At 39.1% G+C, this 57,671-nt stretch carries 47 protein-coding genes (1 of these 47 running past the window's edge); 14 read left to right on the forward strand and 33 right to left on the reverse strand.

The annotated features are described in order from the left end of the window. Positions 1 to 53: 53 nt before the first annotated feature. Together B5X76_RS19115 and B5X76_RS19120 are read right to left on the reverse strand one after the other, a co-directional pair. Complete coding sequence (locus tag B5X76_RS19115) at positions 54 to 707, reverse strand: HAD hydrolase family protein (protein ID WP_079645531.1); 654 nt, start codon at positions 705 to 707, stop codon at positions 54 to 56. A 109-nt stretch (positions 708 to 816) separates the two neighbouring features. Beyond that, the gene (locus B5X76_RS19120; protein ID WP_079645532.1) at positions 817 to 2,559 is read right to left on the reverse strand and encodes a metallophosphoesterase family protein; all 1,743 of its coding nucleotides are present in this window, start codon (positions 2,557 to 2,559) and stop codon (positions 817 to 819) included. A gap of 66 nt (positions 2,560 to 2,625) precedes the next feature. Between B5X76_RS19120 and B5X76_RS19125 the strand changes: the two genes are divergently transcribed. Continuing rightward, the gene (locus tag B5X76_RS19125; RefSeq protein WP_079645533.1) at positions 2,626 to 3,222 is read left to right on the forward strand and encodes a peptidoglycan recognition protein family protein; all 597 of its coding nucleotides are present in this window, start codon (positions 2,626 to 2,628) and stop codon (positions 3,220 to 3,222) included. Here the strand turns inward: B5X76_RS19125 and B5X76_RS19130 are convergent. The 5 genes from B5X76_RS19130 to B5X76_RS19150 all read right to left on the reverse strand — a co-directional run bounded on the left by B5X76_RS19130 (position 3,214) and on the right by B5X76_RS19150 (position 8,494). Next, positions 3,214 to 3,792, reverse strand: a complete 579-nt coding sequence (locus B5X76_RS19130; RefSeq protein ID WP_079645534.1) for an NAD(P)H-dependent oxidoreductase — start codon at positions 3,790 to 3,792, stop codon at positions 3,214 to 3,216. The two genes, B5X76_RS19125 and B5X76_RS19130, sit on opposite strands and share 9 nt — an antisense overlap. A gap of 62 nt (positions 3,793 to 3,854) precedes the next feature. Then, entirely contained in the window at positions 3,855 to 4,421 is a 567-nt protein-coding gene (locus tag B5X76_RS19135) for a Crp/Fnr family transcriptional regulator (RefSeq protein WP_079645535.1), read from the reverse strand. 38 nt (positions 4,422 to 4,459) lie between these two features. After that, complete coding sequence (locus B5X76_RS19140) at positions 4,460 to 5,989, reverse strand: sulfatase family protein (protein ID WP_079645536.1); 1,530 nt, start codon at positions 5,987 to 5,989, stop codon at positions 4,460 to 4,462. 155 nt (positions 5,990 to 6,144) lie between these two features. Beyond that, positions 6,145 to 7,851: an urease subunit alpha gene (ureC, locus tag B5X76_RS19145; protein WP_079645537.1), complete on the reverse strand. Its 1,707-nt coding sequence runs from the start codon at positions 7,849 to 7,851 to the stop codon at positions 6,145 to 6,147. A 1-nt stretch (position 7,852) separates the two neighbouring features. Next, complete coding sequence (locus B5X76_RS19150) at positions 7,853 to 8,494, reverse strand: urease subunit gamma (RefSeq protein WP_079645538.1); 642 nt, start codon at positions 8,492 to 8,494, stop codon at positions 7,853 to 7,855. 150 nt (positions 8,495 to 8,644) lie between these two features. On the opposite strand from B5X76_RS19150, the gene B5X76_RS19155 reads away from it, so the two are divergent. Next, positions 8,645 to 9,523 carry a helix-turn-helix domain-containing protein gene (locus tag B5X76_RS19155; protein ID WP_176141135.1) on the forward strand — a complete coding sequence of 293 codons (879 nt, stop codon included), beginning with the start codon at positions 8,645 to 8,647 and terminating at the stop codon, positions 9,521 to 9,523. A gap of 179 nt (positions 9,524 to 9,702) precedes the next feature. Here B5X76_RS19155 and B5X76_RS19160 read toward each other — a convergent pair whose 3' ends face one another. Beyond that, positions 9,703 to 11,007, reverse strand: coding sequence for an ammonium transporter (locus B5X76_RS19160; protein ID WP_079645540.1), 1,305 nt, complete (start codon positions 11,005 to 11,007; stop codon positions 9,703 to 9,705). A gap of 185 nt (positions 11,008 to 11,192) precedes the next feature. Continuing rightward, complete coding sequence (locus B5X76_RS19165; protein ID WP_079645541.1) at positions 11,193 to 12,146, reverse strand: arginase; 954 nt, start codon at positions 12,144 to 12,146, stop codon at positions 11,193 to 11,195. 237 nt (positions 12,147 to 12,383) lie between these two features. On the opposite strand from B5X76_RS19165, the gene B5X76_RS19170 reads away from it, so the two are divergent. Together B5X76_RS19170 and B5X76_RS19175 are read left to right on the forward strand one after the other, a co-directional pair. Next, positions 12,384 to 12,938 (forward strand): DUF1697 domain-containing protein, encoded by a 555-nt coding sequence (locus B5X76_RS19170; protein ID WP_079645542.1) that lies wholly within the window; start codon positions 12,384 to 12,386, stop codon positions 12,936 to 12,938. A gap of 448 nt (positions 12,939 to 13,386) precedes the next feature. Then, a complete protein-coding gene (locus B5X76_RS19175) occupies positions 13,387 to 14,754 on the forward strand; it encodes an NAD(P)-binding domain-containing protein (protein WP_079645543.1) in 1,368 nt (455 codons plus the stop codon). Positions 14,755 to 15,204: 450 nt separating this feature from the next. On the opposite strand, the gene B5X76_RS19180 is transcribed toward B5X76_RS19175, so the two are convergent. From B5X76_RS19180 to serC, 8 genes are all read right to left on the reverse strand, one after another. Next, entirely contained in the window at positions 15,205 to 15,939 is a 735-nt protein-coding gene (locus tag B5X76_RS19180; RefSeq protein WP_079645544.1) for a YggS family pyridoxal phosphate-dependent enzyme, read from the reverse strand. Between the two features lie 134 nt (positions 15,940 to 16,073). Continuing rightward, positions 16,074 to 16,340: a hypothetical protein gene (locus B5X76_RS19185; protein WP_079645545.1), complete on the reverse strand. Its 267-nt coding sequence runs from the start codon at positions 16,338 to 16,340 to the stop codon at positions 16,074 to 16,076. Between the two features lie 164 nt (positions 16,341 to 16,504). Continuing rightward, on the reverse strand, positions 16,505 to 16,951 hold the full coding sequence (locus B5X76_RS19190) for a hypothetical protein (RefSeq protein WP_079645546.1): 447 nt from the start codon (positions 16,949 to 16,951) through the stop codon (positions 16,505 to 16,507). A gap of 36 nt (positions 16,952 to 16,987) precedes the next feature. Next, the gene (locus B5X76_RS19195; RefSeq protein ID WP_176141136.1) at positions 16,988 to 17,548 is read right to left on the reverse strand and encodes an outer membrane beta-barrel protein; all 561 of its coding nucleotides are present in this window, start codon (positions 17,546 to 17,548) and stop codon (positions 16,988 to 16,990) included. Positions 17,549 to 17,807: 259 nt separating this feature from the next. After that, a complete protein-coding gene (gene lysA / locus B5X76_RS19200; protein ID WP_079645548.1) occupies positions 17,808 to 18,965 on the reverse strand; it encodes a diaminopimelate decarboxylase in 1,158 nt (385 codons plus the stop codon). Between the two features lie 16 nt (positions 18,966 to 18,981). Beyond that, a complete protein-coding gene (locus B5X76_RS19205; protein ID WP_079645549.1) occupies positions 18,982 to 20,298 on the reverse strand; it encodes an aspartate kinase in 1,317 nt (438 codons plus the stop codon). A 287-nt stretch (positions 20,299 to 20,585) separates the two neighbouring features. Then, positions 20,586 to 21,533 carry a D-2-hydroxyacid dehydrogenase gene (locus B5X76_RS19210; protein ID WP_079645550.1) on the reverse strand — a complete coding sequence of 316 codons (948 nt, stop codon included), beginning with the start codon at positions 21,531 to 21,533 and terminating at the stop codon, positions 20,586 to 20,588. 66 nt (positions 21,534 to 21,599) lie between these two features. Continuing rightward, the gene (serC, locus tag B5X76_RS19215; RefSeq protein ID WP_079645551.1) at positions 21,600 to 22,667 is read right to left on the reverse strand and encodes a 3-phosphoserine/phosphohydroxythreonine transaminase; all 1,068 of its coding nucleotides are present in this window, start codon (positions 22,665 to 22,667) and stop codon (positions 21,600 to 21,602) included. Positions 22,668 to 23,087: 420 nt separating this feature from the next. Here serC and gyrA point away from each other — a divergent pair, with 420 nt between their 5' ends. Genes gyrA through B5X76_RS19230 form a run of 3 tightly spaced genes read left to right on the forward strand, consistent with a single transcriptional unit; the run spans position 23,088 to position 27,935 of the window. Further along, complete coding sequence (gene gyrA / locus B5X76_RS19220) at positions 23,088 to 25,646, forward strand: DNA gyrase subunit A (RefSeq protein WP_079645552.1); 2,559 nt, start codon at positions 23,088 to 23,090, stop codon at positions 25,644 to 25,646. A gap of 3 nt (positions 25,647 to 25,649) precedes the next feature. Then, entirely contained in the window at positions 25,650 to 26,747 is a 1,098-nt protein-coding gene (locus tag B5X76_RS19225) for a tetratricopeptide repeat protein (protein WP_079645553.1), read from the forward strand. Between the two features lie 21 nt (positions 26,748 to 26,768). After that, on the forward strand, positions 26,769 to 27,935 hold the full coding sequence (locus B5X76_RS19230) for a tetratricopeptide repeat protein (RefSeq protein WP_079645554.1): 1,167 nt from the start codon (positions 26,769 to 26,771) through the stop codon (positions 27,933 to 27,935). Positions 27,936 to 27,990: 55 nt separating this feature from the next. Here the strand turns inward: B5X76_RS19230 and B5X76_RS19235 are convergent, their stop codons facing one another. After that, positions 27,991 to 28,689: a carboxylesterase family protein gene (locus B5X76_RS19235; protein WP_079645555.1), complete on the reverse strand. Its 699-nt coding sequence runs from the start codon at positions 28,687 to 28,689 to the stop codon at positions 27,991 to 27,993. 158 nt (positions 28,690 to 28,847) lie between these two features. On the opposite strand from B5X76_RS19235, the gene B5X76_RS19240 reads away from it, so the two are divergent. The 3 genes from B5X76_RS19240 to B5X76_RS19250 all read left to right on the forward strand — a co-directional run bounded on the left by B5X76_RS19240 (position 28,848) and on the right by B5X76_RS19250 (position 33,630). Continuing rightward, complete coding sequence (locus tag B5X76_RS19240; RefSeq protein ID WP_079645556.1) at positions 28,848 to 29,261, forward strand: c-type cytochrome; 414 nt, start codon at positions 28,848 to 28,850, stop codon at positions 29,259 to 29,261. A 105-nt stretch (positions 29,262 to 29,366) separates the two neighbouring features. Continuing rightward, positions 29,367 to 30,593: a metallophosphoesterase family protein gene (locus B5X76_RS19245; protein WP_079645557.1), complete on the forward strand. Its 1,227-nt coding sequence runs from the start codon at positions 29,367 to 29,369 to the stop codon at positions 30,591 to 30,593. A 1-nt stretch (position 30,594) separates the two neighbouring features. Further along, complete coding sequence (locus B5X76_RS19250) at positions 30,595 to 33,630, forward strand: SbcC/MukB-like Walker B domain-containing protein (RefSeq protein ID WP_079645558.1); 3,036 nt, start codon at positions 30,595 to 30,597, stop codon at positions 33,628 to 33,630. Between the two features lie 10 nt (positions 33,631 to 33,640). On the opposite strand, the gene B5X76_RS19255 is transcribed toward B5X76_RS19250, so the two are convergent. The 4 genes from B5X76_RS19255 to B5X76_RS19270 form a co-directional block, all read right to left on the reverse strand. Next, positions 33,641 to 34,387 (reverse strand): menaquinone biosynthetic enzyme MqnA/MqnD family protein, encoded by a 747-nt coding sequence (locus tag B5X76_RS19255; protein ID WP_079645559.1) that lies wholly within the window; start codon positions 34,385 to 34,387, stop codon positions 33,641 to 33,643. Next, a complete protein-coding gene (locus tag B5X76_RS19260) occupies positions 34,387 to 35,007 on the reverse strand; it encodes a histidine phosphatase family protein (protein WP_079645560.1) in 621 nt (206 codons plus the stop codon). Before B5X76_RS19260 ends, B5X76_RS19255 begins: the two co-directional genes overlap by 1 nt. Positions 35,008 to 35,016: 9 nt before the next feature. Continuing rightward, a complete protein-coding gene (gene mqnE / locus B5X76_RS19265) occupies positions 35,017 to 36,207 on the reverse strand; it encodes an aminofutalosine synthase MqnE (RefSeq protein ID WP_079645561.1) in 1,191 nt (396 codons plus the stop codon). Between the two features lie 216 nt (positions 36,208 to 36,423). Further along, complete coding sequence (locus B5X76_RS19270) at positions 36,424 to 38,262, reverse strand: ABC transporter ATP-binding protein (protein WP_079645562.1); 1,839 nt, start codon at positions 38,260 to 38,262, stop codon at positions 36,424 to 36,426. 338 nt (positions 38,263 to 38,600) lie between these two features. Between B5X76_RS19270 and B5X76_RS19275 the strand changes: the two genes are divergently transcribed. Both B5X76_RS19275 and B5X76_RS19280 read left to right on the forward strand, forming a co-directional pair. Then, positions 38,601 to 39,767, forward strand: a complete 1,167-nt coding sequence (locus B5X76_RS19275) for a pyridoxal phosphate-dependent aminotransferase (protein WP_079645563.1) — start codon at positions 38,601 to 38,603, stop codon at positions 39,765 to 39,767. A 38-nt stretch (positions 39,768 to 39,805) separates the two neighbouring features. Then, entirely contained in the window at positions 39,806 to 40,645 is an 840-nt protein-coding gene (locus B5X76_RS19280) for a prephenate dehydrogenase (RefSeq protein ID WP_079645564.1), read from the forward strand. A 17-nt stretch (positions 40,646 to 40,662) separates the two neighbouring features. Here the strand turns inward: B5X76_RS19280 and B5X76_RS19285 are convergent, their stop codons facing one another. The 7 genes from B5X76_RS19285 to B5X76_RS19315 all read right to left on the reverse strand — a co-directional run bounded on the left by B5X76_RS19285 (position 40,663) and on the right by B5X76_RS19315 (position 49,389). After that, positions 40,663 to 41,256: an LURP-one-related family protein gene (locus B5X76_RS19285; protein WP_079645565.1), complete on the reverse strand. Its 594-nt coding sequence runs from the start codon at positions 41,254 to 41,256 to the stop codon at positions 40,663 to 40,665. A gap of 1 nt (position 41,257) precedes the next feature. Next, the gene (locus B5X76_RS19290) at positions 41,258 to 41,785 is read right to left on the reverse strand and encodes a hypothetical protein (protein WP_079645566.1); all 528 of its coding nucleotides are present in this window, start codon (positions 41,783 to 41,785) and stop codon (positions 41,258 to 41,260) included. Between the two features lie 50 nt (positions 41,786 to 41,835). Beyond that, on the reverse strand, positions 41,836 to 44,931 hold the full coding sequence (locus B5X76_RS19295; RefSeq protein WP_079645567.1) for an efflux RND transporter permease subunit: 3,096 nt from the start codon (positions 44,929 to 44,931) through the stop codon (positions 41,836 to 41,838). Between the two features lie 5 nt (positions 44,932 to 44,936). After that, the gene (locus B5X76_RS19300; protein WP_079645568.1) at positions 44,937 to 46,037 is read right to left on the reverse strand and encodes an efflux RND transporter periplasmic adaptor subunit; all 1,101 of its coding nucleotides are present in this window, start codon (positions 46,035 to 46,037) and stop codon (positions 44,937 to 44,939) included. Between the two features lie 10 nt (positions 46,038 to 46,047). After that, complete coding sequence (locus tag B5X76_RS19305) at positions 46,048 to 47,304, reverse strand: TolC family protein (protein WP_079645569.1); 1,257 nt, start codon at positions 47,302 to 47,304, stop codon at positions 46,048 to 46,050. Positions 47,305 to 47,372: 68 nt separating this feature from the next. Continuing rightward, a complete protein-coding gene (locus B5X76_RS19310) occupies positions 47,373 to 48,707 on the reverse strand; it encodes a sensor histidine kinase (RefSeq protein WP_217699694.1) in 1,335 nt (444 codons plus the stop codon). Between the two features lies 1 nt (position 48,708). Further along, a complete protein-coding gene (locus B5X76_RS19315; RefSeq protein WP_079645570.1) occupies positions 48,709 to 49,389 on the reverse strand; it encodes a response regulator transcription factor in 681 nt (226 codons plus the stop codon). Positions 49,390 to 49,609: 220 nt separating this feature from the next. On the opposite strand from B5X76_RS19315, the gene B5X76_RS19320 reads away from it, so the two are divergent. Next, a complete protein-coding gene (locus B5X76_RS19320) occupies positions 49,610 to 51,325 on the forward strand; it encodes a tetratricopeptide repeat protein (protein WP_079645571.1) in 1,716 nt (571 codons plus the stop codon). A 174-nt stretch (positions 51,326 to 51,499) separates the two neighbouring features. Here B5X76_RS19320 and rny read toward each other — a convergent pair whose 3' ends face one another. The 4 genes from rny to pheT form a co-directional block, all read right to left on the reverse strand. Next, the gene (gene rny, locus B5X76_RS19325; RefSeq protein WP_079645572.1) at positions 51,500 to 53,059 is read right to left on the reverse strand and encodes a ribonuclease Y; all 1,560 of its coding nucleotides are present in this window, start codon (positions 53,057 to 53,059) and stop codon (positions 51,500 to 51,502) included. A gap of 248 nt (positions 53,060 to 53,307) precedes the next feature. Next, a complete protein-coding gene (locus B5X76_RS19330) occupies positions 53,308 to 53,598 on the reverse strand; it encodes a cell division protein ZapA (RefSeq protein ID WP_079645573.1) in 291 nt (96 codons plus the stop codon). A gap of 51 nt (positions 53,599 to 53,649) precedes the next feature. Beyond that, the gene (locus tag B5X76_RS19335) at positions 53,650 to 53,958 is read right to left on the reverse strand and encodes a hypothetical protein (RefSeq protein WP_079645574.1); all 309 of its coding nucleotides are present in this window, start codon (positions 53,956 to 53,958) and stop codon (positions 53,650 to 53,652) included. Positions 53,959 to 53,986: 28 nt separating this feature from the next. Continuing rightward, a complete protein-coding gene (gene pheT / locus B5X76_RS19340) occupies positions 53,987 to 56,383 on the reverse strand; it encodes a phenylalanine--tRNA ligase subunit beta (protein ID WP_079645575.1) in 2,397 nt (798 codons plus the stop codon). Between the two features lie 215 nt (positions 56,384 to 56,598). Between pheT and purL the strand changes: the two genes are divergently transcribed. Continuing rightward, positions 56,599 to 57,671, forward strand: the start of a protein-coding gene (gene purL / locus B5X76_RS19345; protein WP_079645576.1) for a phosphoribosylformylglycinamidine synthase. Its footprint extends 2,602 nt past the window's final position; 1,073 of the gene's 3,675 nt are visible here — the first part of the coding sequence; its start codon is at positions 56,599 to 56,601; its stop codon lies off the right edge, out of view.

The following is a 57,671-nucleotide window of genomic DNA, read 5'->3' on the forward strand; positions in this document are numbered from 1 at the left end:
CCATTATCTTAAATGAATCATCAAATTTTCTATGCATCTCTACAAATTTATAATTACTTATTAAATCTGTCTCGCATTAAAGGTAGCAACTCCATATCGCGCTTTGCAAGACCATAGTAGCGCAACCAAAAGGCGACTCCCGTAGCCTTGTTGTAACGCTGATTATTGATATCAGCAAAATCATCATGCCACCTGGTCGCCACACAGTTGACCATAATATTATCTATAAGCGTCTTTTCCTGCTTTGGACCGATATAGGCAGTCAGCTGAAATACCTTGGAGCGCAACAACTCCAACAGCGGGCGCTTTTCGGGAAGAGGAATATGAATAAGTGCATAGTGATGCTCCAATAATTCATTGATATCATTGGCAAAAACACCTTCTTCAGTCATATAGGAGAAACAAAATCCGGAACTTGTAGACTCTAGGTATTGCACTAGATTAAATAGGTCTATATAAGGTATAGATGATTTATAAAGAACTTTTCCCTCCGCATCGATGCCTACCGCCCCATTCGAAGCAACAAATCCATCAAAAGGAAAGTCCGTGACACGCTTAATCTGCTCATAGGAACGCCCAGACGCGACAAACACCTTTATTCCACTGTTTTTTAAACAGCGTAGACTATCAAGAATCGAATCAGGAATAGTCTCTTCATTAAATCGTAATAAAGTACCGTCTACATCAAAAAAAATAGCTTTAACCATAGTTGTACGGGGTTTAATAAACACAGTACAAACATAGGTCTAAACTGGAACAGACAAATGATACAGAAACAACAATACAACATAGTCCAGATGTATCTCATTTGCTGGATTACCAAGGGTAATTATAATAAGAACTTGCGTTCTCATCGGTCAACAGAAGACGTAATGAGGGATTCATTAGCGCATCATCAAACGCAATTTTCTTCTTACCGACGAAGAGATAAGGATATACAAACCGAATCCCATGGCTATAGTCCACATAATATTCGGCATGGCCTGTAAAGACAGGCTGTATAGGTTTACCATCCAATTTATGCCAACCATACAACGCCATTTTCCCCTTGGTACCACGAAGTTTTTCGGTTGATACGACATCTTTCTTAATCCCGGCAATAAGACCTTTTCGTCCTTGTCTTTGCCGCTCGATACGAGCATTATGCGCTATAAAAGAGCTGAACTGCTCCCTATCTTCTGTTAATGGTAAAGGCTCGATCTTTACCTTAGCCTGCTGATAAACAGCATCACAGATCTTACTATTGCTCAACACGAATCCTAGCGAATCGGCTATATATTGAGCCGTGCTAGGTCGTATCGGCAATCGCACGAAATCGGCATCCGTGCCCAACATCAAATAATCGGGCATGACATAATAATAGGCATCAATCTTGTTTCCTTTTTCATCCATCCCGGTTACATCAATGCGCTTTAGTTTTCGCATAAACTTCGGAAAGTTACCTTCAAGAAAGAGCTCAGCTATCACTTTCTCCCGCTGTTCCTTGTCGAAACTAGAAAGTCGCGGCACAATATCCTTCGCAGCTAAGGCATTCTTAGGTGACTTGGGTAAATTCAGTTTTTCTCCTGTAAGGGAGTTGTCTATACGTTTTACAGTTCCATTGAACCCGGTTACTTCTCTGGGCAGCGCGCTAAGTGGTAACTTACGATCATCTGGAGCGACAAAACCAAGTATACTCGCCTTGCTCATCCCTCCTTCTTTTGGAATATCAATAATTGCGTAAGATTTGTAAGCCGGCGCATCATGACCAATCAATGGTCTAGGTCCTCCTCCTAGGCAACCACTGTGTAGGAGCGTGACTTGCTGTTTGGATCCAGGGAAATAAGCATGTTGATGACCGGAGATATACATATCCACACTATAGTCCTTAAAGAAAGCTAAGGTCGCATCGGCGTCATCTATTACTTCGCCCGGTTTGTTCTTCGCCTCTACCAGAGCATATAGGGGTAAATGCCCCAAAACTATCCGTCCCCTTGCTTTTCGTGCATAATCGGAGGATAATTGTGTTACCATCCAGCTCTTTACCGCATCGGGGATAACGGATGACGAAGCATCCCAACTCAAAAATAAGATGTTATTCTTTAGATAAGAGAAATAATACGGAAAGTGTGTATCATCGACAAAGGTAAGTTTTGCCTGATCTTTGTAAGCTGTCCAAAAAGCAGAAGCTGCTTCCCGATCATTTTTATAATTAGGCGAAGCGTCGTGGTTGCCCATGGTAAAACCAAAAGGAATATTCATTTGGTGAATGGGCTCCAAGACCGCAGCCTGAAATCCGCTCCACATACTATCCAACTGAGACCTACGTAAAGAGGCTTTTTGTCCAGCAACCATATCGCCTCCACATAAGATAATATCTGGATTAATGTCTTTTATCCGCCCTACCAAACGGTGTACTTCTGTACTATAAGTGACCGAACCATAGGCATCATTCAAATCCGAAATCAGCAATATCTTTAAGTCTCGATTTTTCTGTTGGTGCTCCAGACCTTGGCCAAAACAGGCCATAGAAAAGATAGAAAGAATAAGAACAGAAAAAATACGCGGGTCGAAACACATTATAGAATAATAAAAAGTACGGCTAAAATTACCTAAATTGCATTAGCAAACCTAAGAAAAATCACCATGAAGCTTTTGTTCTTACTTCTTTTATTTCCCTTAATGTCATTCAACCCTATCGATTATTCTATAGAGGTAGCCATACAGCCGCGTAGCAGTTGGAATGCGCAAACGGCACGTCCCTATAAAAAGCATACCCCTGTACGAATAACCATACATCACGAAGGGGGAAAAGTATTATTGGAAAATGGAGATGCCAAACAAAGGCTAAAGAATATACAGACCTGGTGCATGGGACCTGAGCGCAACTGGACAGATATCCCGTATCACTACTTGATAGCTCCGGACGGTACAGTCTACCAAGGTAGAGATGTATTTACGGTGGGCGACACTAATACGGACTATGATCCTACAGGGCATCTATTGATATCTTTTCTGGGAAATTATAATGAACAACAACTCAACGAGCATCTACTAGATGTATTGGTCAAACTTACCGCATCTTTCTGCCAGAAATATGACATATCTCCTGAAACAATAGCTACCCATCGCGACTATTGTGGGCATACCAATTGTCCCGGTCAAAACATCTACACTTATTTTGAGAATGGATACCTCAAAAACAGCGTAAAGAAACTCCTGTTAGAAGTACCATCAAAGTAATTGACGACCCAAAGATTTTATTTTATCCAACCACTTCGTACGTTGAGCATCCGTTGAATTACGTATAACACCAACATAGGTAACTTTTACCGGTTTGATTCCACAGAATTCTAAAATCGACTTTTTCAATTGATTGACACTAGGCCGTCCAAAAAACAGACGGTAATACCATCCTGGTTGATCCAGTGTGATTATAATATGTGCAGTCTTTCCTGATAATAGCTTGTCCCACCATACAGAATTTGGACGATACTTGTACGCCATACCGGGAAGAAAGAGTCGATCTACAAATCCCTTGGTTACTGCGGGGAGCCCTCCCCACCAAACGGGATGAACCCAAACGAGATGGTCGGCCCATAGAATGCTATCCCACGCCTGTATCAAATCAGGCTCTAATTCCATCCGCTGTTGATATCCGTACTGTAGATTAGGGTCAAATTGCAATTCACCGATAGGAATAACTCTTATTTCGGCCTGTTGTGCAAGTGCTCCTTCCTCGTAAGCATGTACCAGTGCACTGTTAAAAGATTCCTTATTGGGGTGCCCATTGATAATTACGATTTTCTTCATGTATACTGAAATATGTTACGCAAAGCTAACAGCGATACAGACCGATTATAGAGGACAAATGTCTAAAAAGAAAGCGATTTGCGGATACGACTTAAATGACGTTGGGTGATCCCCAGATAAGAAGATAGATATTTTAGTGGGATCAATTGTATATAATTAGGTTGATTTTTGAGCAAACTGCCATAACGGGACGAAGCGCTTTCTTTTTGCAATTGAAACACCCGCTCTTCAAGCTCCATATATTGCTGTTCGGCTATAATTTTTAAAACTTTCGTCCATTTTGGATCGGAAGCCTCCAAGTCTTCTAGCTTCTTCTTGGTTAAGACCAGGATCTTAGCTTCAGTGAGGGTCTGTAAGTTTTCGACACTCGGTCCTCCCGAGATAAAAGAGGAATAAGCCCCTAGCATACCATTAGGAAAACGGAAACAATAGGTAACATCGTCCCCTTTCTCCGTATGATAATAGGAACGGAATATTCCCGATTCTATAAAAGCGACTTCCCGACAGACTTGGCCTTCCTGAGCAAAATAGCTGGATTTAGGAAGCTGCCTCTTCTCGAATAAAGGCAAAAAACCAGCTATCTCTTCTTTACTGAAAATGCCAAAGCTTAAAAAAAATCGTTCGATCATACCTCACAAAAGTACGTTACATGGCGCGTTGTAATATACTACAACGATTTTGAAAATACATCTTCAGCTTCCTTATCCTCAAAGCTTTTGATTTCCTTTTTCAGCATTGCTTTCATTTTAACCACCACGCTCTTATAGGTGGGATCATTGTAAATATTATTCAACTCCTGTGGATCTTTTTCCAGATCAAATAATTCCCAGGCATCTACACGCTTATAGAAACGAATTAATTTATAACGATTGTCCTTCACACCGAAATGTGGGGACACCGCATGCTCGCCATTTTCAAAATAATGATAGTACAGTGCTTTACGATGGTTTTTGGAAGGTGATCTCAACACTTTAGCAAAAGATTTCCCCTGCATATCTTTAGGAATATCAACTCCAGCCAATTCTAATAATGTAGGAGCAATATCTGCATTGACAATATTGGCATCGATATGTGAATCTGTAGGAATCGTCCCCGGATACCGTATCAACATCGGTGTACGAAACGATTCTTCATACATAAAACGCTTATCAAACCACCCATGCTCACCCATATAAAATCCTTGATCAGAAAGATAAATTACCACGGTATTATCTTCAAGATTATGCGCTTTTAGATAATCCAGCACTTTACCAATATTCCTATCCATCGAACGTGCCGTATTGAGGTAGTCTATCATGTAACGGCGATATTTCCATTTCGCAAGTTCTTCTCTAGACAGATTGGCTGCTTGAAGTTTTTCATAAATCGGTTTATAGTAAGCAGCATATTGCTTTTTCTGTTCCTCATTCATCCTTTTAAAATTCCCATCGACCATCATTTTCTCCCAGGATTCAAACATTTTTAAATCGTACCCCATCTTCATGTCTTTATCAATAGACATTTCCTGTACCGCCGCCGCAGACCTCCCTGCATAGTCATCGAAAAAAGTTTGGGGAAGAGGGATACTATCCTGATCAAATTCTCCAAAATCCCTGGGATCAGGCATCCAGGTTCTATGCGTAGCTTTATGACCGATGACCAGACAAAATGGATCGCTATTTGCAGTTGAATCCAACCAAGCCAATGCCTTTTGGGTGACGATATCCGACACGTAACCCTCGCTTCTCTTTTTTCCATTCTGTGATATAAAATCCGGATTGAAATAATGTCCCTGTCCTACTAATATATCATAATAATCAAATCCTTGAAGCTTATCACCTAAATGAATTTTACCCACCCATGCTGTCTTATATCCTACCTGTTGCAACTCTTTCACAAAAGTATTCTGCGAAAAATCAAAAGTGGAGGTTTCATTATCTTTGAACCCGTTCTTATGACTGTATTTTCCTGTTAAAAGTGTTGCTCTAGCTGGCCCACATATCGAATTATTTACATAGGCCCGATTAAAAGTAGCTCCTTCTTCTGCGATTCTATCGATATTAGTAGTCCGTCCCAGTTTCGAACCATAAGCACTGATCGTTTGATACGAGTGATCATCCGAAATAATAATTACCACATTGGGTTTCTTCTGTTGACCACGCAATGTCGAGACACACAAAGAGGTAAGAAAAAACAGTGAAAATCGAAAAAAAAACATTGTCTATTGGCTTTATGGTGTTCAGGTATGATATATAATGGCAAGGTAGCAAAATTATATATTTCAGACAAATCAAAGTATATAGTAAGACATAAGAAAGCCGGATAAAAAGGAGAATCATCCGGCTTAAATTAAATATTAAAAAATGAAAAAAGTTACAGCATGTATAGTTGCGCCATCGGTAAAAATGCCGAAGGTGTTACGGCTACAACATCGCCATTAATACTAATGTCGTAGGTATTGTGGTTCATAACTATCGTAGGCATACTGTTATTATGAATTAGATCTGTTTTCTTTACATTTCGGGTATTTTTCACCGCAATCAGCATTTTCTTAACTCCTAGCTCCTCGAGCCTGCCCTGATCTATCGCAGATTGGGCAACAAACAATGCAGAAATCTGCCCTACAACCTGTCCATGTGTGCCCCACATTGGACGATACATATAAGGTTGCGGAGTGGATATCGAAGCATTCGGATCTCCCATTCCTGCATAAGCAATAATCCCCCCTTTCATAACCATCTCGGGTTTTACACCAAAACACTGGGGTTTATAGAATACCAAATCCGCCAATTTACCCACCTCAATGGACCCAACATGAGATGCAATACCATGTGTGATCGCCGGATTGATCGTGTATTTTGCGACATAGCGCTTAGCCCTCAGATTATCATTGAGTTTATTCGTTCCCAGCACTCCCCTATCCTTTTTCATCTTATCAGCAATCTGCCAGGTACGTACCACTACTTCGCCTATCCTTCCCATCGCCTGAGAGTCCGAACTCATCATAGAAATAGCACCCATATCGTGTAAAAGCCCCTCCGCAGCAATAGTCTGCGCACGAATACGCGACTTAGCAAAGGCAACGTCTTCAGGAATATTTTTGTCCAGATGATGACAAATCATCATCATATCCAAATGCTCATCTATCGTGTTTATAGTAAACGGATTGGTAGGCGTTGTTGAGGAAGGCAGAATATTTTCGTATTCAACCACTTTCAACAAATCTGGGGCATGCCCCCCTCCAGCTCCTTCGGTATGATAAGTATGAATAGAACGCCCCGCAAAAGAAGCCAACGAGTCTTCTACAAATCCAGCTTCATTAAGCGTGTCGGTGTGTATACAGACTTGTATATCTGATTGATCAGCAACTTCAAGACAGGTATTCAATACAAATGGCGTACTTCCCCAGTCTTCATGAATCTTAAGTCCACCTGCACCAGCACTAACCAACTCCTGCAAAGCCGACTTACTGGAACTATTTCCTTTTGCAAGAAAAACGAAATTTACAGGAATTGTATCGGTAGCTAGAGCCATTTTCTGCAAATTCCAAACTCCTGATGTACAATTGGTAGCTAATGTACCGGCCACCGGACCTGTTCCCCCTCCGACAACGGTAGTTGTTCCTGCCTGTAAAGCAACATCAAATTGTTGTGGGCAAATATAATGTACATGGGTATCAATTGTACCTGCTGTCACAATCAAATTCTCACCAGCGACAACTTCGGTTCCTACACCTACGACCATCCCCTTTGTCACTCCATCCATAATCAAAGGATTGCCCGCCTTACCAACTCCAGCAATCTTGCCGTTCTTGATACCGATATCAGCTTTTACAATCCCCCAATGATCCAATATTACGGCATTAGTGATTACCGTATCCAAAACATCATCTTGTAGGGCCGTAGGATGCTGCCCCATTCCATCGCGCACCACTTTTCCTCCACCAAAAATCAGCTCATCTCCATAGTTTGTAAAATCCTTCTCAATCTGAATCCATAAATCCGTGTCGGCTAATCTTATCTTATCCCCTGTGGTAGGGCCAAAATAACTGGCATATTCTCTACGTGATATTTTTTTCATCTTAATTTTCCTCCTTTTGCGCTACACTTCCATTAACTTTACCTGCAAACCCGTAGACCTGCCTCTCTCCACCATACGCGACCAAATCAATCTCCATTTCCACCTTGGGCATAAACCTTATAGACAACCCCGATGCAATATCCAAATGATACCCCATCGTTATCTCGCGGTCAAAGTGAAGCGCCGGGTTAACTTCATAGAAATGGTAATGTGAACCTATCTGCACTGGGCGGTCACGGGTATTAATGACCTTTATCCGTTTACGTTCGCGATTCAAGGATAATACAATATCCCCTTCACCAAAATCATACTGCCCGGGTTCATTTTTCTTATCATCTGTACCAGCAATAGGATGATGTATAGAGACCAACTTAGTGCCATCAGGAAAAGTAGCTTCAACCTGTAAATCCTGTAACAACTCTGGAACACCATTCATAACATCATGCGCACTTAAAAGTTGAGTACATCGTTCTATCAGCTCCTTAACAGTCTTTCCTTCCCTTGCACCTTCAATTATATATCCCGACAAATAGGCTACTGCTTCTGGATAATTTAGCTTAAGCCCTTTCTGCCTTCTCCGCTCGGCCACAGATGCCGCGGTAAGTAAAAGCAACTTTTCCCGTTCTTGATGTGTTAAATACATATGAATCTATTAACTTTAATTTTGCAGCAAAACTAAAGAACCGAGCTTCGGAAAAATTAGCTAAACTAGGTTATTAATTGTCCTTTTTAGGCATTTTTAACACAGATATTCTTTTCGTAATTTTGAATTGCATTCTTTTGTCATATGATAATGAAAAATACGTTCAAAATTTTGTCGAGTCAGGAATATAAACGAACCTATTTCCCTTATCTTGAAGAGGAAATATTAAGTAATTCAAATGCACTACAGATCTATGAAATAGAACGATATCTAAAGGGCATACTTATTCCAGCTTTATCGTATAGAACCTCTTTTAGTTTTTTAATTATCGTGACCCACGGATCCGTAAGACAATCCATTAATAAAGAAATACACACTATTTCGGAAGGAGAATGTGCACATATCAGTGAGGGTGTGTGGACAGATACCCAATTTGTTTCAGAAGATGTAAGAGGCTATGTCCTTGCCTACGAATCAAACATCTATACACAGTATAGTTTGTTTCAAGGCAAACAAGTAGAATTCAATTATACCCCATTTTACAAACTAAGCCCCTACGATTTCGAAGCAACCATTAATAGCTTAAAACTTCTGAAAAATGAACTAAACCTAGCTCAAAATAGAACTAGTGTGTATTTGCCCATTTTCTATTCAATTTTATCCAGACTAAACACTTATGCCCAAGAAAATAAGGCTTCTGGACGCGAAGTAGAAATTGTACATTACTTTAAAAAATTGGTCAATCAGTTTCACATAGAAAATAGAGCAGTCTCTTTTTATGCTGAAAAATTACACATATCCGAAAATTACCTCAATCGATGTGTCAAACATATCACCTTAAAATCCGCCAAACAGTGGATAAATGAAGTCAGTATAGAACATAGTCAATTACTTTTGCGGGATTTAACGCTAGATATCGCAGAGATTGCATATGCTATGCACTATCCATCTCCAAGCTATTTTTCGAAAATATTTAAAAAAACTAGAGGGATATCGCCAATCTCTTACCGCCAAAGCCTCGTTTCATAAAGCACCGGCAGATTACTGAGGTTATGTGTCCTAAAATGTCACAATACTATTACTAAATCATTCTTAACAACTCCTTAACATTTAATATAGGTATTCAGAGCTACTTTTGGGTATTCATAATTTAGGTTAATAATTGGTTAGTTAAGAAACGCCTGAAGCTCCCCGCTTCAGGCGTTTTTTTACAATTCTTCGTCATGTTGAGTTCTGTCCAACCCCAGCTCTTCGTCTTTCTCATGAACACGAAGCGGAGCAATCCAATCTGTAAGCTTTATGAGTAGTAGCGATCCAAAAAAAGCAAAAATAGAAACAGCGACAAGCGCGACCACATGTGCAATAAACAAACTAGTTTCTCCAAAAAATAACCCGTTTACTTTCACAACTGGGTTTATCGAACTATGAGCAAATACAGCGGTCAACACCATACCTACCATCCCCCCTACACCGTGGCAAGGAAATACGTCCAGTGTATCATCGATACGTGTTTTACTACGTAGGAAAACCAACAAATTACTGATTAAAGCAGCGACCAATCCAATTACAATAGAATGCGAAATGCTTACAAATCCTGCAGCTGGCGTGATAGCGACCAAGCCAACTACCGCTCCAATACAGGCCCCCATTGCGGATGGTTTCTTACCCCGGATGATATCTACAAAAATCCATGCCATAGCAGCAACTGCAGAAGCGATTGTTGTCGTTGCAAATGCATGAGCAGCCAAGCTATTTGCTCCTCCTGCTGAACCGGCGTTGAAACCAAACCAGCCAAACCATAACAACGCCGTACCTAAGATAACATAACTGATCCGAGCAGGCGAATGAGTAGGAGCCTTTCGTCCTTTTAAATAAATAGCAGAAGCTAACGCAGCCCAACCAGCAGACATGTGAACAACCGTGCCACCTGCAAAATCTAATACGCCATACCTTGCCAAAATACCTTCTGGATGCCAGGTGGCATGCGCCAACGGCATATAAATAAAAATACTGAAGAGCAGAATAAATACCATGTAGGAATTGAAACGGACACGCTCTGCAAAGGCTCCTGTGATAAGAGCGGGAGCTATAATAGCAAATTTCAACTGAAACATAGCGAAAAGAACCAATGGTACCGTAGGTAGTCCTTCCCAAACGACATTTCCCAGCATTCCCTTCATCATATAGAAAGTTCGAGGGTCACCTATGATCCCTCCAATATCTTCACCGAATGCCAAACTAAAACCAAAGACAACCCATACGATCGATATTAGGCACATACAAATAAAACTCTGTAACATAGTCGAGATTACATTCTTTTTGCTGACCATACCCCCATAGAAAAATGCCAAACCTGGAGTCATAATCAGCACAAGTGCTGAGGAAGTCAGCAACCAAGCTGTATCTCCAGAATCTAGCTTGACGTCGGACAGGTTTGCCATTTCTGTAGATGGCCCGAGCATACCTATAATAGCCAAAGCAATTAAAACAATAAAGGGAATCGTTTTCTTCATTTGAATAGATTATTAAGATTAGTATTTTAATTCAAAAATACATATTCAATTAAAATATTTTCAATAAAAATTAATTTTTATTGAAAATATTTTACACAAAAAGTCAAGCAAATAAAATAAAGAAAATAAAAAAAGTGCAAAACATTTTTAATGTCTTACACTTTTATCGCGATCAAGGTTTACTTCTACTCGCCCTGATCTTTAAAATGTTTTTCCAATATATCAAAAGTTACTTCTGCCATTTTATTGCCTTGACTATCCAATAAAGGATTTACTTCTACGATCTCCAAACAATGTACTTTACCTGAATCCGATAAACCTCTTAATAAAGTCGAAATCTCATGTGGGAAGAAACCTCTAGGGACAGGTGTACCTGTTCCGTCCGAGATCAATTCACTATCCATACTATCCACATCAAAGGAAAGATATAATATATCGCATTCTGAAAGTCGTTGAAGTGCTTCCTGAATACAAACCTCTATACCACGTTCTCTAACCTCTGCCACCATAAAGTTTCGTATTCCCAGCCCCGCGATCAATGAATCTTCAGGGTATTCTGTATCCCTCACACCAAAATAAACAAGCTGTTCTGGTTGAATCTTTGGTCCTGGAAATTTTAGATTCTTTAGTTTGTTCCAATATGTCTTGGTTTCCTCGTCCGGTTCATTAATTGCACACTTAAGGTTATCTTCGGCTAGCATAGCGCCTAATGGCATCCCGTGCATATTGCCAGATGGTGTCGTGTAGGGAGAGTGTATATCTGCATGCGCATCAATCCAAATAACACCAAGTGTCTTTTCTGGAAATTGGGATTTGATACCGCTAATTGTACCCATAGCAGACGAATGATCTCCTGAGAAAACTAGAGGAAACCTATTCCTTGAAAGACAATTACCGACCATAGTGGCAACTTCCTCGCACTGCTCGTAAACATAAGGTATATATTTCGCATAAGGATGTTGATCATTTTCGTACACAGATTCATTGCGTGTTCTTACATCCACAAAAGGATAACGATGAAAAAAATCACTACCTTTATTAATCGCTGCTATCTCCATAGCATCTATCCCTAAATCCGCTCCTCTAGTACCAGCTCCAATATCTGATCTATTCTTTATTATTTCTATCGATGTCTGCATAATTTTAGTTTTGTATGACTACTTATTAAGTATAGTCCAAAAAGAGATTATTTGACAAATATCCAAAACTGCCACTAGAAACTCAAAACATACTGAACTTTTCGATAAAAAAAGCTGCATTCTATAAGCAGACAAGAATTTTCATCAAAATAAAGGGCATTATCCCACAAATTATTCGGCGTTATTGCTGGCATCATAATAAATCCTATTTTTACATGTTCCAAATCCCTAAGAGCAATGATTAAACAACCCGATCGATCAAATTATCTATACTGCGCTTTTTTAAGAGGTGTTAATGTTAAAGGGACATCAATGAAGATGAAAGAGGTGTGTACATTATTTGAAAATAATGGGATGACTAACGTCAATTCTATATTGGCCTCAGGCAATATCTTATTCTCCTCCGGTAAACCAAGGACGGAATTAAAAGAAATTCTGGAAAAAGCCCTCTCTTCACACTTCGATTATGACGCATTTCTCTTCTTAAAAAACAAGAAGGAACTTGAAAATATCATAAATAGTAATCCTTTTGAACCCAATACAAATTTCCACATTTATGTATTCCTTGGAATAGATGGTATTGAAAATTTGCTAAAAAAAGAATTCGAACAGTCAAAAAAAGCAACAGGTGAAGAAGGCGCTATGGTCGACTCCACCTTTTATTGGAAAGTTCCTAAAGGAAGCACCTTAGATTCTGAATTCAGTAAAATCTTAGGGCAGAAAAAACTCAAAAACACGCTTACCTCCCGCAACATCAATACTATTGTAAAGGTCTTGCAGAAAATTAAATAGGCATTATATTTTCGTGTCAATAATATTGAAAGAAACTGTAACCCGACAGCACCTCCAACCATAACACTATCAAAGCCTAAATCGTTCTGAACGAACTCCGGGAGTACATCAAGAACGATCCCTATGGTCAAATAGACAAAAAATACCGATATAATGAAAGGTGTGATAATTTGCTTAATGATTTAATTTTCCGTATATTGGATTTTTTGAAGGAAAAAACATCCGTATAGCTACGGCTCTGTATAATAATATTCAACATGTTTACCTTTTCGGTAAAACCTAATTTTTCCTTTCTTTTTGGCTATGCCATCTAATTAGAGATTTAAAAAGTCTCTTCCATTGCATTCCGAATTTATTCGGAATGGTCTTGAATCTAATGATTCACTTTCTAAGTAAATTAATCACAGTTATCCCTTTAGGATAGCTTAACATTTTATTAATAGTATATATGACAAATTTTAAAGTTGGTATTATTGGTGCTGGTCCTAGCGGATTGGCTATGCTACGAGCATTTGAATCGGAACAGAAAAAAGGTAATCCCATCCCAGAAATTAAATGTTATGAAAAACAAGATAATTGGGGAGGTATGTGGAATTATACTTGGCGAACCGGTGTAGGGAAATATGGTGAACCTCTCCATGGAAGTATGTACAAATACTTATGGTCAAATGGCCCAAAGGAATGTCTTGAATTCGCTGACTATACCTTCTCTGAACATTTTGGTCAAGCTATTTCCTCTTATCCACCTCGCGAAGTATTATTTGACTACATCCAGGGGAGGACCAATCAAAGTAATGCCCGCGATTATATCCAATTCAATACCGTCGCCCGCTGGGTAGACTATATGGAAGATCAAAAACAATTTAGGGTCGTTTTTGATAGTTTAAAAGACAACAAAACTTTTGAAGAGTATTTTGACTATTTGATTGTCGGTACCGGACATTTCTCAACACCGAATTTTCCCTACTTCGAAGGGATTGAAAATTTCCCCGGCGCTGTTATGCATGCGCACGATTTTAGAGGAGCAGATCAATTCAAAGATCAGCGTTTACTTCTTATTGGCAGTAGTTATTCTGCTGAAGATATCGGCGTACAGTGTTATAAACATGGTAGTGCATCCGTAACGATAGCTTACCGCAGCAACCCAATAGGCTGTAACTGGCCCAAGGAAATCAAAGAAAAATCCGGTGTAACTCATTTTGATGGAGCTACAGCTTATTTCAAAGATGGCACTTCTGAGGAGTTTGATGCTGTAATACTCTGTACTGGTTATCAGCATAAATTCCCATTTTTACCAGATAATCTTAGACTGAAGACCAAAAACCGCTTATATCCAGACGATCTTTATAAAGGTGTAATTTTTAATCATAATGAACAATTACTCTATCTAGGTATGCAGGATCAATATTATACATTCAATATGTTTGATACACAAGCGTGGTTTGCAAGAGACTACCTGCTTGGAAGAATTACTATCCCATCAAAAGAAGAGCGTATCGTAGATATAAAAAAATGGATGGACTACGAAGAAAGCACAAAAACAGGTATTGAACATGTCGACTTTCAAACAGATTACATCAAAGAACTGATTGCTCTTACAGACTATCCAGACTTCAATGTAGACAAGGTATCAGCAATGTTCAAAAGCTGGCTACAAGATAAAGAAATCAACATTCTAAACTACCGTGATCAGGTGTATAAATCAGTCATGGATGGCACACAAGCTACCCCTCATCACACAGCTTGGATGGATGAAATGGACGATAGTCTGGAAAAGTATCTGGAAGAAAATCTAGAAAATGAAATTGTTATTTAACCGTAACATTAGAAAACACATCAGTTATGATAGGTTGTCCAATAAAAGACAACCTATTTTTATATACAGAGGTTCTATCGATCTACAGAAATCCACAAGTATCATCCACATAATTCCCTACTGTTGTAGCGAATTATCTCAAACCAACGTTAACACTATACAATTAATATAACTTAGACACTGTTTTGCGTAAAAAAGGTGATATCTATGTAGCACAGGCCACACCAACACGAATGATATGAAAACTCTAATTTCTGGTATACTCTATTTTATAGCTGTTTTTTCGTCATTGTATTTACTTCATCCCGAAGTAGACATATACGCCATTCTGTCGACAAGCTCTCTGGCTACCGCAGTCACCGTCTTGCTTTTTCTTGGCACCTCGGCATATACAAAGCGACGCCAACAAATAAACAATGGTTTTAACAAATAATCAAACTACTTAAAGGTCTATCCGATTTGGCTTTCGTTCCAGTAATAACTGTCGGCGTAAATACGCTGACCAAAGATAGCAGTCCCCACACGAACTATCGTAGCTCCCTCCTCAATTGCAGTCTCTAAATCTCCGCTCATCCCCATAGAAAGCTCATGCATATTCACATTAGGAATACCTTCGGCAATAATTTCTTGTTGGATCTGTTTGAGTAACCGAAAACAGGGCCTCACCTTCTCTGCCTCTGCACTAAACAATCCTATGGTCATCAGCCCCTGAATCTGTATATTACTAAACTCAGAAACGCTTCTTACGAGCTCAATCGCCTTATCTGGATGTACCCCAAACTTACTTTGTTCGCCGGAAGTGTTTATCTGGATCAAAACATCAATCTTCTTCTTCTCGTACTCCAATCGCTGCTGGAGCTTTTTAGCAACATCTAGTCGATCAAGAGATTGTATACAGCTGATATCATATTTTAAGATATCTTTAATTTTATTGGACTGCAAATGACCTATAAAATGACTCGTATGCCTTATATCCCGCAAAGACTCGTATTTTTCCTTTATTTCCTGAACTTTGTTTTCAGCAATCAAGGTTTGTCCCACCTGAAGCGCTTCTTTAATGTATTCGGCGGAGACGGTTTTAGTCGCTAACAGCAACTTTACTTCCGCCGGATCACGCTTATTATCTATACAGGCCTTTTCGATCCTTTGAAGAATAATACTTAAATTACTGACAATATTGCTCATTTCTTTTAGTTAAACCCATAAATAAACAACGAATTATATTTTAGGCATCATTGCTTTACAAAAGTAAACCTAATCCAAATAACAAGACTCCTACAGATTCACAAAAAAATCGTAGTCCAGCTCCACTAATATTATTATAAAATCTCCACGAGGACCGTATAATGTAGCTTTGCTGTCACCGTTTCTTCACCGGTCTCTGCTATTTCAATATTATCCCCAATACGAGGCTCTACTAGTTCAAAACCATCAAACCAAGCTTCTACCCCGTTTTCTACTTCATTTTTCACAACATCGTCTTCTTTTTCAAATCCTATTTTATAAAAATATGGTTCATCCGTATTATCTATTACCGTCTTAGGAACTGTCACCTTAACCGATACCTTGAGCTCTCTTGTTTTCATATGTGCTTTTATTTATACTGTTCATGTAAATAGTTCTCAAAGTTACACAACTTACACCTCCTATTTCATAGTCAATCTTCTAGATTATATACAACAAAAAGAAGGCACACACAGGAAAAAGATCCTGCATATGCCTTCTCAACGGGATTGCAATGTATTAAAGTCTATTTCGATTCGCGAACAAAAACCTGAGTAGTTCCACCAATCACTACATTTGGAAACCGCTTATCATAATCAATCACGATATCACCGACACCGGCAACGCCATCATTATTGGAATCCCAATCTATACTAACATAATACTTAATCGCTTCTCCTTCTCTTAAAGCTGGCTTAATCATCTGCTTATGATCCTTAGGCAGTTCAAACGTTACTGTAAATGGTAGCTGGGATTGTGATATTTTTTGTTCTAAAATCAATGTTGCAGGCACGTCAGCAATATTTTCTGACACAGCATAAAGACTTACCCTCCCTTCGGCTTTCTTAATAGAACCTTCGCCAACGAATTCGATTGATAAAGTTTGCTTTTGTGTGTCCTTTAACTTAGATGCACTTGAACAACTCGAGAAGATTGCCACAGCCAAAATTAATACTGAAAATAATTTGTTCATATTCTTGTTTCTTTTTTATCTTAATGCACACTACTGTTAAATACCGATCGCAATTCCTGCATTGGCAACGCCGAGATACCCCACACCAAACTCTGCATAAACCGCTATTTTATCACCATATTTCACTCCAACTGGCGACACCTGATAGGCTACATTACCGAAATTATTTGCGATATTACCCTCTTTATTACTGTACTGGGCATACCCCACACCTCCTTTACCATACAATTGAAACTTATTTTTGTTTAAATAGGTATATTTCGCATTTAAAAGTCCGCCGTACACATTCCATTTTGAATCACCCAGTTCATCTTTATAAGTAACCTTTGTGGAACTCCAAAACAAATCTGCTCCCACAGACAATCTCGGTGTAAGATTATAAGAGTATCCTGCAGAGACCGCCCCACTTCCTTTTGATTCATCTACTTTACGCCCCACTACGCCCATAAAAATACCATCCCCCAATAAGGTTCCTATTTCCTGAACAGGTAAAATCCCATAGCTTAATCTGATTTCACCGTTACCAATAGGTGACGTTTGAGCCATGGCCTGTAGAGACAACACCGCTAAAAAACAAATTGTAAAAATTTTCTTCATACTTATATAATTAAATAAAAACATCCCGAAATATTTCGGACTTTACAACAAAACGTAAAAAGAATTAAATTCTATACAATTAAATAAAAATAAATTTAAAGACAACAAAATAAACAAAACATAGAATATAATTCTGAAAATAACACTAAAACAAAATCCAATAAACAAAACTCTTACATACAGAAAGTTCTCAATAAAAAAGCAAAAAGCCCCATTAGAAAATTCTAATGAGGCTTTCCCACAATAATTTATTAAACTATTATTCTGAATACAAATAACGTATCTCGTTCCTTAAATTGTAATTAGAGGCCATCACCTCTCCGTAAGCTCCGGCCGTTCTGATCGCAATCAAATCCCCACGCTTACTCACAGGAAGTAAAACCTCTTTTCCAAAACTATCTGAACTTTCACAAATCGGCCCGACCACATCATAATTCAACTCTTTCTCACTACCGTCTCCCCCAATTTTTTCTATTTTATGGTAGGCTTGATATAAAGCCGGTCTCATTAATTCGGTCATTCCTGCATCCAGAATCAAGAAGTTCTTTTTAGAACCGCTTTTAGTATAAAGGACTCGGCTCACCAAAGTACCACATTGTGCTACGAGCGCCCTTCCCAATTCAAAATGAACCTCCTGCTGCGCGTTACGTTCCAAAAACTTATCAAACACATCAAAATACGCTTCAAAATCGGCTACAGGATTGCCATCTGGATCTCTATAATCGACACCGAGCCCTCCGCCAACATTGATCACTTTAATATAAGTTCCTCTATCTTCAAACCAGCTCTTCCATTCATTAACTTTCACACATAGACTCTTAAAAACACTCATATCAGTTATCTGAGATCCAACATGAAAATGTAGACCAATAAGATCAATGTGTTCGCATCCTTTGATTACTGCTGCAGCCTTTTCCAACTCTGAATTTGGTACACCAAACTTGTTCTCATCAAGTCCAGTTGTTATATAGTGGTGCGTATTAGCATCTACATTAGGGTTGATACGCAGAGAAATATTAGCACGCTCGCCATGCTGTCCGGCCAATTCATTGATCACCTCTAACTCCTGAATAGACTCCACATTAAAAGCAAAAATACGATGCTTTAAAGCTGTCACAATTTCTTTATCCGATTTCCCTACTCCTGCAAACGTTATCTGATCCGCTGAAAATCCCGTATCAATCGACTTTTGCACTTCATTACCACTCACGCAATCTGCTCCAAATCCCATCGCTTGGATAACCGAAAGCAATCTATCATTAAAATTAGCTTTCAAAGCATAATGCACATGAAACCCCCGTTTATCTGCGGCTTTTTTCGCGGATTGGAGGGTCTGCTTTAACAGCTTTAAATCATAGTAATAAAACGGCGTCTCCTGACTAGAGAACAGATTCAACAATTCATCATTTTTAAACATATCCTTATCCTGAATATTAAAACAACCTGTTATGCAAAGAACGTAACGCCTCTACTTTATGTTTAGTATCTAAAAGTATAGACACATTATAGTCCGACCCTCCATACGATATCATCCGGATAGGTAAATGCTTCACTGCATCTAATACACGCGCTGCATAACCATGTGTATTTGCTCCGAAATCACCCACTACACATACAATAGTCTGGCCTTCATCCACACCTACTTTACCAAACACCTCTACCTCTTTAATGATCTCCAAAAGATTGCTTGTATCATCGATGGACAGTGATACAGCTACTTCCGAAGTCGTAATCATATCTATTGGTGTTTTATAACGTTCAAATATTTCGAACACTTTACGTAAAAAACCATACGCAAGGAGCATTCTAGAGGAGTGAATATGAATAGCGGTAATTCCATCCTTTGCAGCAATTGCTCGAATGATACCCTTTTCAGATCCAGCCTTTGAAATCAATGTTCCATGTGCACCAGGATCCATCGTATTCAGCAAACGGACAGGCACATTATAGCGCTGAGCCGGGAATACACTCTGTGGATGCAAAATCTTAGCCCCAAAATAGGCTAACTCAGCAGCTTCATCGAAACTTAAATGAGCTATTGGAGAGGTATTGGTTACAATGCGAGGATCGTTATTGTGCATACCATCAATATCTGTCCAAATCTGAACCTCATCCGCCCCTAATGCAGCACCGATTAAAGAAGCCGTATAGTCAGAGCCACCTCTTCGTAAATTATCAATTTCACCAAAAGAATTTCTACAGATAAATCCTTGTGTAATAAATAGTTTATTATCTGTATTATCATTTAAAAATGGGGACAGTCTTTGCTTAATATGGTCTATAATAGGCTCATTGTCCTCGTCAATCTTCATAAACTCCAAGGCCGGAAGCAACACAGAAGCTACACCTATTTCCTCCAAATGAAAATGCCAAAGTGCAGTAGACATCAATTCGCCTTGAGCTAAAATTATTTTCTCTTCTGTAGGGGTGAATATATCGTTGTTTGCTAAAGATTCAATTACATGAAAATGGTGATCTATAAGTTCCTTCCCCTTTTTAAGTCCTTCTTCGGTGGCAAAAAGTTCCTTAATAAGTTCTTCGTACTTATCCTTATGTGTTATGATCAATTGCTTGGCAAGTTGTTTATCTCCGTTCAAAAAAGCTTGACCGATTTCTACTAAAGCATTTGTTGTACCTGACACCGCGGACAATACCACAATTTGACGCTCGTTAGGGTCTACGATATCGAGTAACCCTTTGATACGAGCTGCACTTCCTACGGAAGTACCACCGAATTTTAGAATTTTCATGAAGTAATTATATTTTTAACTTTATATTATATTTCAAAAGGCCATACCAACCGAACCTTACATAATCACAAAAACAGCAATAAACTGTTTTAGAGCGTGAATATAGCCAATTAGCGCGAATATTATGCGAATTTTTCATTTTTACCATTTAAAAAATAAAAAAATCATAATTATGACAAAAGTATACTGCTAACCTATCCCATTACAAATTGGGAAAAAGGGAAAATAAAAATGCGGCACAAACACCTATCGAGGTCCGTGCCGCATGTTATTATTATGCGGAAGTATTACTTCTTCAGACTCGCAATCAACAACTGCGCGAGCTCTTCTCCGATACGCTCCTGAGCCTCATTTGTCGCTGCTCCAATATGCGGAGTCAAAGACAGTTTCGGGTGAATTAGAAGTGCAGTGCGCGGCGTCGGTTCGTCTTCAAAAACATCAAGACCGGCAAAAGCAACTTTACCAGAATCCAAAGCTTTCAACAATTCCAATTCATCAATTACGCCACCACGTGACGCATTCACTAAGCCTACACCGTCTTTAAGCAACGCGAATTCTTCTTTCCCGATCACTGGCTTATCCAAAAACGGAACGTGTAAAGAGATAAAGTCCGATTCGCGAAATAACTCAGGAAGTTCTACCTGACGCACAGGAACATCAACCTTCAGACCGCCAGATAAATCAAGCTGCAATGAGGTAGGTCCTTCAAACAGATCGTAATACAACACATCCATACCTATCCCTAGTGCCATCTTAGCTGTCTCTCGACCAATACGACCAAAGCCTACAACGCCCAATTTTTTCCCCATTAATTCGGTACCTGCCGCATACGCCTTCTTAAGACCGCCAAAATTGACAGCCCCTTCGACCGGCATCTTACGGTTGGCATCATACAAAAAGCGAACACCGTTAAGTAAATGTGCAAATACTAATTCCGCGACCGAATGAGATGAAGCAGCAGGTGTATTGACGACTATGACCCCCTTAGATCTTGCATAATCCACATCAATATTATCCATACCGACGCCCCCTCTTCCGATAACTTTGATATTCGGACAAGCATCAATAAGAGGCTGTCTTAACTTTGTAGCACTACGTACTGTAACAGCATCATATGCATTCAACTTATTCACTAGTTCATCTTGAGGAATATGAACAGTATCTACTGTAAAACCTGCATCCTCTAATATTTTTTTACCGATAGGATCTATCCCATCATTTGCTAAAATTTTCATTATTTATTCTTTTTGTTATCCTGTGATCTTGTTAATTTCATAACTCGATAACTTCATAACCACCCACTATTTATGTTTATCCTCAAATTCGCGCATGGCATCGACAAGCGCATTGATTGATCGTATACTCAGTGCATTATAGATTGACGCTCTAAAACCTCCGACAGAACGATGACCTTTGATTCCAATCAAGTCCCGTTCTTTGGCTAAAGTCAAAAACTCAGCTTCCAGCTCAGGAGTATCCATAACGAAAGTAACATTCATCCGTGAACGATCCTCTACGGCAGCTGTTCCTTTAAAAAACGGATTACGGTCTATTTCGTCGTACAACGTACGGGCTTTAATAATATTCTCCTGTTCAATTACAGAAATACCACCTTTCGCTTTCAACCAACGAAGATTAAGCATAGAAACATAAATAGAGAATACAGCTGGTGTATTATACATCGACCCAGCTTTAATATGCGCCTGATAATCAAAAATAGTGGGTATTGTACGACCTGTCTTCCCTAAAATTTCGTCTTTGACAATAACTAGTGTTAAACCAGCAGGTCCCATATTCTTTTGCGCACCCGCATAAATAATGTCAAAATCCCGCACATCAATACCAAGACTAAAAATATCCGAAGACATATCTACCACCGTAGGAATCTGCGTATCGGGCTTCTTAAAAACCTCTGTACCATAAATTGTATTATTAGAGGTATAATGAAAATACGAAGCATCCGAAGGAATAGCGAAACCTTTGGGTATGTAATTATAATTCTTATCACTGGATGAAGCAACAACTTCTACCGCTCCAATATTCCTTGCTTCCTTAGCAGCCTTCGAAGCCCATACACCGGTATCTAAATACGCAGCTTTACCGCCTTCGGGCAATAAATTCATGGGCACCATCGCAAATTGCTGACTTGCACCACCTTGAAGAAATAAAATAGAATAATTCAGCGGCACATTCAGTAGCTCACGAACTAAGCGTTCGGCCTCCACAATTACCGCCTCAAATTCTTTTGATCGATGGGAAATTTCCAAAATAGATAACCCCGTATTATTAAAATCTAATACAGCCTGAGAAGCTTCCTTAAAAACTTCTTGGGGCAAAATACAAGGACCAGCACCAAAATTATGTTTCATCTCGTTGTTTGTGTGTTATAAGTGAAATTTTGAACAAATGTAACAACATTTTTTGTATTAATATTAACGCAAACAATTATTTATTACCAAAAACACAACCAATCAAGAGTTTTAATACAAAATCTTTACAAAAAACAAACAATAACACATAAACACTTCATTTTAAAATACTACGGGATTATTTTTAAAAGAATTCTCGGAAACAGAACGATACATTCTCCTCTATTAACATTCAACTACACACCGTACCCGTTCTATTTTTGAACAGTATCATCGGTCATAGATTCGACAATAACGGCAGTCTGAAAAGTTCCGAATAGACGCCAAAAACCTACACTTTCAGAAAAAAAAATCGTATCTTCGCATGCGTAGTGCCGCCTTTCACATGCACTTAATTAGTTTTACAGTAACCAGGTAAATATGGCTGAAGAAACAGAAAATGAAAACAATCTAGTACCTGCTAATGACAGGGTAGTAAAAATCAACATTGAAGACCAGATGAAGTCGGCATATATCGACTATTCGATGTCTGTAATCGTGTCAAGAGCGCTCCCAGATGCAAGAGATGGTTTAAAGCCCGTACACAGACGTGTATTATATGGTATGCACGAATTGGGGGTTACTTCTGGAAAACCTTATAAAAAATCAGCCCGTATTGTTGGGGATGTACTAGGTAAGTACCACCCGCACGGAGATACAGCCGTATATGACACCATGGTGCGTATGGCCCAAGATTGGTCTCTTCGGTACCCTTTGATCGATGGACAGGGAAACTACGGATCATTAGATGGAGATCCTCCAGCAGCAATGCGTTATACCGAGTCTCGTCTACGCAAAATCGCAGAGGAGATGTTGGCAGATATCAGGAAAGATACGGTTGACTTTCAATTGAACTTTGACGACTCAGAGACAGAGCCTACGGTACTACCTACCCGTATCCCTAATCTCTTGGTTAACGGTGCTTCCGGTATTGCAGTTGGTATGGCGACAAATATGGCTCCGCATAATTTGACCGAAGTTATTGACGGAACGGTTGCCTACATTGACAACAGAGATATAGAAATTTCGGAGTTAATGCAGTATGTTAAAGCCCCAGATTTTCCTACAGGCGGATTTATATATGGACACCATGGTGTTCGTGAAGCTTTTGAGACAGGACGTGGAAGAATCGTAATGCGTGCAAAAGCGGAAATCGAAACCACTAAATCTGGCCGCGAAATCATCATCGTAACCGAAATACCTTATTTGATTAACAAAGCGGATATGATCAAGCGTACCGTAGATCTAATCAATGAAAAGAAAATCGAGGGTATTTCCGAAATTCGCGATGAGTCAACAAAAGATGTTCGTATTATTTACGAAATCAAACGTGACGCAAACGCAAATGTTGTCTTGAACAACCTTTATAAATACACTTCCCTACAGTCATCCTTTTCTGTCAATAATATAGCCCTAGTTAAGGGACGTCCAATGCTAATGAATCTAAAAGATATGATTCATGAGTTTGTAGAGCATAGACATGAGGTCGTCGTACGCCGTACTAAATTTGAATTGGCCGAGGCTGAAAAGCGCGCACATATATTAGAAGGCTATCTTATTGCACTAGATCATCTAGACGAGGTTATCAAGTTAATCCGTAGTTCGGAGACACCTGAAGACGCTCGAGTTGGTTTGATGGAAAAATTCGGACTATCCGATCTACAGGCTCGTGCTATCTTGGATATGACGTTACGTCGTCTCACAGGACTAGAACGTGACAAGATCAAGGAAGAATATGCAGAATTAATGAAGACCATCGATTACTTAAAACAAGTACTAATGGATGAAGGTCTCCGAATGAGAATCATTAAAGACGAACTCTTAGAAATAAAAGAGAAATTCGGTGACGAGCGTAGGTCAATCATTGTACATTCTGCAGAAGACATGACAATGGAAGATTTCGTAGATGACGAGGAAGTCGTAATTACGATCTCACATAATAGTTACGTGAAACGTACCCCATTGACGGAGTACAAACGTCAGGGACGTGGTGGTAAAGGTGCTATCGGCTCTAACACCCGAGACGAAGATTTCACAGAGCATATCATTACAGCTACTGCTCACAATTACATGTTGTTATTTACAGAGACAGGTCGCTGTTTCTGGTTGAGAGCCTTTGAGATCCCAGAAGGAAGTCGGACTTCAAGAGGTAGAGCTTTACAAAACATCATCAACATTCCGAAAGATGAAAAAATAAAAGCCTATATCTTAGTAAAGAATCTTAAGGATCAAGAATACTTAGAGAACAACTTTATTATCATGTGTACTAAACAAGGAACGATCAAAAAGACATCCTTGGAGGCTTATTCTCGTCCACGTGCTAATGGTATCAACGCTATAAATATTAATGAAGGCGATCAACTAATTGAAGCATGTTTGACAAGTGGTAGTAGTGAAATTGTGATGGCCTTGCGTTCTGGTAGAGCGATTCGATTCAACGAATCCACGGTCCGCCCAATGGGACGTACCGCAACCGGTGTACGAGGAATTACATTGACAGGCGAAACGGATGAAGTAGTTGGCATGATTAGTGTGAACAGTTCTGAAGTGAGTGTATTAGTCGTTTCCGAGAAAGGTTACGGTAAGCGGACAGATATTGAAGATTACCGCATTACGAATCGTGGTGGTAAAGGTGTCAAAACCATCAATGTCACGGAGAAAACAGGCGAACTTGTCGCTATCAAAGATGTGACAGACAATGATGACCTCATGATTATCAACAAATCGGGAATCGTAATCCGTATCGGTGTAGATTCACTCCGTGTGATGGGTCGTGCCACTCAAGGGGTTCGTCTTATTACACTAAAAGAAACAGATGAGATAGCCTCAATTACTAAAGTTGCTCGCGAAGAAGAGGAAGAAGAAATCGATGCAGATTCTGAAAATCCAACGGAGAATTCGGACTTAGATGAACAAGCAACTGACGAAACAGAAGAATAAAATATGAAAGCAATATCAGCTTCCTTATTATTGATAAGTTTAAGTACAACTGTTGTAGCCCAATCCAATTACAAGGAGGGCTCCAACAGTTTTGCCCGCTATATACAGACGGGGGATATTAAGCAGCTGGAAAGTGCCAAGAAATTCAGCGACGCATCCTATGCGACCAAGAGAGACTCTTCCCTCTCTAAAAATAACATGTTGCGTGCTCTTGTTTATAGCTCACTTGCTTATGCCGATTCGACACGTAAGATAAAGACAGATAAAGATCCTATTGATATTACGTTGGCGGCTGTTGCAAAATTAAAGCAAAAAGATAAAGACAATTTCGAGAGTGAGATTAAGTATGTTAATCAAAACCTTACTGCAGCTTATATTTATAAAGCAAACAAAGCTATAGAAAACAAGGAGTATGAAAAAGCTTATAATAGTTTTCTGCAGGTAGACAAATTGGGTTCCAAATCAGAAGATGTCCTTAACAATCTTGCATTATTAGCTGCTCAGGCAGGCAAGACTGATGAAGCTATAGACTACTATAGTCAAATCATAAAAGAAACGGATGCTGATGCAGGCAAATATTTGGCATTAGCCGAGCTGTATAACTCCAAGAATGAAAAGCAACTCTATTTAAATACACTTCAGGCCGCTCGAAATAAGTTTATGAACAACAAAAAAATTCTTTTTCTGTTGATTCAAAACTATGCAGCGTCCAAATCCTACGCAGCGATAGTTCCCATCATAGATGAAGCTATCAAGTACGAACCAGAAAACATAGAATTACATTACTTGGCGGGGTTTGCCAACGAGAATGGAGGCCATGTAGAACTCGCTAAAAAATATTACAATAAAGTAATAGAATTAGATGAGAACAATTACGATGCGAACTTGGCATTAGGACTTATCTTCTTAAACCAGTTTTTAAAAGATAAGAGCAATTTGGAGGCACAATACAGTGCGCAAGATTTTCTTCTAAAAGCAAATGGTATACAGCCTTATGCGATTAATGCGTTAAAAGGATTAGCATTGTATTACGAGGCAGCAGAAGATCCCGACCAACTGGACCGGGTCAATGTACTTCTCAATCAGCTTTCAAATAATTAGAAATAGTAATAAGAATTAGATATGGATTTAAAAAAAGCAATAATTTTATCAGCGATGGTTACAGCAGGTACTACGGTATTTGCCCAATCTAGTAATCTGAAGAAAGCTGCTTCCAACATTCAAAAATACGAAGAGTTAAGAAGCACAGGATCAGCTCAACTAGGTGCATCATTCCTACAGACAGCAAAAGAAGCAATCGATGCAGCTTCTGTTCATGAGAAAACTAAAGATCTAGCGGAAACTTGGACGTACTATTCTTTGGTATACGCAAGTATGGCTGTAGATGAGAAAAGTGAAGAAAAGGCTACTAAAGCTGCCGAAGGTATCGCCAAAGCAAAAGAGCTAGATAAAGATCAAAAGAACAAAGCGAATATTAGTGTTGCAGAGCAAAACCTATATTCTTTTAACTTCAATCACGGAGTAGGGTTTTGGGATAAAAAAGAGTATAAGGCAGCTTATGACGCATTCAACCAAGCGCTTACTTACATGCCAGGAGATACGACGTTGACCTATTACGCGGGTCTAGCAGCAATACAAAACAACGACTATCAAAATGGTATTGATAAGTACAAACAATTAATCAGCAAAAAAGATTATTCGCAGCATAAAGCAGTATTGGTCGATTTACCTAAACTATACCTTTCGCTAAAAGATACAACAAGCGCTCTAGAGTATGCCGCATTAGCAGCGAAGGAGTACCCAAATGAAAACGATGCTGTTGTACAGAATATCGAATTGAATCTTATCGTCGGGAATGAGTCAAAAATCATCAGCGAAATTGAAAATCAAATTTCAAAAGATAGCAATAACAAAAACCTTTATTATTATTTAGGTATAGCTCAAAGTGCAAACAACAACGCTGACAAAGCTTATGAAGCATATAGCAAAGCTATTGCAATCGACCCCAACTATAATGATGCAAACTTAAATGCAGGTGTAGTATTGATGAACTCTATCCGCGAGCAATTGCAAAAAGTTAATGAAGACAAGACGTTGTCCAACAACCAATACACGACAAAAGTAGGTGAGTTGAAAGAAAAGATAAAACCTGCTGAAGCGCATTTCTTAAAGGTTCTTGAAAATGACCCTAAAAACGAGAGTGCTTTAAAAGGATTGAAAGGTCTTTACGATTTCCTACAATTGGAAGAGAAGGGTAAAGCTATTCAAGAAAAAATTGATGCTTTGTAACAATACAAATATTCAAAATAAAAAGAGGCTGTCTCAAAAGTGAGACAGCCTCTTTTTATTTTGTGATTAGCTTTCTATAGGAAAACAACCAATCATAGATTTCATCTTCGTGAAATAATCGTTCGACACTACCGTGTGTTCCTCCCGGCACTACCGTTAGCGTGACGTCAGCGTCATCATCACACTTCTTTATCGCATTAAACATCTTTTTTGATTCGGACAGCGGTACGGCTCGATCCCGGTTACCGTGTTGTATCCATAAAGGGACCTGAGTTAGATTACAGGCATATCCCGCTGTACCACCACCACAAATAGCTACCGCAGCAGCAATTCTATCCGGGTACTTTCCGGCAACATCCATAGTTCCGTAAGCCCCCATACTCATCCCGCAAACGTATACTCGCGAAGCATCAGCATTATAATTAGATAGTATATAGTCTATAACTTCCATCACTTGATCCGGATTCCATCCATTACTCGTTTGGGGCGCAACTATTATACCTGGTATTTCCTGGCCTCTCTCCATTGCATACAGCACTCCATAACGCTTCACCCGTTCCAGATTAGAACCTGACAAGCTCTTACCGTGTAGAAATACTAAAATAGGCTGTTTCTCTCCTTCTTCCGAATAATCATTAGGTAATCTTAATAGAAAATCATAAGATGTTTTATTTTTGACGGGTTTAACATCGTCCGCACAAACACGGAAAAAGGCCCCCAGTGCCAATAGCGTTATAATTATTCTTGTCCACATAAATTTATATCCTAGTTTAGTCGATCGCAAATCTATAAAACCACATTGAGCTTTCAAAGTAAAATAGCATAATCAAAAATTTAATCACAAATTCACATGACTTTATTATGACAATCAAAATCATATAAGTATATTGCGCTAAGTAAAAAATTATAACCATGATAAATCGCACAAAATTCCTTATGCTATCGGGCATTGCCGCCGTTGTTTTTACAATCAGTGCATTTACCCAAGCACCCACCACCGTACAGACAGAAGGTCCAAAAAACCTAAAGGTCCTCCCTAAAAATGTATCGCATGAAGAGCTGGAGAAGGTCATGAAAGGATTTAATGCTGCGCTAGGTGTTAAGTGTAACTTTTGTCATGCACCAAAATCTAATGGTGAAAAAGGATTGGACTTTGCCAGCGACGAAAACCCACATAAAAACATTGCTCGGGAGATGATGAAAATGACAAACAAAATAAATAAAAAATACTTCAAACACGAACATGCTGGTGTAATTCAAAACATTACATGTGAAACATGTCATAACGGAAACAAAGAACCGAAAACCGTATCCTTACAACCTTAAACTTTTATACTTTATTAACTATTCTTTTGGGCAAAAATCTGTATTTTTCCTCTGTCAAATAAGCTGTCGACATGACAGAGGAAAATTTACTACAGATTTGTATCCATGAAAATACTCCATACCGCTGATTGGCATTTAGGGAAGCGTCTTGACTTCGTATCGAGACTGGAAGAACAGAAGGAGGTTTTAGATGAAATATGTCAAATATCTGAACAACAAGAGGTCGATCTAATCCTAGTAGCAGGAGATCTTTTTGACGCATTCAACCCTCCTGTAGAAGCTACAGAACTATTATATCAGACATTAAAACGTCTGACGGCAAATGGAAAACGTCCTGTCTTAGCTATAGCCGGAAATCACGATTCGCCGGATCGTGTAGATTCCGTCGATCCCTTAGCTAAGGCCTGCGGGATTATTTTTATAGGATATCCAAATGTCAAGATACAGCCGTTTGCTGTCGAGGATCATTTTGAAATCACGAAAAGTGACCAAGGCTTTTTAGAAATTCAATTAGCACATATTCCGTACCCCGTACGTCTCCTAACTACACCTTACGCCAATGAAATAAGACTCAAACATTTTATGGGAATTGAAGATAAATCCAACGAACTTAATCAATGGATCAATACCCACTGGTCAAAACTAGCAGACAACTACTGCGACGACAAAGGTGTAAATATATTAACAGCTCACCTTTATATGATGGAACGTGGGGGTGAGATATTGGATGAACCTGAGGGTGAAAAGCCGATCAAAATAGGCAATGCCGACATCACCTATACAGATAGCATTCCTGCTGCTATACAGTATACAGCACTAGGCCACCTTCATCGTTATCAACACATTGCAGGTCATTGCTCTCCAGTAGTATATTCCAGCGCACCCCTAGCCTACTCTTTTGCAGAAGCGGGACAAAGCAAAAAAGTTGTCCTGATAGAAATCGAACCTGGAGAGACTCCTCAGATTACTCCCATAAGTCTAACAAAAGGTCGTAGACTACACCGTAAGAAATTCCAATCCATTGATGACGCCGTAAGTTGGCTTCATGAACACCCCAATACATTGGTCGAACTTACCATGCAAACCGATACATACCTATCGTCGTTAGAGTTAAAAAGATTGCATGAAGCACATGATGGAATTATCCATGTGATACCTGTTCTGACTAGTGTACATGGAGATGCAGAGTCCAAAGCTACGGTCAAATTGGATCAAGATATACATTCTCTTTTTGCTGATTATTTCAGAAGCAAATATGGACAAGATCCAAACGAAGAGATTAATGCCTTATTTAAGGAAGTAATGACACAAAACAAAGATATAGAAGGATAATATGCTACCGATATATTTAAGTCTAGAAGGATTATATTCTTATCAAAAAAAACAGGAAGTCGACTTTACACAACTCACCGAAGGAGGATTGTTCGGCATATTTGGGGCAGTAGGCTCTGGAAAATCCTCCATCCTAGAGGCTATTAGCTTTGCCTTATATGGTGAAACAGAAAGGCTAAACAAGCAAGAAAAGCGTGCTTACAACATGCTTAACCTCAAATCGGACACCGCTATAATCGATTTTCAATTTCTAAACTTCGAAGGCAAGAAATTTAGATTTGTGGCGCAGTGGAGACGTAAAAAGAAATTTGAAGAGACAACTAGCATCGAACGCTACGCCTATGTATGGAAAGATGACAATTGGCTCCCTCTAGAGTCAGCAGATGGAGCCAAAGTTACCAACCTCTCCTATCCAAATTTCAGACGTACAATTATCATCCCTCAGGGACAGTTCATGGAGTTTTTGGAACTAAAGGGAAAAGATCGTTCAGATATGATGAAAGAGATTTTCTTTTTAAACCAATATGACCTTGGTCCCAAAGTGGGCATGTTACAAAGTGATAACAATAAAAAGCTTGAACATATAAAAGGTGCGCTTACGGGATTTGAAGAAGTCTCAAACGAAATAATTATAGATAATAAGCAAGCGTTAGAAGACGCGAAGCTCTTTTTAGAGAAGGTCAAGCTAGAATTTGAAAAAGTTGAAAAACAACTATATAAACTACGTATAGAGAAGGAAAACAAGACTGATCTTGACAACAAACAACTTGAACTAGAAACCTTAGAACAACAACGTCCTAAAGTAAAGCTGTATGAAAAGGAGATTCAGGAATTTGAGTCTGTCTCCCTACATTTTAGAGAACCAATCAATAGTCTCCATCACATTACCTACAATAAAGAGCAACTATTAATCAAAATTGAAAAGCTTAAAGACAACAAGCAATTACTCAATAGAAGGATAACAGAGACCGAGCAGCAATTGGAAAGCTTAAAGGAAGATTACGAACAGCTTCCCACCTACAAAAAGAAGACGGACGATTATCAATTATTGATTGCCAATGCCGAATTAGAGCAAAGTAAGATCGAGTTAGAAAATCGGGTAAATAGAGGTTCCCCTATTGTACTTCAAACCCAGCAGAAAGAACAAAACCTGATTATTCGTCTTCAAGAAGAAGAGCATCGACTGGAGCTTGCTAAAAGCTCGCGTACGCCGACACAGGAATTAATGGCTATCGAAAACTGGTACCAACGATATGATCAGCTACAGGGACAACTCTCCGATATTCAAGGCAAATTGCAGCAACAAGAAATAGAAATAACAGAATATCGTTCTGAACTCGAAGAACAGAATCTTTCTGAAACAAATTGGCGAGAGATACTTCAGGAAAAAATAACCGGTATTTCTACACAAAGCAGCTTATTAAAAGAAAAGGAAAATTCAGTCTTAGTTAAACAAGAGCTATCTCAATATGTTTTAAAACTGCATCAGGGCGAGCCATGTCCGTTATGTGGTTCTTTAGATCATCCGAATCCAATGCATGAGGAAAACTGGAAACTGGAAATAGAGCAGCTAAATGGCGAAAGGGCACAATTAACAAATAGCGAACAGGAGTTGAGAGATCGCTATACAAAAGTATCGGCCATTACCGTATTGATTACGGATAAGCTCAAAGGATCGGATACTCTAAAACAAAATATACAGGAAATATCCGAATTAATTTCGATCCATGAGAATAGTTTTATCTGGAAAAATTTTGAAAAAGGGAACCGTAAAGATTTTGAAGCGACAAAAAGTGAAGTTCAGCAATTAGAAGCCAAAATTCTTCAACAAGAAAATGGCATCAAAGATACTCGTAAGGAGCTGCAAGAAACTCAGGAAAATCGGACTAAGTATGAAAAATCCTTAGATGATTTAAAAATTCAGATTAAGATTTTAGAGGCAAAAATAGCGCAACATACGCAACAGTTAAAAGTAATCGAAGTATCTACCTATAAAGGAATAGAAAAATCAGTACTGATCGATCAACTCCGTGAACTGGAACAGAAAATAAATCGTGTCGAGCAACAGGTTACAGATTGGAATGATATACTCATACGGACCAAGACTCAATTTGCAGAGACTGCTGGTCAATATGCAGAAGCTCATGAACAATACGTTGCTCTCAATGGACAGCTCCAAGCTTTACAAGGAACAATTAACAATCTCTTGAAGGAATTTCAATTTGGGGATATCACCGTAGTTAAAGCTATTCTAGACAAAAATTTAGATGTCGTAAGCCTACGCGAAAAGATACAGCAATTCTATTTGCAACACAACACACTTACCACACGAATCATTGAATTAAGAGAACTGACGAAAGATAGTTCATTCTCTCAGAAGCTATTTGAAGACACCCAGGAAATCCACCAGTTAAAAAAAGAAGAACTCGAATTGCAGTTCGCATTGGCCGGTGCACTAGAAAAAGAATTAGCCCGTCTAACCATTGAATTGAACAAGAAAAACAACTTATTAATAGACTACGAACAGCTCAACAATCGTAAAGAAAATCTGAGAATATTAGACAATATGTTCAAAGGCAATGGTTTCATCAATTATGTATCTAGTATCCACCTAGCACGACTCTGCGAAATTGCAAACCAGCGTTTCCATAGACTCAGCAAGAATCAGCTCAGCTTATGTCTTAATGAAAACAATGAGTTTGAAGTGATCGATTACCTTCATGATGGCTATCAACGATCGGTGAAGACACTTTCAGGAGGTCAGAGCTTTCAAGCTTCGCTATGTCTTGCTCTAGCATTAGCCGAAAATATCCAATCATTAAATAAAGCAGATAGAAATTTCTTCTTTATCGATGAAGGGTTCGGGACTCAAGATGCTGAAAGTATAAACACTGTTTTCGACACTCTCCAATATCTTCAGCACGAGAATAGGGTAGTCGGTATTATTTCTCATGTCGATGAATTAAAAGAACGAATGCCACGATCCATATCCGTAACTAAAGACTTAGAGAAGGGCAGCCAAATAAATTACAATTAAAAAATAGCTCCTAAGTTATAGGAGCTATTTCTATTTCTTCTAGCGTTTTATACAACTCGAGGTATTTTGCTATGGCTTGCCTCTTTCCGACATTCAATTTAAAATCTAGGCTTTCTGTTAAATAGATTTCATAATCAAAATTGGGATAAATAGGCAATCCAGGAATAACATCTTTGGGATGAGATACACCATCAGCCAACGCTTGATTAAATAAGTTGATAAAATCGACTGGAAGTTCCTTATTGGCCACCCAAACTGCATACGCAAAAGGCAAACCTGTCAACTCCTTCCAGAAATACCCAAGATCATAAACATAAGCGACGCCTTCTTTTTTACCAAACGTCCTATCACCAATAAGTACGTATGCATCCGCATTCCCTTCCCAAACGATATCTACATCATTTTTCCAGTAATACTTTAACAGAATACGAGCTAGTCCGTTTGAAGTCCTGGATTGTGGATCCAGACGAAGTGTTTTAACTTCAGAAATAGGTTTATCTGAAAAGATAAAAACAGAATCAACCGCACCATCCGAGCCTATACAGTAATCTGTAATAATAAGAGGATTAGCAATCTTTAATAATGCAGCGACAGGTATAATTCCCAGGTCTGCTTCATTTGTAATTACTTTGCGAGCACATTCTGCCGGGTAGTCTACACTTAAATCAATCCTGTCCATTACAGGCGAAGACTTAAGCCCTTGCAAAAATGGCAATGTATTGGTGTAGCTCACCGCTGAAACCCTTACTTTACTCATTATAATAACTCTTTCAAATGTTCTGTATTGTAATAATCTGATATCGAAAATGCACCCCGATCGTAGTCTAAGATGTATAAAGCTGTATTGGTGTGTGGAAAATCGTCCATTTGGCTGACAGGAACATCCGTAAGATGGCACAGCATAATCCGTAGGGCACGTCCATGCATACAGACCAAAACATGCTCTTCCTTTTCTTTCGACAACATATATGCTATAGCCTTCTTTTGACGTTCGACCAACTCATTAGGCGATTCTCCATTTTCAACACGCGCATCCAGTTCATTATTTCGCCAAGAATCGACGAGTTCCTGAAATCCCTTCATAATCGTTTCGTCTTGCTCCTGCCCTTCATAAATACCCCAGCTAATCTCGTCCAATCCTTCCAATTGTTCGACCGAAATATTCTTTGTCAAAAAAGGCTCAACAGTCTGATGGGTACGTAAAAGGGTGGATGTATAGATCTTATCGAAAGGTACATCTTTATAAGCTTTATAAAATGCAGCAGCTTGTTTGAGTCCATTCTCATTCAAAGGAGAATCTACTCCCCGTCCCTGCACAATACCTTTAAGGTTCAGGTCCGTTTGTCCGTGTCTTATAAAATAGAAACTTTTCTTCAATTTTTTGTGTTAATTTACAACAGGCAAAGCATAGTAACGCTTTGATTTATCCTCATCAAAAACAACATCCTTATAGTCTGTCACCACGTTATACAAGGTATCCCGTTCGATTGGGTGTCGCCCTACATTCTTTATCAACTCAACCAACTGCTGTGTACTCATAGCCGGAGTTTGTTCCTCTGCACCGGCCATGCTATAGATTTTGGTGGTATCATCCAGCGTACCATCAATATCGTTAACACCGTAAGCAAGCGACAACTGAGCTGTATCTCTGGATATCATTGCCCAATAGGCTTTGATATGATCAAAATTATCTAAATAAATCCGTGCTATAGCATAATTCCGGAGATCTTCAATCACAGACACCTCAGGAATATTTGACATTTGATTGTCCTTGTTTCTAAATTTCAAGGGGATAAAAGTTTGAAAACCTCCAGTTTTGTCCTGTAATTGACGTAAACGCTCCATATGATCAACCCGATGCCAATACGCTTCAATATGACCATACAGCATTGTCGCATTGGTATTCATTCCCAATTTATGTGCCTGCTCATGGATATCCAACCACTGTTCGGCGGTACATTTATCATGCGCTATTTTTTCCCGAACCTCCGGATGGAATATTTCGGCCCCTCCACCAGGCATCGAATCCAAGCCACACTCTTTGAGATATTTCATCCCATCGAAATGACTTAATTTTGCTTTCTTGAAAATATAATAATATTCTACCGGCGTTAATGCCTTTATATGTAAGTCAGGTCTATGAGCTTTACATTTTTTGAAAAAATCGGCATAGAACTCTAGGTTTTGTTTTGGTACAACACCTCCTGTAATATGTACTTCAGTGACGGCATCATCATCGTAACGACGAACAACATCCATCATACCTTCAACATCCATCTCCCATCCTTCTTCGCGCTGCTTGATCATCCGCGAGTACGAACAGAATTTACAATCATATACGCACACATTGGTCGGTTCGATATGAAAATTTCTATTGAAATAGGTACGATCACCGTGCTTACGTTCTCTGATGTAATTTGCTAAAACACCTAAATAATTCAGCTCGCCTTTTTGATAAAGAATTATCCCTTCCTCGACTGTAATTCGTTCTTCAGCAACGACTTTTTCTGCTATTTTTTTTAAATCTGGGTCTGTCTCACTTTTGATTAAAAAATCAAGCGCCTTATTAGCATTCATGTGTCTCTCCTTCTAATACAAACTTAGCTAAAATGCTTCGTATTCGCCAATACCTAAAGCAAAATATGCGTTTTACTGCACCTTTTTACTTCTAATCCACAGAATAAAACTTTCGTAATTCCTTGGGATCAACAACAAACAAGAGCCAGACGAAATAGGCTCATTGATGTTATAAAAAGTTAAAATGAATCAATAATATGTGCTATTTCAAAAGTATTACGTTTCAGCAAATTGTTGCATATCTATTAATCTTCGATACAATCCATTCTTTGTCAGCAACTCCGTATGTGAGCCCTCTTCCACAATCCTTCCCCCTTCTAATACCACAATTTTATCTGCATTCTGTATCGTACTCAATCGATGGGCAATAACTACGGTAGTTCTGTTTTCCATCAACTTATACAAAGAATCCTGTACCAGTCTTTCGGACTCCGTATCTAATGCCGATGTTGCTTCATCTAATAGCATAATTGGAGGATTCTTGAGTACAGCACGCGCTATACATATCCTTTGTCTCTGCCCACCGGAAAGTTTCGTACCTCGATCACCTATATTGGTGTCATAACCATCACTCGTATGAAGAATGAAGTCGTGCGCATTCGCTATCCGTGCAGCATTCTCTACTTCCTCCATTGTCACAGAAGGACTTCCAAACGCAATATTATTAAAGATAGAATCGTTAAACAATATAGAATCCTGATTCACTGTACCTATTAAAGCACGTAGTGAATCCTGATTCAGGTCACGTAGATCCTTACCATCAAATCTAACGGCTCCAGAAGTAACATCCATAAATCTAGGTATCAAATCGACTAACGTGGATTTCCCTCCTCCTGAGGGACCTACTAAAGCCACCGTCTGCCCTTTCTCAATATTAAGATTAATACCGTTAAGCACATTACGATCACCATATCTGAAATCAACCCCATCAAACTGTATCGTGTTTTCAAATGTATGGACGACAATAGCGTCTTCTTTATCCTTTACTAGATTTTTTTCATCAATTAGTTCCAATACACGTTCTCCAGCAGCTAACCCGTTGTGAATACCACTAAAAGAGTCCGTCAATGCTTTTGCCGGACGCATTACCTGAGAAAATATACCGATATAGGTAATGAATGCTTCGGCGTCTAAGCTCCCTTCTCCAGATAATACCAGACTACCACCATACAACAAAATAATAGCCACCATTACTACACCTAATAACTCGGATACAGGTGAACTCATCTGTTGACGTGCGGCCATTCTACGCATGATCGAGGCAAAATGTTCGTTCTCGTTATGAAAACGATCTTTCACAAATCGTGTCGCATTAAAGGATTTTATAATTTTTACACCAGACAATGCTTCATCCAAATAAGTAATCATATTTGCAAAAGACTCTTGTCCAGCACGTGCCTCCTTTTTCAGACCTTTTACAATCCGTGCTATCAAAAATGCAGAAACAGGAATTACCGTCATTGAAAACAAAGTCAACTGAGGGGATATAAGGAATAAAGTGACCAAATAAGCAATCAATTGGAGCGGTTCCTTAAAGACTACCTGAAGCGTGCCTGTCACAGAATATTGTACGGTACCTACATCCGAAGCAATCTTGGAAATAACATCTCCCTTTCTCTGATTTGTAAAAAAACCGAGATGCAGGTTCATAACATTATCAAAAACGGCTTTACGCAACCTCAATAAAGTATGTATCCTAAAATTTTCCATAATCCTTTGACAGAAATAACGGAATAAATTAGAAATAAAAACCGACGAGACAATAATAACACAGATGTACTTTAGCGCACCGTAAGGTCCCAACTCATAGTACAAGCTATTGGATAAATAACTAAACCATTCCTTTATATGGTAAAAATGTTCGGGCTTCTGCAACACAGGCGTCACAGCTTCGGCCACTTCTGCACTCCCTTTAAATAACACCGATAGCAATGGCATCAATAATGCTAGATTTAATGTCCCAAATACAACAGTAACTATTGTACAGATAACATAAGGTATGGCAAATTTGCTTATTGGTTTAGCAAAAGATAATAGTCTAAAGTATGTATTCATCCAAAAAATTAAGAACCACAAAAATAGAAAAAAACCTTCATCAATCCTATTATTGAACCAGATACAACATTCCCTATTTATCAGAGGTCTATCCATCGAAAATCTCTGCCTAGTTAGCTCAAGTGCACCTATATTACATATTTTACAGCCTTTAGCTATTTTATACCTAAATAATTCAACAAAGCGATTTTGTTTTTATAAATTTAGCACCAAATTTAAAATAATGAAATATCCATGTAGTATTTTGGATATTCCATGCCGACGAGTCGGCACAAGATAATGACCTTTAAAGTCAAACCGATCCGCCAGCTGGCGGATCATGAAATAATTAATTACATATGAATATTGAAGTTGCGAAAAGGCTACAACAGACCGAGGAGTATTACTTCTCGAAGAAGTTGAGAGAAATTGACGAGATGAACAAAGCCGGAGCGCAGGTAATCAATCTAGGTATAGGAAGCCCTGACCTACCGCCCCATCCTGAAGTCATCCGAGTGCTGACCGAGCAAGCTGCTCAAGACAACACGCATGGTTATCAAAACTATAAGGGATCTCCTGTGTTACGTCAAGCGATGGCAGATTGGTATTCGCGATATTATCATGTTACTTTAAATCCAAACACAGAAATTCTTCCTCTAATAGGGTCCAAAGAAGGTATAGTACATATATGTATGACCTACCTTCAAGAAGGAGATGAAGTATTAATACCTAATCCGGGATACCCAGCCTATACATCGGCGGTAAAGATCTCCGGTGCAACTGTAGTTCCTTACGATCTATCTCAGGACAACCAATGGTTAGTCGACTTTGATGCCCTGGAAAAAACAGATTTAAGCAAAGTAAAAATGATGTGGGTCAATTACCCACATATGCCTACCGGAGCATTGGCCAACAAACGTTTCTTTGAAAATCTAATTGCTTTTGGCAAAAAACACAACATTTTAATCTGTCATGATAATCCCTACAGTTTCATTCTGAATGATCATCCGGAGAGTATTATGGCCGTTGATGGCGCAGCAGACGTTGCGATTGAACTAAACTCTTTAAGTAAATCTTCCAATATGGCGGGTTGGCGTATTGGAATGCTCGTTGCCAGCGAGGTCCGAATTAATGAGATTTTACGATTCAAGAGCAATATGGATTCAGGCATGTTCCTTCCCCTACAGCTGGCTGCGGCCAAGGCTTTAAGCTTAGACAAATCCTGGTACACAGAACTCAACAAAGAATACAATGAACGCAGGAAAAAAGTCTTTGAAATCATGGACCTATTAAACTGTCGGTATGACATCAATCAAGTTGGACTATTCGTATGGGCTAAAGTTCCTACAGATTATTCAAGCGGTTATGCGCTCAGCGATCAAGCCTTATATAAGGCCCAAGTTTTCATAACACCTGGCGGTATTTTTGGAAATGCCGGAGATAATTATATCCGTATCAGTTTATGCGCAAAAACGGAAATGTTGGATGCCGCATTGAATCGGATAAAATCAATGGTTAATGGTTAATTTCTAAACACTAAATAATTAGTACTAAATACTAAAAAATGAATATAGCTATTGTCGGTGTTGGATTAATTGGCGGATCGGCTGCCATCCGACTGAAAGAAACCAAATCTTTCGACAAAATAATAGGTGTAGACAAAAATGAATCTAACCAAAAGAAAGCGATACAACTCGGTTTGGTAGATGAAATCATGTCTTTAGAAGATGCTATTCAACAGGCAAAAGTAATTGTGCTCACCACCCCTGTCGATGTCATCATGCAGTTAGCCCCCACAATACTTGATAAAGTGGACAAACAAGTGGTCATTGATATGGGCTCGACCAAAATAAATATTTTACAACGTATAGCGGATCACCCTAAAAGAGGTCGCTATATCGCAGCCCACCCTATGGCTGGGACAGAGTATTCTGGTCCTGAGGCCGCGATACCAAATTTGTTTAAAGACAAAAACATGGTTTATGTCGATGCCTTTCGGACCGATGAAGACGCGTTTGATATAGCGGATGCAATTACGGAACAATTGGAGATGAAATCCCTATTCATGAATGCAGAGGAGCACGATATGCATACCGCTTATGTATCTCACATCTCACATCTTACTTCTTTTGCTTTGGCACTCACAGTGTTGGAAAAAGAAAAATCACAAGGTCGGATTTTTGAACTTGCAGGATCGGGTTTTGAGTCAACTGTACGACTTGCTAAGTCGTCTCCCGACATGTGGACACCAATTTTTAAACAAAACAGGAACAATGTCTTAGAGGTTCTAGAAGAACATATCAAACAGTTACAAAAGCTGCATCGTAAACTAGAAGATGAAGATTACGAAGGGCTACACAAACTGATAAAGAAGTCCAACAAAATAAAGCGGATTATTAAATAAATAGAAAGAAGCAATGGTTAACCATTGCTTCTTTCTATTAATACCATCAACATCAGACTCAGCACGAAACGTTCTTCGTCCACATTATCTGATGTCAGTTTATGTACCGTAAACTTCCGGCCGAAAAAAGAAGGTTCTTTCTTAATTTCAAATAATACCTGTCCATCGCTATTGGACAACAAATAAGCCGGATTAAAGAAGTATCCAGATAAAATACCTATCAAAGGAATCTCTCCAAACAGGCCATCCATAAACTTGGTCCAAGGATTTTTCTCTTGTATAGTGTGATCGTGGTTATCCTCACTGTTCATCAATCGGAAAGTCGACCGCCATAGCGATCGAAGCGTCTTTCTACGCACTTTACCGACTATCCGTCCCGAATGATCTTTAATCGTAAATGTCTGCTGAAAATCAATCAGCTTATCAGATACCAATTCATATAGAAGATTAGTTTTGGATTCATCACTATAGATTTTAATCTGATCGCGCCAAGCAAAGATTTTCTCACGGACATAGCAGATTGTCTGACCGGACGCGTCCTTTGCTATAAAGTCATTCGCTATAGTTCCAATCTTAAATTGAAAATACAGAGGATAGTTAAAAGTACTCATATTAATATTTCCATTTAAATTTATCGAAAACCTTAGACCATAACCATATTGGTCCCAATCCCATGAAGCTAAAGAAATGCTTTAGTCCTAATCCGCCCTCTTTCCTAATCAATAAGAATAGAACTAATAACGAAACAAGGGCAATGCTTGAACAAACCAAAACTACCGATGGTCCACCATCTCGCTCGACATATTCGAGCTGTACAATAAAGAAACTCATGATAGCAATACAAAATAAGACTGCATACGACAATGTGGGTGCTAATTTCAAATAGCTATAGATGACCACGGCAATAAATAAGGACCCCCAATTCAAAAATGTATGTGCATTCATACGAATAAGAAAGTCAAATTGCGGAAATGGAATCATCCATATCAACCCCATAAATCCAAAAAAAGCTAGTGCTAAAAAAAGCGCATAAAGTCCTTTATTTCCCTGGGAAAACGTATTATCCAATTTCTTAAAGTACTTATCTACCGACCTAATAGGTGTCTCTTTCCGCTCTTGCTTTTGATTCTTCTTGTTCATTCAGCAAAAGTAAACAATTATCTAGATTCTTATCCTCATTTAAAAGCTTTTTACCCTTTCTCACTTTTTCGATACGCCCAATAAAACACTACAGGAATTACGGTAAAAGATAATATCAAACAGATCAGTAATCCTCCTACTATCATAATGGCCAATGGCTTTTGAATCTCGGATCCCATACCTGTAGACATAGCCGCAGGAAGCAGCCCCATCGATCCCATCAATGCAATCATGACCACAGGTCTGATACGACTACGTACCCCATTATCTATTGCCTCGCGCAACCGCATCTTATGGCGCATATTATCTCTAATAATCCCAATTAATACTATGCCATCTATCGTCGCTACACCAAAGAGGATAATAAAACCTATACCTGCTGATATACCAAATACAGTACCGGTCGCCCATAACGAGACAAAGCCGCCTATGAATGCAAACGCAAGCGTTAATGAGGAGATTGCAGTGTCTTTAAAATTCCCAAAATTCGAATACAAAAGCAACAAAATAAGGACAAGTGATACAGGAACTACCATAGCCAACTGCTTCGCCGCCCGTTCTTTGCTCTCAAACTCTCCAGCCCATTCCATATGATGACCTTTAGGTAGTTTGACCTCCTTTGAGACCACTTCCCTAGCCTCCTGAATAGTACTTCCAAGATCTCTCCCGTAGATACTGAAACCAACACCAATATAACGACTATTACCTTCGCTATAGATAAAAGCAGGACCTGTCTGGTACCCAATAGTAGCAATTTCCTGAAGTGGGATATTCTGTCCATTACTGGTTGGAATCAAAATATTACCTATTTTCTCTTTCGTGTCGCGGTAAGATTCGTCAAACCGCACCATAACATCAAATTGCCTATCCTCTTCATAAAATTTGGTAGCGGCCTGCCCTCCTATAGTCATCGCGATCACCGCTTGCACATCAGACGTAAATACGCCATATTTTGCCATTTTGGCATCGTGGAGTTGTATCCGTAATTCGGGTAAGCCAATATTTTTGTACACATTGATATCCGTAATACCATTTACCTTTGCAATAGAGACGGCAACTTGGTTGGCATAATTTTCCAAATCATACAGATCTGTCCCAAATATCTTAATAACGAGAGAACTCTTCACACCTGCGACATACTCCTCCACATTATCCTGAATCGGCTGACTAAAACCAAAGCCTATACCTGGATAATTGGCCAGCTTGCCCCTTAATTCCTGAATAATATCGTCTTTAGAAACCTTCCTTTTCCATTCTTTGGCATCTTTAAGCTGAATATTAAATTCGATATTAAAAAAACCGGTTGGATCGGTACCATCATTAGGTCTTCCTGTCTGCGTCAGAATAAATTCGATCTCTTCAGCATCCTTCATCATCAATTCCTTCATTTCTTTTGTCAACTTAGTAGACTCCTTAAGATTCACACTGTTCGGTAACGTAGCACGAATATAGATAGCTCCCTCATTCAACTTGGGCAAGAACTCTGAACCGTAGTGGGAAAACTGGAAAACACAAACTCCAAGGATCACCACAAATAGCGCAATAGTGCCTTTCTTATAGCGAAATGCAACATCATACAAACCGTATATACTTCGTTGAAAAAAACGTGTCACAAAGTTTTCCTTCTCCTCAATCCCTTTTGTAAATAAGAGTTTACACATTGCCGGCACATAGGTCAGACTTAGTATTAGCGATCCCAAAAGGGCATACCCCAGAGTAAAAGCGAGAGGCGAAAACATTTTTCCTTCGACCTTTTGAAAGGAAAATATCGGCAACAATGCGACTATTAGTATACTTAACGCAAAGAAAATATACGTCGCCACGCTTCCGGTACTTTTTTTAATCACACCAAGTTTACTCATCTTCGCGAATCGTTCCGGTCCAACCCGGTGCGACAAGGTAGCCAAAGAGACAAATACAGTTTCGACAATCACGAGGGTACCTTCCAACAATAGTCCAAAATCAAGAGATCCCATAGAAATCAGATTAGCAGGCAGCCCTTGGATCTTTAGTGCTATAATGGCAAACAGGAAAGATAATGGTATAACAGACGCAACAATAAATGTTGATTTCCAATTGTAAAGGAAGACAAATACGATCAAAGAGACCAACAAGATACCTTCGATAAGATTTCCTGATACCGTTCGTACCGTATTATCAACCAGCTTTGTCCGATCGATCACCGTTTCAATCTGCACTCCCGAAGGCAATACCCTTTCATTCAATTCATCAATTTTATCTTTCAAACTCTCGATCACCTCCGAAGGATTCTCTCCTCTTAACATCACCACAACCCCTTGTACCACATCATCATCGCCATTGAAACTAACCTGCCCCAAACGAGGTTTGCTGGAGACAACAACTTCAGCTACATTTTTGATGAGAACCGGTACAGCACCATTAAGTTTGATGGTGATATTTCCAATATCCTCGATTTTATCCAGAAGCCCCACGCCCCGCACGACATAAGCTTGATCTCCTTGCTCAATCACATCCCCACCAACGTTGATATTAGATCGAGATACAGCGTCGTAGACATCCAGTGGTGTAAGGTCAAAATTTTTCAGTTCGGTAGGATTTATTTTGATTTCATAAATCTTCTCCTCGCCCCCAAAACTCACTACATCGGCAACACCTGGAACGCCAAGTAACTCTCTTTCAATAACCCAATCCTGAATAGCCGTAATATCGCGTATAGGTTTATCCGAGCGGATAATGTACCTGAATATCTCACCGGTAGCGCCAGAAGGAGGTTCTATAGCAGCATCAGCACCTTCGGGGAGCTCTACTCCCCCCAATTTGTTAGACACATATTGCTGTGCATAAAAATCATCCACGCCATCCTCAAATTGTACTGTCACAACCGATAATCCAAAGAGAGAGATAGAACGTATATTAGACTTATGGGGAATACTGTTCATTTCTTTCGAAATGGGCAACGTAACGAGCTTTTCCATTTCCTCGGCACTGCGTCCTGGCCATTGTGTAATGATGCGGGCACGTGTATTGGTTACATCAGGAAATGCTTCAATCGCTGTATGTTTAAGCGCATAGATACCTGCAAAAAGCAATGCCATAGTAGCAAACAATACAAATGTTGTATTATGCAGGGAAAATGTTACCAAGCGCTGTACTAATCTCTTCATTTTTTCTATTTGCTTAGTTGTTTATAGATTAACAATGCATTTGAAATCACCACTTTTTCGTCTGATTTAAGCTTTTCAGCAATAAAAGTATATTCCTCATTACTTCCAACTTTGGTAATAAGTTGTGTTTTTAGGCGACAATCATCCTGATACAGCACGATATATTCCTGATTATTATGAAAGACTACCGCCTTATTGGGAATAGCCAAAGCATTTCCTTGGCTGTTACTTTTATCGATAATAATATCGGCACTTAAGCCAGGCATTAACCTTAGATTAGCATTTTCCAATACAACACGTGCCTTCAGCACATGCTCGTCATCATCAAACACATTGTATATCTTATCTATTTTTCCTAAATAAACTTGATCAGGGTATGCAATCGTGCGCACCTTAACCTGATCACCGACATGAATGTAACGCAGATTGCTAGCATATATATTAACCATTACCCATACTTCTTTTAGGTTTGAAATCGCAAATAATGGTTCGCTATCCGACATGATGTTCTGTCCTACACTTATCGATTTTTGAATAATATATCCGCCCTTGGGTGCCAATACTTGAAAAGCATTCGAGCCCACTGCACGATATAACGCTAATGATTGCATGATGCGCTCCAGCTCGATCTTAGCATGCTCCAGTTCGTGCTCCATCTGCAAGAGTTCAGGTGCAGAAAACAACCCATCTTCCAACATTCCCCTTTTCGTTTTGATTTGGTTATTTAACAATTGGATTTGATTCTCCTGGTTTCGCCTTTCTTGGTATAATCCCTGAATCTCCGCCGAACGTATCGTAGCCAATACCTGCCCTTTACGGACATAGTCCCCAAGTTCAAACTGTACCTGTTCTACACTTCCTTCCAACAAACTACGAAACGCAACAAGATCATTTTCGTTGTATTCAATTTTACCAGACAAGGTTAATTGTTCGGTTATAGGCTTTTCCTCGACTTCAACAATTGTTGTTTTCTCTTTTAACATTTCGTTGAGACAGAATTTTTCCTGTTCTGGGTCTACCTGTTGTTCTGATACAGCAGGCTCATTACATCCACTAAATGTAAAAACTAGAAACGCGTACGCCAATATTAAGTAACTATGGTTCATCTGTAATAATTTAAAAGTCTATTCCGACAATGTATTGTAACTCTTCGTAAGTATTTTTGTATTCTTCCAGGAGTTGTGTCTGGGACTTTTGAGCCTCTTTAAACGCCTGTGTAAAATCGACAAACTCTAGTAACGTGATCTGACGGCCCTGCAAATACTTATTGTAGTTGATCCACATCTTTTCCTGTTCCATGATCCGTTCTCCATCCCAATGTTGTAGCAAACGTTCGTAAGTGAGTAATTGGCTTTGTAAGCGTATCAAAGTGCTTTCTACTTCACCCCGTAAAGCAGCCGCTGTCGCCCGTTCCTGTTCGATTTCAAACTGAGCTGCTTTAATATTTCCTTTATTTCTATTAAAGATAGGCAGATCTACCTGAGCACCGACTCCTATAAAATCACGCATTATATTTCCCCCTCGATCGTACCCTAACTGCACCGTAATATCAGGCCTACGCATAGCCCGTTCCAGCGCAAGCTTCTTCTCAGCAGACAGTTCGACATTACCTTGCCGTTTTAAGCCTATATTTTGCTGTATAGTAATTCCCAGTAAATCTGCTGGCAATGCCGAAAGCTTAAACTCGGAAAGATTCTTAAAGACCAAATCCTTAGAGCTGAGGGATGGCAAGTGCGTAAGTATACGTAGCGTACTCAATACTTCTAGCTTCTCGGTCTGCAGTTCCAATAGCTCGCGTTGCAAGGTTACCAATTCGGATTGAACACGGTAAAAATCCGCTTGGGAAAGATTCTGCTTTTGCACCTGAGAAGCGTACTGCCTTTGAAGCTCTTCAAAAAGTTCAACTACTGTCTGAAGCTGTCTTTCTTCTGTATCCAAACGTTCCACTTTATAAAATGCCTGTCTCAGTTCTTTCTTTAGCTGCCGCAGTAAATCTTCATATTCCAACAGCCTATCGTCTCGCTCCAACATCTTAATAGCAATACGCTTTTTACGCTTGCCAGCTGTTTCAATCAATTGTTCCAATTCAACAGATATCTGCTGTGCTTTGCCATAATTACCAAAAAGAGGAGGTAATTCTTCATATGATGAGTTTTTCCAAAGGTTAAGCTCACTGATACTTAGTGTAGGATTACTCCACACCTTTTCCTGAAGCAGTTCCGCATCTGCCCGCTTAATGTTATAACGCTGAGCCAAGAGCTGGTAGTTATTTTTAAGAAATAATTCTTCGAGATCGGTCAATGCGTAAGATTGTGCTTGGATTATTCCTTTAAAAAAAAGCAAAAGGATTAATAAAGAGACTTTTTTCACCATTTTATATTTTATGTAGCAAAAGTAGTTACCACATATTAAGGTGAAATCCGATTTAGATTAGAAGCAGATTAGAATAATAAGATTACGGTAGTTCCCGAAGCGTCGCTTTCGATCTGTAGGGCAATATGGTGCAATTGAAATATAACATTAGCCATGGACAGTCCTATACCTTTCCCTTGATAGCCTTTAACATTTTGTCCGCGAAAGAAGTTTTTCTTAATATCCTTAAGATCGTCATTCAATATACCTATTCCTTTATCCTGTACACATACAGACAACCTTCCGTCATTTTCTTTGATCACTATTTTGACCGTATCATTGTTGGAATATTTAAGGGCGTTTTCAACTATATTCCCAATAGCCAATTCAAGCAGCTTATCATTCCCCTGAAAACTAAGCAACTGATTGTTTTCCACCTGCATATCGACATCAATTTTTGCCTGATGATACAACACAGCATTTTCGATAACGGACCAAACTATTTCATCAACCCGCAATGTACTAAATTCGAAAGATGTCTTTGCCCCTGACAATAAGGTCATGTTTTCCAAGGTATCCTGCAAGTCGGTCGTATACTGTTTTAATTGAAGGATGACAGCTTCATACTCTTCGATGGTACGTTTTTTACTATTGGTAACCTCCAAGGTACCCAGCAACGCAGTTATAGGTGTCCGTAGTTCATGAGATACATAATCAATAAAGTTTTTTTGCACCGTAAAGGTTTTCGCGATACGATCGACAAAATGATTATAAGTCAATATTAAGTCATTAATCTCATAGTAACTCGCGGTCAGGACAATTGGCTCGTTAAAATTTTTCGCATCCCTCCGCTTAATTTCACCAATTACATGGACAATCGGTTCGTAAGCTATCTTTCCCAAATATTGAGATACAACGTAAATAAACCCCATTCCCAACAAGGAGACAACCAGTAAAACATGAAATAGAGACTTCATCTGCGCATTGAATTCATTCTTTGGTTCGCGTGTTATTACTACAAAATTCCCCTGATTGTCTTCATAAAAGATACCGTTATAAAAGAATTCGCCCGTTTCAAAATGAGCGATTCGCTCCATCCTCACCCGGTTGATAAACACAGAGTCCAGAACTTCTTCCCAAGGCATATCCCCTTTAAAATGCTTATTCTCTTTATCCAAAAGAATAATATTACGTCTAGAAATCGTCTTTAGCAACTGACTCTTAATACTCTCGTGTTCTATTAACGAGAGTTCATCCTGTTCGAGGTAGTAAATAGCAGCCAGTAGTGACTTGCTTTCCAAGGATTCCCGTTCCTTTCCTTCCATCACTGCATAAAAGGATATATAGATCACCGAGGATATCACCAACGTAATGATGCTGAAAATAACAACAGAATAAAGCGATAATCTGTGTTTTAATTTCATCCTAGTTTGTTTTAAACATATACCCTATTCCTTTGACTGTATAGATATATTTTTCATCGCTTTGTTCGATCTTGCTTCGTAGATACGATATATATACATCCACCACATTCGTCTGGTTGTCAAAAGTAATCCCCCAAACCGCATTAAGGATCTGTATCCGCGTTACTGTCCGATCTCTATTCTCTATTAGATATAATAATAATTTTAATTCTCTAGGCGAGAGATCTATAGTCCTCCCACCTCTGGAAACAACATATTGATTCATATCGATCGAAAGATTACCGTATTGCAATACTTGCGTAGGTACCTCCTGTTGTTGATAATGTACACGTCGGGTCAAAGCTTTGATACGAGATAGTAATTCATCAAAATGAAATGGTTTGGTGATATAGTCATCTGCACCATAATCTAAAGCGGCAACTTTATCTTGTACCGTATTCAACGCACTAAGCATTAGAATAGGTGCAAATATTTTTTTATAACGTAAAGTCTGGGCTAATTGGATACCATCCATCCGAGGAAGCATGACATCCAAAATAATCAGATCCCATGAAATCCCGAGATAAGCGTCCAAGACTTCTTCAGCAGATCTGCACAACACCACCAAATAACCGTTTTCTTCTAATCCTTTGATTAAGAAATCACTGATTCGTTTGTCATCTTCTACAACTAATATCTGCATAAGCTTTTGTGAATAAGCACAAATTTATCAATAATTAAACCATAAACCGTGCGTGTTTAATTTTCTAATGATTTTCTAATATCATTCACTATCTTTATACTATAAACGTAGTTATTCCGCTCATCTAAGAACACTATAGCCATTTATTGCAGCACTCCGTTTAGAACTTCCACACGATTTCAGAGTTGTTAATCAATCTATTCATTTAAACAACATTAGTATGCTTAGATTTTTTTTTCTTTCGTTAGTGGCTATCTTTTTCGCTAGCTGCAATGAAAAACATAAGTCCAAGACAACTTCCCTTCCTGTATCTACTTGCGCTAGGTCCCAAACATCGGACAGAGAATGGTATACCCTAGGTAAAAAAGCGCCATTATTTGACGGTTTAGATGGAATAGATTTTAAGATCACGACGTTGAACCAGGAGGCACAAAGATACTTCAATCAAGGAATGATGCTGGCTTATGGATTTAATCACGCCGAAGCAGCAAGGTCTTTTTTTCAAGCCAGCCAGTTAGATTCAACCTGTGCTATGGCCTATTGGGGGTTCGCTTACGTATTAGGTCCTAATTACAATGGTGGCATGGAACAGGATAATTTTCAACGGGCGTACGATTCGACCATTAAAGCTAAGTCGCTTACAAAAAATTGCACTCCTTTAGAAATAGCACTTATCGAAGCCCTATCTTTGCGATACCAAACCAATCCTCCAACCGACCGATCTTTGCTGGATATTGCATATGCTAACGCTATGGAAAAAGTACATAAGCAATTTCCTACACATCCTGATATTGGAGCTTTATACGCCGACGCACTGATGAACTTACATCCGTGGGATCTTTACGACAAAAAAACAAAAAAGCCAAAGAATTGGACCCCTGAACTGGTAAGTGTTCTAGAGCAACTCATCAAAATAAATCCAAAGCATCCCGGTGCCCATCATTTTTATGTCCACGCCTTAGAAGGGTCATCAAATCCAGAAAAAGCATTATCCAGCGCCAATCTTTTAAACGATTTAGTACCAGGGTCTGGTCACCTATTGCATATGCCTTCTCATATATACATCAATACTGGCGATTACCATTTAGGCACCTTAGCTAACTTAAGGGCTATAGAAGTAGATAGTGCGTACACAACGGCCTGCTATGCTCAAGGCATATACCCACTAGCTTATTATCCTCACAACTATCATTTCTTAGCCGCAACTGCGGCCTTAGAAGGCAATTCATCGCTATCATGGGCTGCAGCCCAAAAACTGCAACAGCATGTCGCTGTTGATTTAATGGATCAGCCTGAGTGGAGCACACTACAACATTATTATACCATCCCCTACTATATCGCTGTCAAATTTGGAATGTGGGATAAAATTCTATCTTTAACTACACCTAAAGAAGATTTACCGTATCCAAATGCCATATTACATTATGCCCGAGGATTGGCATACCTATCCAAAAATGATATGATACGTGCACAAAAAGAATCCGATACGCTGAGAATATTAGCATCTGACAGTCATCTTCAAGAACTTACGGTTTGGAATATCAACACTATGGCTGACCTGGCTAAAATAGCCGATGGCGTACTAGCTGCTGCCATAGCTTCTAGGCAAAGTAATTTAGAAAAATCGATATCGCTACTCAAAGACGCTATTCTATTAGAAGACAACCTCAATTATAATGAACCTCCAGATTGGTTCTTTTCAGTACGACACCACCTTGGGGCATTATTGCTCGGAGAAGGTCTATACAATCAAGCCGAAACTGTCTATAGACAAGATCTGCAAAAATGGAAACTAAACGGTTGGGCATTATTTGGACTTTACAAATCGCTCTTAGCACAAGGAAAAAAAGCTGAAGCCTTAAACGTCAAATCAACCTTTAATAAAGCATGGCAATACGCAGACATCAAAATCACCTCGTCATCAAATATCTTTTGACAGTACAGTTACCATCTCTAACACTTTTAGAGTCACGATCTATAGAAATTTGGAGCTAGCCTAACGGTGAATGATTTTTGACTTTTAGTGTTCTCATGCGGAAGATCAACAAACGTTCAAATAAAAAAGCCTCAAAAATTTCATTTTGAGGCTTTCTATAAAAACATCTTATTCCTATTTCGCGTAAGACACAGAACGTGTCTCCCGTATTACCGTAACTTTAATCTGACCTGGATAAGTCATCTCAGTCTGGATACGGTTAGAAATATCTGCTGCCAAAATCTCTGACTGCGCATCGGATATTTTTTCGCTCTCTACAACGACGCGAAGCTCACGTCCCGCTTGGATAGCGAATGTCTTTTCCACTCCTGGGTAAGATAACGCCAATGCTTCCAATTCTTTCAGACGCTTAATATAACTTTCCACAACTTCACGACGAGCACCTGGGCGAGCACCTGATATCGCGTCACAAGCCTGAACAATCGGTGAAATCATTGCAGTCATCTCGATTTCGTCGTGGTGAGCACCAATGGCGTTACAAACATCCGGGTGTTCTTTGTATTTCTCAGCCAACTGCATTCCTAAAATAGCGTGCGGCAATTCAGGGTTATCATCAGGCACTTTACCAATATCGTGTAATAATCCAGCGCGCTTAGCATGTTTCACGTTCAACCCTAATTCAGAAGCCATCGTTGCTGCAAAATTGGCCACCTCTCGGGAGTGCTGTAATAGATTTTGTCCGTAAGACGAACGGTAACGCATACGACCTACCATTCGGATCAATTCTGGGTGAAGACCATGTATACCCAAATCAATAGCGGTACGTTCACCGATCTCTACAATCTCATCTTCAATCTGCGTCCGTGTCTTTGCCACTACCTCTTCGATACGAGCTGGGTGAATACGGCCATCTGTAACCAAACGGTGTAGTGCTAAGCGAGCAATCTCGCGACGCACTGGATCGAAACCAGATAAGATAATAGCTTCAGGCGTATCATCAACAATAATTTCCACTCCTGTTGCTGCTTCCAGAGCACGAATATTACGTCCCTCCCGTCCTATAATACGTCCTTTAACCTCATCGTTTTCGATATTGAAAATAGAGACCGTATTCTCTATAGCAGATTCGGTAGCTGTACGTTGGATGGTTTGGATTACCACTTTCTTAGCTTCTTTTGAAGCAGTCAATTTAGCCTCATCAACGATATCCTTGATTTGAATCATAGCTTGCGAACGGGCTTCCTCTTTCAAAGAGGATACCAATTGCTCGCGTGCTTCCTCTGCAGTAAGTCCAGCTATAGTCTCTAATTGTTGGATATGTTGGTTTTTTAACGCTTCAACCTCTTCGCGCTTCTTTTCGTTCACTTCGGTCAACTGATCTAGCTTCTTGCTTTTGCTGTCAAGCTCTTGTTTATCACGGTTAATACTCTCTAACTTTTGATTTAGAGATTGTTCCTTTTGACGGATAGAATTTTCCTTTTGGCTTATCGTATTATTACGCTGATTGACCTCTTTTTCATGCTCTGCTTTCAGTTGAAGAAACTTCTCTTTAGCCTCCAATTGACGTTGTTTTTTGGTATGCTCTGCTTGCTTTTCCGCTTCCTTCAAAATACTTTCCGCTTTTTCACTAGCATCCTTCTCTTGCTTCTTAAACAGTAATTGCAATAAAAATCTCCCTATTGCAACACCAATTAAGAGAGATATTATAATTGAAATTGTTATAGATAACTCCATTTTATTTAGTATATATTATTTAGTTTTTTTTCAAAAAAAAACCGCAATTAAATTAACAGGTATCATGTATTATTAAACTTCGATTACACATGATTTGAGCGTATGATCATGACCTAGATGGCAAATATGCAAAATGGCCTACATCTTTTAGTGCTCGTGATATTGAAGCGTTAAGTTTAAAATAGTGACAACCCGAATTTAATTGCGGCAAACTCGTTGTTAAAGCTCTATATATAAAGAACGAAAACTTATTTTTTAAAGAAATCAGTCAAGATCGTATCCAATTCATGAACAGACTGTTCCAGCCCCAAATCTTGATTCTGTGCGCTACGCTCGGCTTTGATCATTCCAGTAGCATATTGTAAAACACACATCGACAACAAGTCTTGTTTATCACGAACGGAATAGTTTTCCTGCAATTCCTTCATTTTTTCATTTATCAATTTCGCTGCGTGACGTATAACCTCTTCCTCTTCTATCCCAACACGTAAAGGATACACACGATCACCGATATTTATTTTTATGGAAATCTCTCCCATTTTTATGAGCTTTATAATGTATTAAACCAAATTGACTTCACCCTTATTTAGTTATTTCAACAGGTTTATACATCTGTCTATTTCTCGCACAAAATCGTTAATTTTTTGTTTTGTGTCAAGTATTTTTTCATTTATAGCACTTTTATCTATATCCGCCTCTTCCAAGGATTTAGCAACAGCCATTGCCTTGATCTTTTCTTCAAGTTGATTTACCTTCCCCGAACTGGTCTCAAATGCAACCTGCACAGACTGCAACTCTAATTTCAAAAGATCATTTTCTTCTTGTAAAGCTTCACACAATTGAACTAAATTCTTCGTTTTCTCAACGATAAGATTCATTTGTGTCGATAATGATGCCATATAATAATTCGCAATTAAATTAAATAAACTACCGCACTACAGCGCCCGTCTCTTTCTCAAAGTTAATAATTAATTTTTGAATAATGCTATCAATTTGTTTATCATTTAGCGTTTTTTCTTCGTCCTGAATCGTAAAACTCAAAGCATAAGACTTTTTACCTTCTGGCAATTTATCTCCTTTATAGACGTCGAAAATGTTAACACCTTTTAAAAGCTTACGTTCTGACTTTACTGCGATGTTTTTTAACTGCTCAAATGTGATCGAATCATCCAATAATAACGCTAGATCACGACGTACAGCAGGGTATTTAGAAACCTCTTTGAACTTGATTTCATTTTTACGAATCGATCGAATGACTAAGTCCCAATCAAAATCCGCATAATATACTTGCCCATCGACATCCGCTTTATTCAACGCTTCAGCATTAACAGCCCCAAAAGAAACCAACACTTTTTGCCCCTTCATATAATCTAGACCATAAGCTAGATTAGCATTTGTTGTCTCGATAACCTGAAGTCCTTCGATTTTCAAACGTTTCACAATAACATCTACTGCTGCTTTAAGGTTATAGAAGCTTACATTGCCACTCGATACATTCCATTGTTCTTTGGATTTACTACCGACCACACCAAGTACAAGACGCTGACGTTCACTATAGCCATCTTCCAACAAGTGGTACGTCTTACCGTACTCAAAAAACTTAAGATCACTAGACTTACGCTTCTGATTATAAGCCATTGCGGTTAACATGGAATAAACCAGGTTTTGACGCATCGTATCTAAATCCGAACTCAACGGATTTAACAAACGAACTGCCGTAGACTCATCGTCAGCATATGATAATTTAGTCAACGAATTGGAAAGTATTTCTCTATAGCCATTTCCAATTAAAAGATCTGCAACTTGGTTTAACACAACTTCCTTATCTGGCTTATCCTGTGTATTAAGTGAAGCTAGAATCTGGCTCTTCAACTCGATATTATTATAACCGTAGATACGTAATACCTCCTCGGTAACGTCTACTTCACGCGTTACATCCACTTTATATGCAGGGACTTCAACCGAAAAGACAGCATCTTTTTCGGAAGTAATCACTATCCCCAAAGCAAGGATAATTTCTTTAATCTCCTGAACCGGGATTTCTTTACCAATTAAACGCTGCACACTTTTACAGTCTACATCGAATACAAATGGAGAAACAGGGTTCGGGTAGAGGTCTGTGACCGCAGACGAAATAACACCACCTGCGATTTCTTGGATCAACAGCGCCGCCCTTTTTAAAGCAAAAACAGTAATATTAGGATCTGTACCGCGTTCAAAACGGAAGGAAGAATCTGTTTTTAAACCATGACGCTTCGCCGTCTTACGTACGTAAACCGAATTAAAATAAGCGGACTCTAAAAAGATGTCCGTGGTACTTTCAGAAACTCCAGAGTATGCTCCGCCAAATACCCCTGCTATACACATAGGCTTTGTATCATCCGCTATAACTAAATCTTCTGAAGACAATTTACGTTCAACACCATCCAGAGTTGTAAAAAACTCACCTTCATGAGCCAAACGCACAACAACTTTATTACCAGCTATTTTAGCCGCATCAAAGGCATGCAAAGGTTGCCCTAAGTCGTGTAACACGTAATTTGTGATATCGACAATATTATTGATCGAACGGATACCTATTGTATTTAACTTCTCCTTCAACCAATCCGGAGACTCCCCTACTTTGACTCCAGAAATATGCACTCCGGAATATCTTGGACAAGCCTCGGTATTTTTCACCTCTACCGCGGCAGCGCTTGAACCAGTAGGTTCTACAAAAGACGCTATACTCGGCAATGTGTAAGTGCTGCGGAAATAAGCCGCTAAATCCCGGGCTACCCCCAAATGAGATGCTGCATCTGCACGATTCGGTGTCAATCCGATCTCAAAACAGAAATCATCCTCCATTTCGTAAAACTCTTTGACCAACGAGCCTACTTTAACATCTGCAGGTAACTCAACGATTCCAGCATGTGAGCTACCTAGGCCAATTTCATCCTCACCGCACAACATGCCTTCGGAAACTTCACCACGGATTTTGGATTTTGTAATCTTAAACGGTTCTCCAACGGTCGGGTGGCAAGTCGTCCCCACAGTAGCGACGATCACTTTAAGACCTGCGCGACAATTTGGTGCTCCACACACAATATCCAATGGTGTACCTGTACCAACATCCACTTTCGTAACACGTAATTTATCTGCATTGGGATGTTGCTCGGCCGAAATCACCTCTCCTACCACTAATCCTTCCAACCCACCAGGAATAGATTGTACTTTTTCTACAGCCTCAACTTCTAGACCTATGTCGGTCAGAATCAGAGACAATTCATTTGGAGTCTTTTCTATATCGAGGTAATTCTTAAGCCAATTGTAAGAAATATTCATATGTATTTGATTTGTCTTATTATATAGTCATATGGAATACTCATAAGTGTTTGTGCTTTGCTGAACATGAGTATTTCATTTTTTAATAGTTTTTTTAGCGATACAAAGATAGGCTTTTGAGTAGAAAATAAAGCACTTTTTGCTAGTTGCTTATTTAAAATATTCCGTAACTTTGTGCTTTAAGTTGAAGAACGTTCAAAACCCAACATTATATAATGATTCATTTCTTTGAGAACCCATCGAATACTATCTACAGTGTTCAAAGCGTAAACTCTTTATCACAAGAAGACATTACTAAACTAAACTGGCTGTTCGGCGATGCTAAAAAGCTAGAAGAGCAAACCTTAATCCGCTATTTTGTAGGTCCGCGAGCTGCCATGGTCACTCCATGGAGTACCAATGCGGTAGAGATCACACAAAACATGGGTATCGAGGGTATTATCCGTATCGAGGAATTTCAGCCTGTACCTGCTGACTTTAATGACTTCGATCCGATGATCTCTCAAAAGTTTGAAGCCCTCACACAGGATATGTACACCATACATATCACTCCAGAGCCTATTATCGATATCGACGATATTGATGCTTATAATAAAACTGAAGGTCTTGCATTAAATCAAGAAGAGGTAGAATATTTAAACAAGCTATCCGACAAGTTAGGACGTAAACTGACAGACTCTGAAGTTTTTGCTTTTTCGCAAGCGAACTCGGAGCATTGTCGTCACAAAATTTTCAACGGTACATTCATTATTGATGGGGAGGAACAGCCTACCTCGTTGTTCAAATTAATCAAGAAAACTTCTGAAACAAATCCTAATCAGATTGTATCGGCATACAAAGACAACGTAGCTTTTGTCAAAGGACCAAAGGTAACACAATTTGCACCTAAGTCTGCTGACAAACCTGACTTTTATGAAGAGAAGGAATTTGATTCGGTACTATCGGTAAAAGCAGAAACACACAACTTCCCAACAACTGTTGAACCATTTTCTGGTGCAGCTACGGGTTCTGGCGGTGAGATCCGTGACAGATTAGCTGGTGGACAAGGTGCAATCCCACTTGCGGGTACAGCCATATATATGACGGCCTACTCTCGCTTATTGCAAGATCGCCCGTGGGAAAAAGGAATGCAAGAACGTCCATGGTTATATCAAACACCAATGGACATCCTGATCAAAGCGTCCAACGGTGCTTCAGACTTCGGGAATAAATTCGGACAACCGCTAATCACAGGATCGGTATTAACCTTCGAACATGAAGAAGACGACCGCAAACTGGGCTATGATAA

The organism is Sphingobacterium nematocida (genome assembly GCF_900168125.1).
In the GTDB taxonomy this organism is placed as follows: Bacteria; Bacteroidota; Bacteroidia; order Sphingobacteriales; family Sphingobacteriaceae; genus Sphingobacterium; species Sphingobacterium nematocida.

Excerpts from the sequence above, each read along its gene's own strand:
- B5X76_RS19115 (WP_079645531.1), bottom strand. The coding sequence starts at position 707 with ATGGTTAAAGCTATTTTTTTTGATGTAGACGGTACTTTATTACGATTT.
- B5X76_RS19120 (WP_079645532.1), bottom strand. The coding sequence starts at position 2,559 with ATGTGTTTCGACCCGCGTATTTTTTCTGTTCTTATTCTTTCTATCTTT.
- B5X76_RS19125 (WP_079645533.1), top strand. The coding sequence starts at position 2,626 with ATGAAGCTTTTGTTCTTACTTCTTTTATTTCCCTTAATGTCATTCAAC.
- B5X76_RS19130 (WP_079645534.1), bottom strand. The coding sequence starts at position 3,792 with ATGAAGAAAATCGTAATTATCAATGGGCACCCCAATAAGGAATCTTTT.
- B5X76_RS19135 (WP_079645535.1), bottom strand. The coding sequence starts at position 4,421 with ATGATCGAACGATTTTTTTTAAGCTTTGGCATTTTCAGTAAAGAAGAG.
- B5X76_RS19140 (WP_079645536.1), bottom strand. The coding sequence starts at position 5,989 with ATGTTTTTTTTTCGATTTTCACTGTTTTTTCTTACCTCTTTGTGTGTC.
- ureC (WP_079645537.1), bottom strand. The coding sequence starts at position 7,851 with ATGAAAAAAATATCACGTAGAGAATATGCCAGTTATTTTGGCCCTACC.
- B5X76_RS19150 (WP_079645538.1), bottom strand. The coding sequence starts at position 8,494 with ATGTATTTAACACATCAAGAACGGGAAAAGTTGCTTTTACTTACCGCG.
- B5X76_RS19155 (WP_176141135.1), top strand. The coding sequence starts at position 8,645 with ATGAAAAATACGTTCAAAATTTTGTCGAGTCAGGAATATAAACGAACC.
- B5X76_RS19160 (WP_079645540.1), bottom strand. The coding sequence starts at position 11,007 with ATGAAGAAAACGATTCCCTTTATTGTTTTAATTGCTTTGGCTATTATA.
- B5X76_RS19165 (WP_079645541.1), bottom strand. The coding sequence starts at position 12,146 with ATGCAGACATCGATAGAAATAATAAAGAATAGATCAGATATTGGAGCT.
- B5X76_RS19170 (WP_079645542.1), top strand. The coding sequence starts at position 12,384 with ATGATTAAACAACCCGATCGATCAAATTATCTATACTGCGCTTTTTTA.
- B5X76_RS19175 (WP_079645543.1), top strand. The coding sequence starts at position 13,387 with ATGACAAATTTTAAAGTTGGTATTATTGGTGCTGGTCCTAGCGGATTG.
- B5X76_RS19180 (WP_079645544.1), bottom strand. The coding sequence starts at position 15,939 with ATGAGCAATATTGTCAGTAATTTAAGTATTATTCTTCAAAGGATCGAA.
- B5X76_RS19185 (WP_079645545.1), bottom strand. The coding sequence starts at position 16,340 with ATGAAAACAAGAGAGCTCAAGGTATCGGTTAAGGTGACAGTTCCTAAG.
- B5X76_RS19190 (WP_079645546.1), bottom strand. The coding sequence starts at position 16,951 with ATGAACAAATTATTTTCAGTATTAATTTTGGCTGTGGCAATCTTCTCG.
- B5X76_RS19195 (WP_176141136.1), bottom strand. The coding sequence starts at position 17,548 with ATGAAGAAAATTTTTACAATTTGTTTTTTAGCGGTGTTGTCTCTACAG.
- lysA (WP_079645548.1), bottom strand. The coding sequence starts at position 18,965 with ATGTTTAAAAATGATGAATTGTTGAATCTGTTCTCTAGTCAGGAGACG.
- B5X76_RS19205 (WP_079645549.1), bottom strand. The coding sequence starts at position 20,298 with ATGAAAATTCTAAAATTCGGTGGTACTTCCGTAGGAAGTGCAGCTCGT.
- B5X76_RS19210 (WP_079645550.1), bottom strand. The coding sequence starts at position 21,533 with ATGAAAATTTTAGCAAATGATGGGATAGATCCTATCGGTAAAAAAATA.
- serC (WP_079645551.1), bottom strand. The coding sequence starts at position 22,667 with ATGAAACATAATTTTGGTGCTGGTCCTTGTATTTTGCCCCAAGAAGTT.
- gyrA (WP_079645552.1), top strand. The coding sequence starts at position 23,088 with ATGGCTGAAGAAACAGAAAATGAAAACAATCTAGTACCTGCTAATGAC.
- B5X76_RS19225 (WP_079645553.1), top strand. The coding sequence starts at position 25,650 with ATGAAAGCAATATCAGCTTCCTTATTATTGATAAGTTTAAGTACAACT.
- B5X76_RS19230 (WP_079645554.1), top strand. The coding sequence starts at position 26,769 with ATGGATTTAAAAAAAGCAATAATTTTATCAGCGATGGTTACAGCAGGT.
- B5X76_RS19235 (WP_079645555.1), bottom strand. The coding sequence starts at position 28,689 with ATGTGGACAAGAATAATTATAACGCTATTGGCACTGGGGGCCTTTTTC.
- B5X76_RS19240 (WP_079645556.1), top strand. The coding sequence starts at position 28,848 with ATGATAAATCGCACAAAATTCCTTATGCTATCGGGCATTGCCGCCGTT.
- B5X76_RS19245 (WP_079645557.1), top strand. The coding sequence starts at position 29,367 with ATGAAAATACTCCATACCGCTGATTGGCATTTAGGGAAGCGTCTTGAC.
- B5X76_RS19250 (WP_079645558.1), top strand. The coding sequence starts at position 30,595 with ATGCTACCGATATATTTAAGTCTAGAAGGATTATATTCTTATCAAAAA.
- B5X76_RS19255 (WP_079645559.1), bottom strand. The coding sequence starts at position 34,387 with ATGAGTAAAGTAAGGGTTTCAGCGGTGAGCTACACCAATACATTGCCA.
- mqnE (WP_079645561.1), bottom strand. The coding sequence starts at position 36,207 with ATGAATGCTAATAAGGCGCTTGATTTTTTAATCAAAAGTGAGACAGAC.
- B5X76_RS19270 (WP_079645562.1), bottom strand. The coding sequence starts at position 38,262 with ATGAATACATACTTTAGACTATTATCTTTTGCTAAACCAATAAGCAAA.
- B5X76_RS19275 (WP_079645563.1), top strand. The coding sequence starts at position 38,601 with ATGAATATTGAAGTTGCGAAAAGGCTACAACAGACCGAGGAGTATTAC.
- B5X76_RS19280 (WP_079645564.1), top strand. The coding sequence starts at position 39,806 with ATGAATATAGCTATTGTCGGTGTTGGATTAATTGGCGGATCGGCTGCC.
- B5X76_RS19285 (WP_079645565.1), bottom strand. The coding sequence starts at position 41,256 with ATGAGTACTTTTAACTATCCTCTGTATTTTCAATTTAAGATTGGAACT.
- B5X76_RS19290 (WP_079645566.1), bottom strand. The coding sequence starts at position 41,785 with ATGAACAAGAAGAATCAAAAGCAAGAGCGGAAAGAGACACCTATTAGG.
- B5X76_RS19295 (WP_079645567.1), bottom strand. The coding sequence starts at position 44,931 with ATGAAGAGATTAGTACAGCGCTTGGTAACATTTTCCCTGCATAATACA.
- B5X76_RS19300 (WP_079645568.1), bottom strand. The coding sequence starts at position 46,037 with ATGAACCATAGTTACTTAATATTGGCGTACGCGTTTCTAGTTTTTACA.
- B5X76_RS19305 (WP_079645569.1), bottom strand. The coding sequence starts at position 47,304 with ATGGTGAAAAAAGTCTCTTTATTAATCCTTTTGCTTTTTTTTAAAGGA.
- B5X76_RS19310 (WP_217699694.1), bottom strand. The coding sequence starts at position 48,707 with ATGAAATTAAAACACAGATTATCGCTTTATTCTGTTGTTATTTTCAGC.
- B5X76_RS19315 (WP_079645570.1), bottom strand. The coding sequence starts at position 49,389 with ATGCAGATATTAGTTGTAGAAGATGACAAACGAATCAGTGATTTCTTA.
- B5X76_RS19320 (WP_079645571.1), top strand. The coding sequence starts at position 49,610 with ATGCTTAGATTTTTTTTTCTTTCGTTAGTGGCTATCTTTTTCGCTAGC.
- rny (WP_079645572.1), bottom strand. The coding sequence starts at position 53,059 with ATGGAGTTATCTATAACAATTTCAATTATAATATCTCTCTTAATTGGT.
- B5X76_RS19330 (WP_079645573.1), bottom strand. The coding sequence starts at position 53,598 with ATGGGAGAGATTTCCATAAAAATAAATATCGGTGATCGTGTGTATCCT.
- B5X76_RS19335 (WP_079645574.1), bottom strand. The coding sequence starts at position 53,958 with ATGGCATCATTATCGACACAAATGAATCTTATCGTTGAGAAAACGAAG.
- pheT (WP_079645575.1), bottom strand. The coding sequence starts at position 56,383 with ATGAATATTTCTTACAATTGGCTTAAGAATTACCTCGATATAGAAAAG.